This window comes from Nonomuraea sp. CA-218870 (assembly GCF_050936535.1).
In the GTDB taxonomy this organism is placed as follows: Bacteria; Actinomycetota; Actinomycetes; order Streptosporangiales; family Streptosporangiaceae; genus Nonomuraea; species Nonomuraea corallina.
Map to the genome: position 1 here is coordinate 1164725 of NZ_JBNJMN010000001.1, position 54848 is coordinate 1219572.

Annotated in this window: 57 protein-coding genes and 2 tRNA genes (1 of these 59 cut by a window edge); 33 read left to right on the forward strand and 26 right to left on the reverse strand. The window is 70.7% G+C overall.

Going from position 1 to position 54848, the window contains the following annotated elements; genetic code table 11:
- Positions 1-761: 761 nt before the first annotated feature.
- Positions 762-1454, reverse strand: coding sequence for a hypothetical protein (locus ACQEUU_RS05890; protein ID WP_433061337.1), 693 nt, complete (start codon positions 1452-1454; stop codon positions 762-764).
- Between the two features lie 1282 nt (positions 1455-2736).
- Here ACQEUU_RS05890 and ACQEUU_RS05895 point away from each other — a divergent pair.
- Positions 2737-2919 (forward strand): hypothetical protein, encoded by a 183-nt coding sequence (locus ACQEUU_RS05895; protein ID WP_433061340.1) that lies wholly within the window; start codon positions 2737-2739, stop codon positions 2917-2919.
- Positions 2920-3062: 143 nt separating this feature from the next.
- Positions 3063-3359 (forward strand): hypothetical protein, encoded by a 297-nt coding sequence (locus tag ACQEUU_RS05900; protein ID WP_433061343.1) that lies wholly within the window; start codon positions 3063-3065, stop codon positions 3357-3359.
- A gap of 876 nt (positions 3360-4235) precedes the next feature.
- Here ACQEUU_RS05900 and ACQEUU_RS05905 read toward each other — a convergent pair.
- Entirely contained in the window at positions 4236-4562 is a 327-nt protein-coding gene (locus tag ACQEUU_RS05905; RefSeq protein ID WP_433061345.1) for a winged helix-turn-helix transcriptional regulator, read from the reverse strand.
- Positions 4563-4637: 75 nt separating this feature from the next.
- Between ACQEUU_RS05905 and ACQEUU_RS05910 the strand changes: the two genes are divergently transcribed.
- Both ACQEUU_RS05910 and ACQEUU_RS05915 read left to right on the forward strand, forming a co-directional pair.
- The gene (locus ACQEUU_RS05910; protein ID WP_433061348.1) at positions 4638-5489 is read left to right on the forward strand and encodes an MBL fold metallo-hydrolase; all 852 of its coding nucleotides are present in this window, start codon (positions 4638-4640) and stop codon (positions 5487-5489) included.
- The gene (locus tag ACQEUU_RS05915; protein WP_433061351.1) at positions 5486-6367 is read left to right on the forward strand and encodes an alpha/beta hydrolase; all 882 of its coding nucleotides are present in this window, start codon (positions 5486-5488) and stop codon (positions 6365-6367) included. The genes ACQEUU_RS05910 and ACQEUU_RS05915 overlap by 4 nt, the downstream gene beginning before the upstream one ends.
- A 121-nt stretch (positions 6368-6488) precedes the next feature.
- Here the strand turns inward: ACQEUU_RS05915 and ACQEUU_RS05920 are convergent, their stop codons facing one another.
- The 4 genes from ACQEUU_RS05920 to ACQEUU_RS05935 form a co-directional block, all read right to left on the reverse strand.
- Positions 6489-6977, reverse strand: coding sequence for a hypothetical protein (locus tag ACQEUU_RS05920; RefSeq protein ID WP_433061353.1), 489 nt, complete (start codon positions 6975-6977; stop codon positions 6489-6491).
- Between the two features lie 39 nt (positions 6978-7016).
- Entirely contained in the window at positions 7017-8033 is a 1017-nt protein-coding gene (locus ACQEUU_RS05925; protein ID WP_433061356.1) for a zinc-dependent alcohol dehydrogenase family protein, read from the reverse strand.
- A 143-nt stretch (positions 8034-8176) separates the two neighbouring features.
- A complete protein-coding gene (locus ACQEUU_RS05930; protein ID WP_433061359.1) occupies positions 8177-11239 on the reverse strand; it encodes a BTAD domain-containing putative transcriptional regulator in 3063 nt (1020 codons plus the stop codon).
- A gap of 156 nt (positions 11240-11395) precedes the next feature.
- Positions 11396-12757 carry a CHAP domain-containing protein gene (locus ACQEUU_RS05935; RefSeq protein ID WP_433061362.1) on the reverse strand — a complete coding sequence of 454 codons (1362 nt, stop codon included), beginning with the start codon at positions 12755-12757 and terminating at the stop codon, positions 11396-11398.
- Positions 12758-12993: 236 nt separating this feature from the next.
- Here ACQEUU_RS05935 and ACQEUU_RS05940 point away from each other — a divergent pair, with 236 nt between their 5' ends.
- The 3 genes from ACQEUU_RS05940 to ACQEUU_RS05950 all read left to right on the forward strand — a co-directional run bounded on the left by ACQEUU_RS05940 (position 12994) and on the right by ACQEUU_RS05950 (position 16142).
- Entirely contained in the window at positions 12994-14343 is a 1350-nt protein-coding gene (locus tag ACQEUU_RS05940) for a hypothetical protein (protein ID WP_433061365.1), read from the forward strand.
- 46 nt (positions 14344-14389) lie between these two features.
- Positions 14390-15685 carry a M23 family metallopeptidase gene (locus tag ACQEUU_RS05945; protein WP_433061368.1) on the forward strand — a complete coding sequence of 432 codons (1296 nt, stop codon included), beginning with the start codon at positions 14390-14392 and terminating at the stop codon, positions 15683-15685.
- 121 nt (positions 15686-15806) lie between these two features.
- A complete protein-coding gene (locus tag ACQEUU_RS05950; RefSeq protein ID WP_433061370.1) occupies positions 15807-16142 on the forward strand; it encodes a cupin domain-containing protein in 336 nt (111 codons plus the stop codon).
- Positions 16143-16166: 24 nt separating this feature from the next.
- Here ACQEUU_RS05950 and ACQEUU_RS05955 read toward each other — a convergent pair whose 3' ends face one another.
- Positions 16167-17216: an aldo/keto reductase gene (locus tag ACQEUU_RS05955; protein ID WP_433061373.1), complete on the reverse strand. Its 1050-nt coding sequence runs from the start codon at positions 17214-17216 to the stop codon at positions 16167-16169.
- Between the two features lie 113 nt (positions 17217-17329).
- Between ACQEUU_RS05955 and ACQEUU_RS05960 the strand changes: the two genes are divergently transcribed.
- The gene (locus ACQEUU_RS05960) at positions 17330-17734 is read left to right on the forward strand and encodes a MerR family transcriptional regulator (protein ID WP_433061375.1); all 405 of its coding nucleotides are present in this window, start codon (positions 17330-17332) and stop codon (positions 17732-17734) included.
- 5 nt (positions 17735-17739) lie between these two features.
- Here ACQEUU_RS05960 and ACQEUU_RS05965 read toward each other — a convergent pair whose 3' ends face one another.
- The gene (locus ACQEUU_RS05965; protein ID WP_433061378.1) at positions 17740-18999 is read right to left on the reverse strand and encodes an MFS transporter; all 1260 of its coding nucleotides are present in this window, start codon (positions 18997-18999) and stop codon (positions 17740-17742) included.
- Positions 19000-19109: 110 nt separating this feature from the next.
- Here ACQEUU_RS05965 and ACQEUU_RS05970 point away from each other — a divergent pair, with 110 nt between their 5' ends.
- The 3 genes from ACQEUU_RS05970 (at position 19110) to ACQEUU_RS05980 (ending at position 22066) form a co-directional block, all read left to right on the forward strand.
- Positions 19110-19442 (forward strand): SCO4225 family membrane protein, encoded by a 333-nt coding sequence (locus ACQEUU_RS05970; protein WP_433061381.1) that lies wholly within the window; start codon positions 19110-19112, stop codon positions 19440-19442.
- 113 nt (positions 19443-19555) lie between these two features.
- Complete coding sequence (locus ACQEUU_RS05975; protein ID WP_433061384.1) at positions 19556-20998, forward strand: cellulase family glycosylhydrolase; 1443 nt, start codon at positions 19556-19558, stop codon at positions 20996-20998.
- 75 nt (positions 20999-21073) lie between these two features.
- The gene (locus ACQEUU_RS05980) at positions 21074-22066 is read left to right on the forward strand and encodes a BtrH N-terminal domain-containing protein (protein WP_433061386.1); all 993 of its coding nucleotides are present in this window, start codon (positions 21074-21076) and stop codon (positions 22064-22066) included.
- An 8-nt stretch (positions 22067-22074) separates the two neighbouring features.
- Here ACQEUU_RS05980 and ACQEUU_RS05985 read toward each other — a convergent pair whose 3' ends face one another.
- Both ACQEUU_RS05985 and ACQEUU_RS05990 read right to left on the reverse strand, forming a co-directional pair.
- Entirely contained in the window at positions 22075-23280 is a 1206-nt protein-coding gene (locus tag ACQEUU_RS05985; protein ID WP_433061388.1) for an RNA polymerase sigma factor, read from the reverse strand.
- A gap of 11 nt (positions 23281-23291) precedes the next feature.
- On the reverse strand, positions 23292-23633 hold the full coding sequence (locus ACQEUU_RS05990; protein ID WP_433061391.1) for a YciI family protein: 342 nt from the start codon (positions 23631-23633) through the stop codon (positions 23292-23294).
- Between the two features lie 148 nt (positions 23634-23781).
- Here ACQEUU_RS05990 and ACQEUU_RS05995 point away from each other — a divergent pair, with 148 nt between their 5' ends.
- Both ACQEUU_RS05995 and ACQEUU_RS06000 read left to right on the forward strand, forming a co-directional pair.
- Positions 23782-24585, forward strand: coding sequence for a class I SAM-dependent methyltransferase (locus ACQEUU_RS05995; protein WP_433061393.1), 804 nt, complete (start codon positions 23782-23784; stop codon positions 24583-24585).
- 117 nt (positions 24586-24702) lie between these two features.
- Positions 24703-25164 (forward strand): VOC family protein, encoded by a 462-nt coding sequence (locus ACQEUU_RS06000; RefSeq protein WP_433061395.1) that lies wholly within the window; start codon positions 24703-24705, stop codon positions 25162-25164.
- 14 nt (positions 25165-25178) lie between these two features.
- Here the strand turns inward: ACQEUU_RS06000 and ACQEUU_RS06005 are convergent, their stop codons facing one another.
- Both ACQEUU_RS06005 and ACQEUU_RS06010 read right to left on the reverse strand, forming a co-directional pair.
- Positions 25179-25709, reverse strand: a complete 531-nt coding sequence (locus ACQEUU_RS06005) for a pyridoxamine 5'-phosphate oxidase family protein (RefSeq protein WP_433061397.1) — start codon at positions 25707-25709, stop codon at positions 25179-25181.
- A gap of 70 nt (positions 25710-25779) precedes the next feature.
- Positions 25780-26799 carry a helix-turn-helix transcriptional regulator gene (locus tag ACQEUU_RS06010; protein WP_433061400.1) on the reverse strand — a complete coding sequence of 340 codons (1020 nt, stop codon included), beginning with the start codon at positions 26797-26799 and terminating at the stop codon, positions 25780-25782.
- Positions 26800-26986: 187 nt separating this feature from the next.
- Here ACQEUU_RS06010 and ACQEUU_RS06015 point away from each other — a divergent pair, with 187 nt between their 5' ends.
- Entirely contained in the window at positions 26987-27661 is a 675-nt protein-coding gene (locus ACQEUU_RS06015; protein ID WP_433061402.1) for a GntR family transcriptional regulator, read from the forward strand.
- On the opposite strand, the gene ACQEUU_RS06020 is transcribed toward ACQEUU_RS06015, so the two are convergent.
- Positions 27653-28321: a hypothetical protein gene (locus ACQEUU_RS06020; protein WP_433061405.1), complete on the reverse strand. Its 669-nt coding sequence runs from the start codon at positions 28319-28321 to the stop codon at positions 27653-27655. The genes ACQEUU_RS06015 and ACQEUU_RS06020 overlap by 9 nt on opposite strands.
- 67 nt (positions 28322-28388) lie before the next feature.
- Here ACQEUU_RS06020 and ACQEUU_RS06025 point away from each other — a divergent pair, with 67 nt between their 5' ends.
- Positions 28389-29450: an effector-associated domain 2-containing protein gene (locus ACQEUU_RS06025; protein WP_433061407.1), complete on the forward strand. Its 1062-nt coding sequence runs from the start codon at positions 28389-28391 to the stop codon at positions 29448-29450.
- On the opposite strand, the gene ACQEUU_RS06030 is transcribed toward ACQEUU_RS06025, so the two are convergent.
- On the reverse strand, positions 29441-29668 hold the full coding sequence (locus ACQEUU_RS06030; RefSeq protein WP_433061409.1) for a DUF397 domain-containing protein: 228 nt from the start codon (positions 29666-29668) through the stop codon (positions 29441-29443). The genes ACQEUU_RS06025 and ACQEUU_RS06030 overlap by 10 nt on opposite strands.
- Positions 29669-29798: 130 nt before the next feature.
- Here ACQEUU_RS06030 and ACQEUU_RS06035 point away from each other — a divergent pair, with 130 nt between their 5' ends.
- Positions 29799-29990 (forward strand): DUF397 domain-containing protein, encoded by a 192-nt coding sequence (locus ACQEUU_RS06035; protein ID WP_270156976.1) that lies wholly within the window; start codon positions 29799-29801, stop codon positions 29988-29990.
- On the opposite strand, the gene ACQEUU_RS06040 is transcribed toward ACQEUU_RS06035, so the two are convergent.
- From ACQEUU_RS06040 to ACQEUU_RS06065, 6 genes are all read right to left on the reverse strand, one after another.
- On the reverse strand, positions 29976-30290 hold the full coding sequence (locus ACQEUU_RS06040) for a DUF397 domain-containing protein (RefSeq protein WP_433061412.1): 315 nt from the start codon (positions 30288-30290) through the stop codon (positions 29976-29978). The genes ACQEUU_RS06035 and ACQEUU_RS06040 overlap by 15 nt on opposite strands.
- Positions 30287-34480: an FxSxx-COOH system tetratricopeptide repeat protein gene (gene fxsT, locus ACQEUU_RS06045; protein ID WP_433061414.1), complete on the reverse strand. Its 4194-nt coding sequence runs from the start codon at positions 34478-34480 to the stop codon at positions 30287-30289. Before fxsT ends, ACQEUU_RS06040 begins: the two co-directional genes overlap by 4 nt.
- Positions 34477-35484 carry an AAA family ATPase gene (locus ACQEUU_RS06050; RefSeq protein WP_433061416.1) on the reverse strand — a complete coding sequence of 336 codons (1008 nt, stop codon included), beginning with the start codon at positions 35482-35484 and terminating at the stop codon, positions 34477-34479. Before ACQEUU_RS06050 ends, fxsT begins: the two co-directional genes overlap by 4 nt.
- A 144-nt stretch (positions 35485-35628) precedes the next feature.
- The gene (locus tag ACQEUU_RS06055) at positions 35629-36870 is read right to left on the reverse strand and encodes a hypothetical protein (protein ID WP_433061418.1); all 1242 of its coding nucleotides are present in this window, start codon (positions 36868-36870) and stop codon (positions 35629-35631) included.
- Between the two features lie 371 nt (positions 36871-37241).
- Positions 37242-37682 (reverse strand): hypothetical protein, encoded by a 441-nt coding sequence (locus tag ACQEUU_RS06060; RefSeq protein ID WP_433061420.1) that lies wholly within the window; start codon positions 37680-37682, stop codon positions 37242-37244.
- A 68-nt stretch (positions 37683-37750) separates the two neighbouring features.
- On the reverse strand, positions 37751-38122 hold the full coding sequence (locus ACQEUU_RS06065; RefSeq protein WP_433061423.1) for an STAS domain-containing protein: 372 nt from the start codon (positions 38120-38122) through the stop codon (positions 37751-37753).
- Between the two features lie 169 nt (positions 38123-38291).
- Between ACQEUU_RS06065 and ACQEUU_RS06070 the strand changes: the two genes are divergently transcribed.
- Positions 38292-38561, forward strand: a complete 270-nt coding sequence (locus tag ACQEUU_RS06070; protein WP_433071751.1) for a hypothetical protein — start codon at positions 38292-38294, stop codon at positions 38559-38561.
- Positions 38473-38724: a hypothetical protein gene (locus ACQEUU_RS06075; protein ID WP_433072025.1), complete on the forward strand. Its 252-nt coding sequence runs from the start codon at positions 38473-38475 to the stop codon at positions 38722-38724. The genes ACQEUU_RS06070 and ACQEUU_RS06075 overlap by 89 nt, the downstream gene beginning before the upstream one ends.
- Positions 38725-38754: 30 nt before the next feature.
- Here the strand turns inward: ACQEUU_RS06075 and ACQEUU_RS06080 are convergent, their stop codons facing one another.
- Both ACQEUU_RS06080 and ACQEUU_RS06085 read right to left on the reverse strand, forming a co-directional pair.
- Positions 38755-39498 carry an ABC transporter permease gene (locus ACQEUU_RS06080; RefSeq protein ID WP_433061425.1) on the reverse strand — a complete coding sequence of 248 codons (744 nt, stop codon included), beginning with the start codon at positions 39496-39498 and terminating at the stop codon, positions 38755-38757.
- The gene (locus ACQEUU_RS06085) at positions 39479-40423 is read right to left on the reverse strand and encodes an ATP-binding cassette domain-containing protein (protein WP_433061428.1); all 945 of its coding nucleotides are present in this window, start codon (positions 40421-40423) and stop codon (positions 39479-39481) included. The genes ACQEUU_RS06080 and ACQEUU_RS06085 overlap by 20 nt, the downstream gene beginning before the upstream one ends.
- Before the next feature lie 229 nt (positions 40424-40652).
- On the opposite strand from ACQEUU_RS06085, the gene ACQEUU_RS06090 reads away from it, so the two are divergent.
- From ACQEUU_RS06090 to ACQEUU_RS06140, 11 genes are all read left to right on the forward strand, one after another.
- Positions 40653-41663 carry a GH25 family lysozyme gene (locus tag ACQEUU_RS06090; RefSeq protein ID WP_433061431.1) on the forward strand — a complete coding sequence of 337 codons (1011 nt, stop codon included), beginning with the start codon at positions 40653-40655 and terminating at the stop codon, positions 41661-41663.
- A 73-nt stretch (positions 41664-41736) separates the two neighbouring features.
- The gene (locus ACQEUU_RS06095; RefSeq protein WP_433071753.1) at positions 41737-42234 is read left to right on the forward strand and encodes a C40 family peptidase; all 498 of its coding nucleotides are present in this window, start codon (positions 41737-41739) and stop codon (positions 42232-42234) included.
- A gap of 58 nt (positions 42235-42292) precedes the next feature.
- Positions 42293-42523 carry a transposase gene (locus ACQEUU_RS06100; protein WP_433061433.1) on the forward strand — a complete coding sequence of 77 codons (231 nt, stop codon included), beginning with the start codon at positions 42293-42295 and terminating at the stop codon, positions 42521-42523.
- Between the two features lie 39 nt (positions 42524-42562).
- A tRNA-Thr gene (locus ACQEUU_RS06105) sits at positions 42563-42638 on the forward strand.
- A 152-nt stretch (positions 42639-42790) separates the two neighbouring features.
- Positions 42791-42864: transfer RNA gene (locus ACQEUU_RS06110), tRNA-Met, on the forward strand.
- 71 nt (positions 42865-42935) lie between these two features.
- On the forward strand, positions 42936-43100 hold the full coding sequence (gene rpmG / locus ACQEUU_RS06115; protein WP_019632658.1) for a 50S ribosomal protein L33: 165 nt from the start codon (positions 42936-42938) through the stop codon (positions 43098-43100).
- Between the two features lie 196 nt (positions 43101-43296).
- Entirely contained in the window at positions 43297-43746 is a 450-nt protein-coding gene (locus tag ACQEUU_RS06120; protein WP_270156964.1) for a MaoC family dehydratase N-terminal domain-containing protein, read from the forward strand.
- 1 nt (position 43747) lies between these two features.
- Positions 43748-44176, forward strand: coding sequence for a MaoC family dehydratase (locus ACQEUU_RS06125; RefSeq protein ID WP_433061438.1), 429 nt, complete (start codon positions 43748-43750; stop codon positions 44174-44176).
- A 45-nt stretch (positions 44177-44221) separates the two neighbouring features.
- Complete coding sequence (locus tag ACQEUU_RS06130) at positions 44222-45337, forward strand: hypothetical protein (RefSeq protein WP_433061441.1); 1116 nt, start codon at positions 44222-44224, stop codon at positions 45335-45337.
- A gap of 11 nt (positions 45338-45348) precedes the next feature.
- On the forward strand, positions 45349-46380 hold the full coding sequence (locus ACQEUU_RS06135; RefSeq protein ID WP_433061444.1) for a UDP-N-acetylmuramate dehydrogenase: 1032 nt from the start codon (positions 45349-45351) through the stop codon (positions 46378-46380).
- Between the two features lie 230 nt (positions 46381-46610).
- Positions 46611-47183 carry a TMEM165/GDT1 family protein gene (locus ACQEUU_RS06140; protein ID WP_433061446.1) on the forward strand — a complete coding sequence of 191 codons (573 nt, stop codon included), beginning with the start codon at positions 46611-46613 and terminating at the stop codon, positions 47181-47183.
- Between the two features lie 8 nt (positions 47184-47191).
- Here ACQEUU_RS06140 and ACQEUU_RS06145 read toward each other — a convergent pair whose 3' ends face one another.
- The 4 genes from ACQEUU_RS06145 to ACQEUU_RS06160 all read right to left on the reverse strand — a co-directional run bounded on the left by ACQEUU_RS06145 (position 47192) and on the right by ACQEUU_RS06160 (position 51828).
- Entirely contained in the window at positions 47192-47776 is a 585-nt protein-coding gene (locus tag ACQEUU_RS06145) for a hypothetical protein (RefSeq protein ID WP_433061449.1), read from the reverse strand.
- The gene (locus tag ACQEUU_RS06150) at positions 47773-48636 is read right to left on the reverse strand and encodes a hypothetical protein (protein WP_433061452.1); all 864 of its coding nucleotides are present in this window, start codon (positions 48634-48636) and stop codon (positions 47773-47775) included. Before ACQEUU_RS06150 ends, ACQEUU_RS06145 begins: the two co-directional genes overlap by 4 nt.
- Positions 48637-48721: 85 nt before the next feature.
- Positions 48722-51580 (reverse strand): helix-turn-helix transcriptional regulator, encoded by a 2859-nt coding sequence (locus ACQEUU_RS06155; protein WP_433061455.1) that lies wholly within the window; start codon positions 51578-51580, stop codon positions 48722-48724.
- A gap of 101 nt (positions 51581-51681) precedes the next feature.
- Positions 51682-51828, reverse strand: a complete 147-nt coding sequence (locus ACQEUU_RS06160) for a hypothetical protein (protein WP_433061458.1) — start codon at positions 51826-51828, stop codon at positions 51682-51684.
- A 173-nt stretch (positions 51829-52001) separates the two neighbouring features.
- On the opposite strand from ACQEUU_RS06160, the gene deoC reads away from it, so the two are divergent.
- The 4 genes in view from deoC to ACQEUU_RS06180 are tightly spaced (each overlapping or abutting the next) and all read left to right on the forward strand, a layout consistent with a single transcriptional unit that may run on beyond the window.
- On the forward strand, positions 52002-52931 hold the full coding sequence (gene deoC, locus ACQEUU_RS06165; protein WP_433061460.1) for a deoxyribose-phosphate aldolase: 930 nt from the start codon (positions 52002-52004) through the stop codon (positions 52929-52931).
- On the forward strand, positions 52931-54367 hold the full coding sequence (locus tag ACQEUU_RS06170; RefSeq protein ID WP_433061463.1) for an aldehyde dehydrogenase family protein: 1437 nt from the start codon (positions 52931-52933) through the stop codon (positions 54365-54367). The genes deoC and ACQEUU_RS06170 overlap by 1 nt, the downstream gene beginning before the upstream one ends.
- Positions 54357-54554, forward strand: a complete 198-nt coding sequence (locus tag ACQEUU_RS06175) for a hypothetical protein (protein WP_433061466.1) — start codon at positions 54357-54359, stop codon at positions 54552-54554. The genes ACQEUU_RS06170 and ACQEUU_RS06175 overlap by 11 nt, the downstream gene beginning before the upstream one ends.
- Positions 54547-54848, forward strand: partial view of an aldehyde dehydrogenase family protein gene (locus ACQEUU_RS06180; protein ID WP_433061469.1) — the start only. The gene runs 544 nt beyond the window's last position; the window shows 302 of its 846 coding nt (coding positions 1-302); it begins with the start codon at positions 54547-54549; the stop codon falls past the right edge of the window. The genes ACQEUU_RS06175 and ACQEUU_RS06180 overlap by 8 nt, the downstream gene beginning before the upstream one ends.

Sequence of the window (54848 nt, forward strand, 5' to 3'; positions counted from 1 at the left end):
CGATTTGGTGTTGCCGAATCACTCCTATAGGAATCAAGCGGCGGCGCGGCGCGCCGCCGTACCCCCGGCCCTCCGCCCGCCCGCCGTCCGGGCGTGCGGCCTGGGGGCCGGTCCCGGACGAGGGCGGGGTACCGGGCCGGGCACCGCACGCCTGCCCCGCCGTTCCAACCAGACCCGCCGGCCGGGGTTGCCGCGCCGCCGCACAGATGCAGCTCTCACGATCGCCAGAGCGTGGTTGGTCGCCGTACGTGCTTGGGGGCGATCGACGATCCGTGCTTCGTTTCTCAGCACGGCTCACCGAGCATGTGGGTACACTCCGCAGCCTCGCTGAGGCATATCGACGTCTGCTCACGGTGACGGTTGCATACGGCGGACAGGAATCGCTGGCTGGTCGCGGGTGTGGTATGTCACTGTCCGAGCACCGGGAGTCAAGAGGGTAGGGGAGCATGGCCGGGGTCCGGTGGCAGGAGCGGCGGTTACTGGTGGGTGTGATCGGTTTGGCGGTGGCTGGGGTCGTCTCTGCCGTAGTGACGGCGTTCCAGGTGACGTTCCTTGGGTCGTCGGGGCTGCGGTGGTATTCGTCGCGGTGGTGGCAGTGGTGTTCGGGCTGGTACAGGAGCGCTACAAGCGGACGGGGGGCCGCCGGGACGAGGTGGCGCCGAAGCTACAGGACGGCGCCTTGGTGTTGCCCAGTGGATGGCCGCCTCGCGTATCTGATCTCAATGGATCTGCATAGAGATTGACGGGCGAGGGGATTATTTCTAGTACTCGGGGAGGCGGCGTGTTGCGCGTATGAAGTTATCGAGGGCATTGCTATCCAGGCAGTCCGCGAGCATCTTGGCGGCGTTTTCCAGTTGAGAGAAATGTGTGGGATCCCAGGCAGACAAACGCCTAGTGGCGGAATCGAGGGTTGAAATGATATCGGGGTCGAGAGCGTGGCGTCCTTGAGTGTAGACCTCAGTTAGTTCGTCAATAAGACTGCGGAGGGCTATTGCAGCTTCTCGATCAGACTTTTCGAGTCGTGTGAGTGTTGCCATGATCTTGTTATCTCGGGCCTTCATGCCCTCCGCGACTATCTGCCGCAGGCCGCTAGGGGTCACTTCTCGCAGGCGCTTGAGCGCTTCACTTGGACTTGCCTCTCGTTGCACCTTCCACCTCTGGAGTTTCTCTACCGAGTAGTCCTGGGGGCGCTCTTTATCTATGCGAAGGTGATGCGGTTGGCATAGGAGTATTAGGTTGCGGATATCTCTACGCTGGTCATCAGTCATATTTTTGTCGTATCGCGGACCGTTCGGGTATGCAGCTTTAATATGACATATGAAGCCGGTTACATAGTATTTCCCATCTGCTTCGCGGATGATTGGTTCAGGGCATCCGGGGTAGTAGCATAGGCCGCCACTAAGGTGGGCTAGTCCAGACTTGGTTCCTTGGGTGTAGTCGCGAGGACCTGCCATATGCTCCTCCTTTGTCAGCTGTGTCGGAAGCATAAGCATGTCAACCGACGGATTGCGGCTTAATTACCGTTAAGGTGATAAGGCTCTTGCTGGACTGTCATGAGACTCAATTAGCCAAGGCTAGTGCGCATATCAGTCCATATATATATAAACCGCTCAAAACACTCAAACGATGGCCATCGAGCGCTCAAGGCATCGATCAACTTTGCGGAGTGGTACCGCCCTCACGAGCGCCTGGCTGTGGCTGATCGCCATACGTTACTGGGGATGGTCGACGGTCCAGGCTCCGTTCCTCAGGCCCGGCCCACCGAAGGCGTGGTTAGCCACCGTTCAGGGTGACGGGGGGCGTGCAATATGCGTGCAATGATCAAGGTCGTTGCCAATGGAGAGAGCTACTCTGTCGCAGATCAGGCGCAGTGTGTCGTCGGGAACGGTCACGCCCTGTAAAACCGTCGGCTCAGCCTACGCAAGTTCGAACCTTGCACCTGCCACACGCAGTAAGCGCAGCTCAGAGGCCCTACGGGGCCTCTTCTGCGTTTCAGGGGTCATGCAGCCAGGTGCCCCCGTGAGCGGGCTGTTGTCGCTGGTCCACCAATATGCGTGCAATGATCTTGGCGGCGTTTCCGCTGGTCAGTTCTTGGTCTGCGGTCAATACGCGGCCAAGAACAAGAGCCCCGGTGGTGGCCGGGGCTCTGGGCGGGGTTGAGCTGTGGGTCATGCGGCGAGGGCTTCACGGATCCGCTTGTTCGCGATCTCCCGTTGGCCGTCAATGCACTTGGCATAGACCCTCAGGAGGACATCGACGCTGTGGCCGGCTCGTTCGGCCACGTCCGGAGCTGGCACCCCCGCGTGTGTGATGCTGGTGCCTGGTGAATCCCAGGACATGGCCACCGGCTCGGGGGCGGCATCTCTGCACTCAGGAGACACGCCAGCAGGTCGGCGAGGCCGGCTGCGGTCGGCACCGGTCACTGACGGACTGGCAGCGTGAGATCGGATATCGCCCAACTGGATGTCTCGGGCATACTCCGCCGACGTGACAACTGATTCTCGCGCGCCCCGGCTTCTATCAACGGCACGGCTACGAAGAGACCGGCCGGGCGTTCGGAATCCCCGGCGGGCGCGAGGACGTGCACATGTTCAAATCTCTGACAGGTCCAGCCGAGGCCACATGATCATCGTCTGAGCAGGCTTCGAGGGGGTTGCGGCTGGGCTCTGCCTGGACGTGGCGGGCGGGAAAATCAACTTGATCTCGGGGAACGACGCCTCTCGAAAGGTGTAGTTCATGCTGCCCGGATTGCTGGGTCAAATAGCTGAGTACTGGTGGGTTCCTCTGGTAGCCACCGCGAGCCCTCTTGTCGCCGCGAAGGTGGTTCAGCTCATTCTCGGAATGCTCGCGCTGAAACGAGCCGACTCGAAGGACGTTCCTGTGGTCGTTCGAGCGCTGGCTTCGTGGGGCAAGAAGTGATCCGCTGACCCGATCCCCGCGCGGGGATGGCCGCGCGGGTGCGGCGGCTGCGCCGCCGCCTTGATTCACATAATGGCATCTCGGCAAAATCAGCTAGGCGGACTGCTCGCATCTCGCGGTCAGTTGACTATGGGAGGTGGGCCATGGGCGTGGATGCATGGATGCGTGTGCTGGATTGGGTGATGCTCGGCGGCGGATTCTTACTTGGCCTCTTCAGCCTGCTGGCGCTGAGCACCCGAGTGCTAGCGCGTTGGGCGCGTAGCCCGAGTGGAGTCAAGCGCGGACGACTGTACGCCAAGGGCTGCTGTCTGATGTCGCTGGCCCTTATCGCCAATGCCAGCTTTAGTCTGTTCGTCTCTGCTGTGTGGCTGGGTGTGATTCTGGTGGTCTTCCAGTTCGCATGCCTCGGTGGGTTCGTGTACTACATTCGTAGATCTTGATTCGTTCGGCTGGGTCTTCCACCCGAAGGTCTTTCGAGGCCCGGCGTTTAGCCTGAACGCCAGGCCGCACTTGACGAACGCGCCGACTGGGGTTGCCACGCCGCCGCACAGATGCAGTCCTGCGATCGCCACTGTGTGGCCGACCGCCGTAGATTGCTGGGGCGATCGACGATCCGTGGTCGAGGAGGCGGCGGTTTTGCGGAGAGCCGCCTTGTACTGCTGCCTGTCGAAGACAAAAGGACCAAGCGCCCCGAGATCTCAGTTGGGACGGTGGCCGTTACGGAACCCGGACCAAGTGACGGTCTGCTCGGTTACCTCGACCTGGGCGGTCAACGGCCGGCATTCCCCCTCGCCACATGCGCAGCCCAGCAGCACCGTCTCTCCTTCGGGAAACCACTGGAGATGAGGTGCTCCGAGGAAATGTGTGTTTGGCCAGTAGATCGAGTCCCGTATAGGCCTCCGCGATGCTTGGGCTGGAGGCCAGCGGTAGTTCGACAACGCGTGCGAGTTCGATGCCGTCGATCAGGATGTCCATGTGCGGATAGACGCCGGGGGCGACCGGCCCTTCGACGCGGAACTCGATCACATTCACGGAGACACCTTATGCCCCGATTTCAAAACGCCTCGCTACTTTCGGACGGTCACGAACGTCCTTGGGGCACCAGGACAGGGACGAGACTCAAGATCTGGGATATGCGCGGGATGAACTGCAGACTGTCGGTTCCGCGGCCGATCAGAAGTGCAGGTCGTAGAGCACTCAGCATCCGAACCGCCAGCCCGCTGAAAGCCGCTGGCAGCTGACGCCGCCTATGCTGACCTCTTTGACGACGAGGTATCTCTTCTGCCGATGAGCGGACGTCGCTGTTGCGGGAACTGCTAAGGGTGCTCCAGTGCCCAGGCGCAGATGGCCGACAGCGGCTCCCGCAGGGTTTGGCCCAGTATGGTCAGGGCGTACTCGACATGCTGTGGGGCGGTGTCCTTGAGCACCCGTCGTTCGACCAGCCCGTCACGTTCCATGCTCCGCAGGGTCTCGGTCAGTACCTTTTGGGTGATACCAGGTAGCCTGCGGCGCAGCTCGGCGTGCCGCTGCGGTCCGGCGAGCAGCGCGTAGATCAGGAGGACCCGCCACTTGGCGGCGAGCCGCTCCAGCGCCTGCCGGGTCGCGCAGCTTTCTTCCAGGACGTCGGGTATCACCAGTGCCATGGGAGCTCCCGTGTGGAGGGGCACCTCGAAGTGCCTTCTGGCCCGCTCAAGATCAGGGCGCCTAGTGTCTCGGCCATGACAGAGTTTAAGGTCCACACGTACACGGCGGCAGAGCCCGGGATCTTCGTCAACAGTTACCTGCTGGAGACGGTGGACGGCGTGGTGCTTGTCGATGCCGGACTGCTGGTGTCCGACGCGCGGGCGCTGGCCGCGCGGCTCGCGGCGTTACGTAGGCCCCTGGTGGCGGCGTTCGTGACGCATGCCCATCCGGATCACTTCAACGGGCTGCCGTACGTGGTGGGCGACGACGTGCCGGTCTATGCGACAGCGCTGGTCGCCAAGACGATCGAGGAGACCGCGGTCGTCAAGCGGGAGCAGTGGCAGCCCACCTACGGCGAGGAATGGCCGGACCGGTTCCGGGTGCCGGACCGGCCGCTGGACGGTGGCGGCACCCTGGACGTCGCAGGGCTGCGGATCCACGTCCACGACCTCGGAGCCGGCGAAAGTCACGCCGACTCCTACCTCCTCGTCGAGGCTGACGAGAAGCGGCATGCCTTCATCGGTGACCTGGCCTTCAACGGCGTCCACTCCTATACGGCGGATGGGCATTCGGGTGCGTGGCTGGGTGTGCTCGATCGGCTGGTGGACGAGTTGGCCGGGGTGCCGCTCTATCCGGGCCACGGCGCGCCCGGCGACACCGGCCTGCTGATCCGGCAGCGGCAGTACCTGCTCATGTACCGACAGGCAGTGGGACGGTTGGCGGCCGGTGCGCCGAGTCTGAGCGAGGCGCAGAAGGCGGAGCTGACGCAGACCCTGACCCGTTTTCTGCCCGGAGCGCCCCTGAGCTGGCTGGTCGGCCTGGGCGCGGACGCTGTTGCCGCCGAGCTCGCGGCCTCATCGCCCATCGACGCAAGGGAGGGCTCATGACCACTGTCAAAGCCGAGCGAATCTCCTTCGACAGCGAAGGCGTCGAGCTGGTGGGCGAGCTCCGGCTTCCGGACGCGGACGGCCCGCAGCCCGCCATCGCGCTCACCGGCCCCTTCACCGGGGTGAAAGAGCAGGTCCTCGGTACCTACGCCGAGCTGCTCGCTCAGGCTGGATTCGTCACGCTCGCCTTCGACCACCGAGGCTTCGGGGAAAGCGGCGGACGCCGCCAACATGAGGACAGCCAGGGAAAACTGGCCGACCTGAGGGCCGCGGTCGGCGTGCTGGCCGGCCGGCCGGAGGTGAATCGGGCCCGGATCGGAGTGGTCGGCGTCTGTCTCGGCGGCGGCTATGCGGTACGGGCCGCCGCCACGGATGCCCGAGTGAAGGCGGTGGCGGGAATCGCGGGCGCCTACAACAGCCCAGCTCGGATGGCCCAGAGCATGGGCATCGACGCCTACCGGTCCGCACTCGGCGGCTTCCTGGACCGGTACGACGAGTACGTACCCGCCGTGGCGTCCGACGGCGGTGAGGCCGCGATGACAGGCGATGAGCCGTACGCCTACTACGGCACCGCCCGGTCCACCTCCCCGTACTGGCGCAACGAGGTCACCAGAGGATCGCTCCACTCCCTGATGACCTTGGACGCCTTCGGCGCAGCGGACCTCCTGGCCGCCACCCCGCTACTGATCGTCCACGGGAAGACCGACGCCTACTGCTCTCCGACGATGGCTCGGGAGCTCTACGAACGTAAGCCCGGCGACAAGGAGATCCTCTGGCTGGACGCCGACCAGCACATCGACCTCTACGACGTGGAACCGCACGTGACCCGAGCCGCCCAGGCAACCGCCGACTTCCTCCACCGCAACCTCAGGTCCTGACAGCCGGGAACGATGAGGACCTCCGTGCCCCAGCGCAGCCGCCCATGCCCTCGGGTAGATGGACATCCCTGATCTCCACGCGGTCGATGTGGACGCCCCAGCCGAGCGCAGGGCTGGCGGGTCAGCCGGTTCCCGGTGCCCGGCGGGCGAGGTGGCGCTTGGAACCCGAGGTGGTCGGTCCGAGCGCGACACCAGGCGGCAGGAGGGCTACGGGCCTTCTGATCCTGGGGATCACGCCGACCTGGTACTCGTCCTCGTAGATCAGCTTCCCGGGGTCGTCGGCGCGTACGAGGTCGTATCGTACGCCGTGCACCGTCAGGAGGTCGCGCAACGGTTCCAGGCGGGCGAGCATCGCGCCCGTGGTGGCGCGCTTGAACCACGTGACCGCGCCGATGGAGTTCCCGTCGGCATAGAAGGGCGGCTGGGGCAGGTGTGCGAGGAACCAGTCCTCGATGTCGAAGTAGAGCTCTTCTTCCTCCGGTGTCAGCACGTTCTTGCGTCGCAGGTGGTCGACGGCGACGAAGATCCCGACCTCGACCCCTACGCGACCGACGTAGTCGGCTTGAAGACGCAGGTACGGAGCCTCGTTACCGATGACGTCGTCAGGCACGGGCTGCTCCGTAGTCTGTGGGCGCAGGGTTCGAGGAGCTCAGGGGATAAGGAGGGCCTTGATGGCGCGGCGTTCGTCCATCGCCCGGTAGGCCTCGGCGGCCTCGGTGAGGGGGAGCCGCAGGTCGAAGACCGCGCTGGGATCGATCTGCCGGTCCCAGATGAGCTGGACGAGCTCGGGCAGGAAGCGGCGTACCGGCGCGGGGCCGCCGTGCAGGTGGACGTGGGAGAAGAAGAGCGGCAGGCCGGGCAGTTGGACGTCGTACGCGACGCCGACGTAGCCGATGTGCCCGCCGGGGCGGGTGGAGCCGATGGCCTGCATCATCGACTGCTGGGTGCCGACGGCCTCGATGACGCTGTGGGCGCCGAGCCCGTTCGTCAGCTCCTTGATCCGGGCCGCGCCCTCGTCGCCTCGCTCGGTGACGATGTCGGTGGCCCCGTAGGTGAGGGCGAGTTCCTGGCGCGGCTCGTGGCGGCTCATCATGATGACGTGTTCGGCGCCGAGCCGGCGGGCGGCCAGCACGGCGAGCAGGCCGACGGCGCCGTCGCCGATGACCGCGACGGTCTTGCCCGGTCCGGCCTCGGCGGCGACGGCGGCGAACCAGCCCGTTCCCAGCACGTCGGAGGCGGCGAGGAAGCCGGGGATCAGGTCGTCAGGCGGGAGGTCCGGCGTGGCGACGAGCGTGCCGTCGGCGAGGGGGACGCGCAGGTACGGAGCCTGGGCGCCGGTCATGTTCACCCGGTGGACGCAGGAGCTCTGGTAGCCGGATCGGCAGATCTCGCAGGTGTTGTCGGAGGCGAAGAACGAGCCGACGACGAACTGCCCCGGCCGGACGGTCGTGACCGCCGCCCCGACCTCTTCGACGATGCCGACGTACTCGTGGCCCATCGGCCGCGGCTCGTCGAGCTTGTCCACGCCCCGGTACGGCCACAGGTCCGAGCCGCAGACGCAGGTGGCCGACAGGCGGATGATCGCGTCGGTCGGCTCGACGATGCGCGGCTCGGGGCGGTCCTCGACGTGGACCTGTCCGGGCGCGGTCATGACGGCGGCAAGCATGACAGGAGAACTATCCCACGGCCGGCGATGGAAACCCGCAGGTCGGAGCGCTTTGACGCCGTACTGGGCCACCCGCCGTGGCTGGATGTACGGATTCGTCACGGTCACGAAGGGCACCGGTGCCCAGGGGCGGGCAGGGTGCTTCAAGGCTCTGTAACGGTGGTCCAACCGCTGAGCTCGCGGTACTCCCGGGCCTCGTGCAGCCGGAAGATCTCCATGGCCTCGGCCAGAGTGGCCTTGGCGGCGTCGTCGTCGCCGAGGGCCTCGTGCACGTGGGCCAGGTCGCGCAGCGTCCGCGCGCGGAACAGCGCGGCACGCAGGGTCTCCCACAGCGCCAGCGACTCGGTCAGGCGGCTTCTGGCCTGGTAGAGGCGCCCTTCCGCCAGGTCGAGCTCGCCGAGCACGCGCAGCGTGCACGCCTCGCCCCAGCGGTCGTTGAGCGCCCGGATGGCGGCCAGGGCGTCGTCCAGGTCCTGGCGGGCCGCGTCGAAGCGGCCCAGCCGGAGCCGGGTCTTGGCCAGGGTGCGCATGCAGTACGCCTCCATCAGCCGGTCGCCCAGGTCACGGAAGATCGCCAGCGCCTGCGTGGCCAGCTCCTCCGCCTGGTCCAGTTGGCCCAGAGCGCGGTGGTACAGGGACATGGTGCGCACGGTCAGTCCTTCGCCGCGGCGGCTGCCCACCTTCTGGAAGAGCGACAGCGCGGCGGTCAGGTCGGCCCAGGCCGCCGGGTATTCGCCGCGCTCCACGTGCACGCTGCCGGCCAGGCGGTTGACGTGGGCGAGCGCCGCGTCGTCGGCGAGGTCGGTCCACAGCCGGCTCGCCCGGCCCAGGAAGTGCAGGGACTCCGGCAGGTAGCCCTGCTCGCGGCAGGCGGCGCCGAGGGCGGCCAGTGTGGTGGCCTCGCCCCGGTGGTCCCGGGCGGAGCGGAACAGGGAAAGGGCCTGGCTGAGACATTCGCGGGACTCGGCGAAGTGGTCGCGCTCGTAGTACAGGTGACCGAGGCCGGCCAGCAGGGTCGCCTCGCCGAGGGCGTTGTCCATCCGCCGCGCCACCACCAAGGCCGCCTCGTGGGTGCGGTGCCAGGCCGCGAAGGGGTTGTCGAAGACGTACTGGCTGCCCTCGAGGGCCACCGAGGACAGCGCGGCGGCCAGTTCGACCGCGATGTCGTCGAGATCCATCGCCGCCGCCAGCTCCACCGCGACGATCAGCGCCTCCTCCTGCCCGCGGAACCAGTCGTGCGGGTGCGCCAGCGCCATCCGCACGACTTCCTCCTCCACCGGGTGCGCCAGCCCGAGGGTGGCGCGCATCGGGATGCCGCCGGTGGGCACGGCCTTGCTGAGCCGTTCGACCAGCCACAGCCAGCCGCCCAGGACCCGGCTGACCATGGCCGTGCGTTCCGGCTCGGGTTCCTCCGCGAGCGCGCGTTCGCGGGCGAACAGCCGGACCAGGTCGTGCAGCCGGTAGCGGGCGCGGCCGGTCGCGTCGATGTCCATCACGCTCGCCAGCGAGGTGTCCACGAGGTGGTCCAGCACGTCCTCGGCCTCGTCCAGGCCGGTCTCCATGGCCGTGGCCGCCACCCACACCGGGAAGTACGGCAGACCGAGCAGCCCCAGGTGACGCAGGGCGGTCCTGACCTCGGGCGGCAGCAGGTCGTAGCTGAGCGCGATGCCGGCCCGCACCTCCTGGTCGCCGACGGCCAGCTCGTCCAGGCGGCGCTGCTCGTCGGCGAGCCGGTCGGCCAGCCGGGCCACCGACCATTGGCGGCGCGAGGCGAGGCGCGCGCCGCAGATGCGCAGGGCCAGCGGCAGGCCGCCGCACTGCCGGACGATCCGCAGCGCCGCGTCCGGGTCGGCCGCGATCCGCTCGGCGCCGGCGACCTGCTCCAGGAGTTCGAGAGCGGCCTGGTCCGGCAGCAGGCCCAGGTCGAGCACCGCGGCTCCGGCCAGGCCGGACAGCCGGTTGCGGGAGGTGACGATCACCCCGCAGCCCGGGGCGCCCGGCAGCAGGGGCCGTACCTGCCGTTCGGCGGCCGCGTCGTCCAGGACGACGAGCTTGCGCCGGTCGGCCAGCAGCGTGCGGTAGCGGGCGGCGCATTCTTCCAGCGTGCCGGGCGGGGACGCGCCCGGTTCCAGCTCGCGCAGCACCCGGCCCAGGACCTCCAGCGGGGTGGCCGGCGCCTCGCTGGTGCCGCGCAGCTCGATGTGCAGCTGGCCGTCGGGGTAGAGGTGGGCGATCTCGTGCGCGGCGCGCAGCGCCAGGGCCGACTTGCCCACGCCGCCCGGCCCGAAGACCACGCAGACCGGCATGGTGCCCGGTTCGGTGAGACGCTCGCGTAACTCCGCGAGCTCCGCCGTACGGGCGGTGAAGTCGGGAGGCGGGGAGGGCAGCTGCCGGGGCGGGGGAGCCTTGGGCTCGTCCGGCCGCGCGGGAACCGTCGTCTCGCGTGCTGATCGGCCGGCCAGCAGCGCGGGATCGGACCGCAGGATGGAGTCGTGCGCCTGCCGCAGCTCGGGCCCCGGCTCGAGCCCCAGTTCGTCGATCAGCACCTGCCTGCCCTGCTGGTAGACGGCGAGTGCGTCCGCCTGGCGACCGGCCCGGTAGAGCGTGATCATGAGATCGCGGCGCAGCCGCTCGCGGACCGGGTGGGCGGTGACCAGCTCGGTGAGCTCGTCGATCAGGCCCGCGTCCCGGCCCGCCGCCAGGTCGGCGGTGATCCGTTCCTCGACCACCGTCATCCGCAGCTCCTCCAGCCTGGCCGCCTCGGCGCGCAGGAAGGTGTCGCCGATGCCGCCCAGGGCCGGGCCCCGCCACAGGCCCAGGGCGGTGCGGAAGAGGTCCGCCGCCTCGCCGTGCTCGCCGCCGCGGGCCGCCTGACGTCCCTGGTCGACGAGTCGTTCGAAGATTTCTTTGTCCAGGACGTCGGCGGGGATCTCCGCGAGGTAGCCGACGCGGTGCGAGCCGATGACGTTCGGCAGGCCCGCGGCCGTGAACGCGCGGCGCAACGAGGCGACATAGGTCTGCAGGACTCCGCGCGCCGTCGGCGGCGGCTCGTCCTGCCAGATCGCCTCCATCAACCGCTCGATCGTGACCACCCGGTGGGCGTCCAGCAGCAAGGCGGCAAGCAGGGCCCGCGGCTTCGCTCCCCCGAGACGAATCTGCCGCTCCCCGTTCCACACCTCGACCGGACCCAGGAGCCGTAACTCCATTGGTTCTCCCGAAGGATCGGTGACCTTGCCTAACCCTAGGGTTTACCGGCGCTGGAAGCCATAGTCGATGAGCTGCGTTGAATGCCGCCAAAGCCCGAAACCCCCGGGAATCGCTCCCGGGGGTTCGCTAGCGGGTGTTCTCAGCGGACGGTGTTCTCAGCGGACGGTGGCGGGTTGGGCCGACAGCAGGGTCTGGACCCAGCCGCTGGTGTCGACGGTGCCCTGGCCGGCGATGTCGGTGCCGTTGCCGTCGTGGGGGTCGGCGTCGAGGTAGCGGTGGACGGATCCTTCGGGGCGGTGGCCGTAGTAGACGCCGCCGCCGGGGGACATCAGGTGGTCGAAGGCCTGCCAGGTGGAGTCCTTGAGCTGGAAGCGGCTGTAGTTCTCGACGCCGTTGATCCGGTAGGAGATGAGCAGGCCGCTGTCGGTGGTGCCCAGGATCCAGTTGGGGCCGGTGGCGGTGAGGGTTTTGAGGGTGAAGCCGCCGCCGATGAGGGCGCCGGTCAGGATGTTGGAGCGGGCGGGTTTGGTGGCGTTGACGGGGTAGCGGCGCAGGACTCCGGCGGCGATGCCGAACAGGTTGGCGCCGTCGAAGGTGAGCAGGTCGTGGGTGAAGCCGGTGCCGAGCAGGATGGGCGGGTTGAACGACAGGCTGGTGTTGTTGGTGATGACGTCGACGCGGTACAGCCGGCCGTCGGGTCCGTCCTCGGTGATGAGGATGGTGTTGAAGTTGAGGGTGGCCATCGCCTTGGGGGTGAAGCCGAGGGTGGCGGTGGAGGTGACCGCGCCGTGGGTGCGCCGCCCGGTCGCGGCGTCGATCGCGGTGTAGGTCAACCGCCCGTCGGGCAGCACCCCGTACACCGAGGCGGTTCCGCTGGCCGCGGCCGCCCCGACGGGAGCGCTGTAGCCGACGATGTCGGCGTTGGAGCGCGCGTAGGACTTGGTCCTGATCCGGTCGTCGCTGTTGCCCTCGATCGTGTAGACCGTGCTGGAGTTCGCCGAGCTCACGATGCCGACGTGGTCGATGTCGCCGCTCTGGTCCCAGTCGAAGACGACGGCGTCGCCGGGCTGCGGCTGGTAACCGCTGGCGCGGCTCCGCCAGGTGCCGTGCTTGACGCCGTAGTCCTTGAACGACGACGCCCAGCCGGTGAGGATGCCGCCGCTGCCCTCGGGCACGTCGGCGTACGGCACGCCGGCGTTCTTCCAGACGTACTTGGCGAAGTCGGCGCACCAGTCGCTGTCGCGCCACTGGACGCCGTCGCTGGACGGGCAGCCCGCTGAGGGTTTCCAGGAGCGGAACAGACCCGTGTAGTAGTTGCAGCCGCTGCCCAGCGGCGACTCCCGGTTGCGCGTGGCGTTGCCGAGCTGGTCCTGCGCCACGGCGACGATCGCAGGACGGGAGACCGCCGAGGCGGGCGCGGGGGAGAGCATGACCGCGCCCATGGCGGCGACGGTCACGGCCAGAGCGGGGCGCAGCCGGCGGTAGGAGCCGGCGGCGGTTCGCACGGGAGGCTTCATGGCCGGAAGTGTCCGCCGCCCTTCTGCAAAACCGCTGTAAAGCCGCTCCAACCGTTCTTCCGGACGTGCCGGGCGCAGGGCGTTCTCCAGGCTTCCGGCGGATCGGCGCGGCCTTCGCCTCGGGTTCTTCTTTGGACGCGGATTGCAGGAAATCTACAGCGGTGGGTGTCAGCTTTTTGGCGACCGGAAAGGCACCGGCGCCCCCCCACATCCGCCGTCTGAAGGGCTGACCACCCATGTTCGGATTCTCCAGGACCGCCGCCCTCGCGGCCATGACCGCCGTCACCGCTCTCGTCTTATCGGCGGCCGTGGCGCAGCCCGCGACGGCCGACCCGCAGCCGGAGCCCACGGTGGCGTCGGACGTCACCGCCGCCTACCAGGTCGCCGCCTGCGACCCCGGCGGCACCACCTCGACCGACACCGCCCTGGCCAACCAGCTCAACAGCTCGCTCAAGGCCAAGATGCGCGGCTACATGTCCGCCTACCGCGTGTCCTGCGCCCGCATGGTGATCAAAGCCGTCCACGACCGCGGGCTCGACCCCAGAGCCGCCGTGATCGCGATGGCCACGGTCATCGTCGAGACGAGCGTCCAGAACATCAGCGAGGAGGTCGACCACGACAGCCTGGGGCTGTTCCAGCAGCGCGCGTCCTGGGGCAGCGCGTCCCAGCGCCTCAACCCGACGTGGGCCACCAACGCCTTCCTCGACAAGATGATCCGGCTCTACCCGAACAACAGCTGGAAGACCGCCTCGGTCGGGGCGGTGGCACAGGCTGTCCAGGTGTCCGCCTATCCGGACCGCTATCAGGTGCAGGCCGGGGACGCGCAGATCATGGTCAACACCATCCTGCCGTACGTGAGCGGGCCGAAGGGCCAGGCCTCGGTGTACGGGGTGCTGCCCGACGGCCGGTTGACCTACACCGCGATCGACGCCGCCACCGGGCGGCGCACCCACGGCGCGGTCACCTCCACCGCCACCCTCGGCTTCACCCCCAAGGCGATGGCCACCCTCAACTTCAACACCATCCTCATCACCGAGGACGGGCCCGACGGCCGGCTGTACCGCGTCGACGTCATCACCAACAACACCAGCCTGTCGTTCAACCCGCCGATCCTGCTCGGCACCGGCTTCACCCACGACCTGCTCACCTTCGACGGCGCCAACCTGTTCGGCATCGCCGCCGGAGTCCTGCGCCGCTACCCCGTCAACGCCACCAAACCCGCCCGCTCCAACATCCTGACCGGCGCCCTCATCGGCGGCGGCTTCACCCTCAAGACCCTCACCGCCACCGGCCCCAACTGGATCCTGGGCACCACCGACAGCGGCCTGCTCATCTCCTACCGGATCAACGGCGTCGAGAACTACAGCCGCTTCCAGCTCAAGGACTCCACCTGGCAGGCCTTCGACCACCTGATGTCCCCCGGCGGCGGCGTCTACTACGGCCACCGCCCCGAAGGATCCGTCCACCGCTACCTCGACGCCGACCCCCACGACGGCAACGGCACCGACATCGCCGGCCAGGGCACCGTCGACACCAGCGGCTGGGTCCAGACCCTGCTGTCGGCCCAACCCGCCACCGTCCGCTGAGAGCACGGTCAACCGAAACTCACGTCGATCCCTTGGAGGAACTGCCATGCCCCGATTCACGGCCTTACGAGCCGGCCTCGCCACCGCGTTCATCGCCGCCATCGGCCTGGCCGCCACGGCGAGTCCCGCCCTGGCGGCCCCGAATCTGCAGCTGCCCTTCCTGTGCGGTCAGCAGTGGCGGCTGGACACCTGGGCGCACGCGCCCGCGCTCGACATGGTGAAGGAGCCCGACCAGCAAGGCACTGACGGGGCCACGCTGGTCGCGCCCGCCGCCGGGACGGTGAACCAGTCCTTCTACCACAGCAACGCCGGCAACGTGATCCAGATCAACCACGGCGGCGGCTACTACACCACGTACCTGCATCTGAAGTCCCGGTCCGTCTCGGTCGGCGCGAAGGTGCAGATGGGTACGACGATCGGCAAGGTCGGTGCGACGGGCCCGACCTCCAACGGGCATCCGCACCTGCATTTCGAGCTCGGCCACGACGCCGACGGCAGCGGTTCGGCCTCCTGGGGGTACGCGGGCTCGGAGCGGGTCAGGCCGACCTTCAACGGGGTGACCTACGGCGGCTCCAACGGTCAGACCTGGCGTAACGTCACCAGCCGCAACTGCGGGGCGCCCACCGGACAGGCCTCGGTGTACGGGGTGCTGCCCGACGGGCGGTTGACCTACACCGCGATCGACGCCGCGACCGGGCGGCGCACCCACGGCGCGGTCACCTCCACCGCCACCCTCGGCTTCACCCCCAAGGCGATGGCCACCCTCAACTTCAACACCATCCTCATCACCGAGGACGGGCCCGACGGCCGGCTGTACCGCGTCGACGTCATCACCAACAACACCAGCCTGTCGTTCAACCCGCCGATCCTGCTCGGCACCGGCTTCACCCACGACCTGCTCACCTTCGACGGCGCCAACCTGTTCGGCATCGCCGCCGGAGTCCTGCGCCGCTACCCCGTCAACGCCACCAAACCCGCCCGCTCCAACATCCTGACCGGCGCCCTCATCGGCGGCGGCTTCACCCTCAAGACCCTCACCGCCACCGGCCCCAACTGGATCCTGGGCACCACCGACAGCGGCCTGCTCATCTCCTACCGGATCAACGGCGTCGAGAACTACAGCCGCTTCCAGCTCAAGGACTCCACCTGGCAGGCCTTCGACCACCTGATGTCCCCCGGCGGCGGCGTCTACTACGGCCACCGCCCCGAAGGATCCGTCCACCGCTACCTCGACGCCGACCCCCACGACGGCAACGGCACCGACATCGCCGGCCAGGGCACCGTCGACACCAGCGGCTGGGTCCAGACCCTGCTGTCAGCCCAACCCGCCACCGTCCGCTGAGAACACCGTCCGCTGAGACTCCGTACCGGCAGCCGTGCTCAACCGACCACCGGGTGGGCACGGCCGCCTGTCGCCCTGGACCGGCTCCGGCCTCGGGAAAGGCCCCACGTAGGGTTGCCCCATGAGCGAGGACAGCGGGACGGCGAGCACACGGCTGATCCACTCCGGCCTGCTCGACATCGTGCCGGGTGCCGGCGACCCGGCGGAACCGCGGACGGTCACCACTCCGCTGACCGGCTTCCGGGACGTCGAGATCGGGGTATGGGACATCACGCCGGGTGTGGCCGAGGACGTCGAGGTGGACGAGGTCTTCCTGGTCCTGGCGGGAGCAGGCCGGGTCGCCTTCGATGACGGGTCGTCCATCGACCTGCGCCCCGGCGTCCTCGTGCGGCTCGTCGCGGGCGATCGTACGGTCTGGACCATCGACGAGCCGCTCAGGAAGCTCTACCTCGCCTGAGCTGAGCCGGGCGGTACGCCGGGGTCAGGCGGCGGCGCGGTCGGCCAGGGGGCGGCGGCGGAGCGCGGTGTCGGTCAGGGAGCGCGGGGGAAGCGGGGCGTTCGGGTTGTACAGGTTGGTCCCGGGCGGCACGATGTCGTCGATCCGGTCGAGGGCCGCGTCGTCGAGGGTGAGCTCGGCTCCCTTGAGGAGGTCGTCCAACTGCTGCGCGGTCCGCGGTCCGATGATCGCCGAGGTGACGGCGGGGTGGGCGACGGTGAAGGCCACGGCCAGTTGCGGGAGGGTGCAGCCGAGGTCGGACGCGAGTTCGACGAGCCGCTCGACGGCGTCGAGCTTGGCGGCGTTCGCGGCGATCTCGGGATCGAACTGCTCCGGCCGGATCGTGGGACGGCCGGTCGACAGGTCTGCGGGCCGGTCCTTGCGGTACTTGCCGGTGAGGAACCCGAAGGCGAGCGGGCTCCAGACCAGCACTCCCATCCCGTACCGCCGGCAGACGGGCAGGACCGAGGACTCGATCCCGCGCGCGAGGATCGAGTAGGGCGGCTGCTCGGTGCGGAAGCGGCCGAGGCCGCGCCGCTCGGAGACGTGGTGCGCCTCGGCGATCTCCTCGGCGGGGAACGTCGAGCAGCCGAAGGCGCGGATCTTCCCCTGGGTGACGAGGTCGGTCAGAGCCGAGAGCGTCTCTTCGATGTCGGTCTCGGGGTCGGGCCGGTGGATCTGGTAGAGGTCGATCCAGTCGGTGCCCAGGCGCCTGAGGCTGTCCTCGACCGCCTTGAGTATCCAGCGCCGTGAGTTGCCGCTGCGGTTGCGGCCCTCGCCCATCTTGAAATGCCCCTTGGTGGCGAGCACGACGTCGTCGCGGCGCCCCCGCAGCGCCTTGCCCACGATCTCCTCGGTCTCACCCTGTCCGTACATGTCGGCGGTGTCGACGAAATTGATCCCCCGGTCCAGGGCGGTGTGGATGATGCGGGCGCAGTCGTCGTGGTCAGGGTTGCCGATAGCCTGGAACATCATCGTCCCGAGACAGTGGACACTGACCTCGATGCCGGTTCCGCCGAGGGTGCGATAGCGCATGGTGAAGCTTCCTTACGGGTGCAAAGGGGCAGATAGCGGCGATTGGGCTTCGATCGCACCCGGCACTCTAGGATCTAGAGTCGGCTCTAGGTCAACCCGCTAACCTCGACGGCATGGCCGAGGTCAACACCACTCTGAGCATCGGGCAGGTCGCAGAGCGCACCGGCTTGAGCGTTCACGCGCTGCGCTTCTACGAGCACGAGGGACTCTTCGTCAACCCGGTGCGACGCGGTCCCGGCGGGCGCCGCTTCTACAGCGAGGACGACGTGGACTGGCTCACCGTCTGCGTCATCCTGCGCGCCTCGGGTCTGCCCCTGGCCGCGCTCCGCCGGTACACCGAGCTCGTCAGGCAGGGCGCGGGCAACGAGGAGGAACGGCTCGCGCTCCTGCGCGAGCACCGCGTGCACGTCACCACCCAGCTCGACCGGCTCGCCCGGTGCCTGGACCTGATCACCTTCAAGATCGGCGTGTACGAGGACCTGCTCGACCGCCCTCCGGCGGAATGTGTCGGCTCTTGACCGGTTCACCCGGGCAGCCGGTGGTAGGCGACCAGGGCGCAGGCTGAGACTGCGCAGGCAGCGGCTACGGCTCCCAGCACCCAGCCGTACCCGGCGGCGTGGGCCAGGGCCGTCGCGCCCAGCGGCGCGAGCGCCTTGTCGGCCACGGCGAACAGGGCGACGCGGCCCGACAGGGTGGCGTAGGCGGTGGTGCCGTACCGCTCGGCGAGCAGGTGCGGCAGCGTGATGGTGGCCACCCCGAAGCCGAGGCCGAACAGCAGCACGCAGCAGATCGCGCCGGCCACGGTGGCGCCGACCAGCGGCAGCAGGAGCGCGCCGGCGCCCTGGACGGCGAAGATCGCGGCGGCGACCGGTGCGGCGGCCCAGCGGCGGCGCAGCCCGGTGGTGACCAGGCGGCCGGTGACCGACAGCACGCCGAGCAGGCCGGCGACCGCGGCGGCGAAGACGGGCGGGTGGCCGAGGTGGACGAGGTAGGTGACGAGCAGCACGGCCACCGTGGCGACCGCGCCGCCGTGCGCGGTGAAGGCCACGGCCAGCAGCCGGAACGGCCGGCCCCGCACCGCCGCCCTGACCAGATCCGTACGATCACCGGCCGTGGAGCGGGCCCGGACGGCGTGCCGGGCCGGGTCCCTCACCACCAGGGCGTGCAGCGGGATCGCGAGGACCCCGTAGCCGACGGCCAGGACGACCAGGGCCTGGCGCCACCCGTACGTCTGCACCAGCAGGCCGGTCAGGGGCAGGAAGACGGCGGAGGCGAACCCGGCCACGATGGTGACGGCGAGCAGCGCGCCGGCCCGCCCGCGCTCGTCGAACCAGGCGACGATGACGGCGAACGCGGGCTCGTACAGCACCATGGCCGAGGCGGCTCCGATGGCCAGGAAGACGGCGTAGAGCTGGGGCAGGGTGCTCACCTGGGACCAGGCCAGTACGGCGAGGGTGCCGAGCACCGAGCCGGCCGTCATCAGCGCCCGCCCGCCGTGGGCGTCCAGCCGGCGCCCTGCCAGGGGAGCGCACAGCGCGGTGGTGAGGACGGCGAGGGTGAGCGCGGCGGCGACCTGGGTGCCGCTCGCCCCGAGGTCGCGCCGCATGGGCAGGAGGATGACGGAGAAGGCGTAGTAGAGCACGCCGTAGCCGATGGTCTGGGTGACGGCCAGGGCCGCGACGACGCGCCGGCCGTGCGATCGGTCGCCGCCGGTTCCTGAGGCCGCGGTCAGCAGCTTCCGCCGTCCGAGGCGTCCGGCGGGGTGGGGGTCGGCACCTCTCATGGATAGACGTCCTCCGGGGCGCTGTCGAGCCCGCCGACGGCGGGGTACTCAGGTCGCCTGAGTACGGGTACTCAGGGCGTCACGGATCGGGGTGCAGCAGACTCAGGACCATGAGATTGTTCCGAACCGGTCGCCGCTATGTCTCCCGATTCGACCGAGGCGTCTTCGCCGCGTCTCTCGCCGGCGGCTACGCCCTGGTCGTCATCGCCGCCATGATCTTTGTCGCGATCAGCACCCGTCAGGCGGACAGTCAAGGGCTGGAGGGCCTGGTGCTGATCGCGGTCACCGCGCCGATCTCCATGCTGCTGATGTACCTTCCCCTCGCCTGGCTCCCTCAGGAGGTCGTCATCTGGCTCTATCCCGCGAGCGGGCTGCTGCAGGCCTGGCTGCTCTGGGTGATCGCGCGGGGGCGCAGGAAAGTGGCGGCGTCCACGGTTGTGTGAAGGAGGGTGTCAAATTATGCTGCGCTAGAAGTTAATAAACTTTCCTAATCAGGGCAGGGCTCGGGCGGGCGAACAGTGCGCACCCTTGACCCCTGTCCCCGAAGGAGTCGTTCGTGAGGCGAAGCGCAGTCACGAAGATCTTCACGGTCGTCGCGGTGCTGATGGCGCCCCTGGCGCTCCTGGCGCCCTCCGGCGCGAACGCGGCCACGGCGGCCGACCCCCTCGTCTCCCGGGGCAAGCCCGTGACGGCCTCCTCGATCGAGGCCGCCGGCCTGGAACCGGACAAGGCGGTGGACGGCAGCACGTCCACGCGCTGGGCCAGCGCCGAAGGAGTGGACCCCCAGTGGATCCAGGTGGACCTCGGCTCCGCCCACACCGTCTCCCGGGTCCGGTTGACCTGGGAGGTCGCCTACGCGCGGGCGTACCGGGTGCAGATCTCGGCCGACGGGTCGGCCTGGACCGACGTCCACTCCACCACCGCGGGCGACGGGGCGGTCGACGACCTCACGGTCGGCGGCGCCGGCCGGTACGTGCGGGTGCACGGCACGCAGCGCGGCACCCCGTGGGGCTACTCCCTGTGGGAGCTGGAGGTCTACGGCGCCCCCACAGGGAGCGGCGGCGGCACCCCGGTGCAGGCCAACGGTCAGCTGCGGGTGTGCGGCCTCAAGCTCTGCAACGAGAGCGGCAAGCAGATCCAGCTGCGCGGCATGAGCAGCCACGGCATCCAGTGGTACGACCAGTGCCTCAACAGCTCCTCCCTCGACGCGCTGGCCACCGACTGGAAGGCCGACGTCCTGCGCATCTCGATGTACATCCAGGAGGGCGGGTACGAGACCAACCCCCGGCTGTTCACCGACCGGGTGCACGCCCTGATCGAGATGGCCACGGCCCGCGGGATGTACGCCATCGTCGACTGGCACATGCTCACCCCCGGCGACCCGATGTACAACCTCAGCCGGGCCAGGACGTTCTTCACAGAGATCGCCCAGCGGCACGACGGCAAGAAGAACGTCCTGTACGAGATCGCGAACGAGCCCAACGGCGACGCCGTCACCTGGCCGGTCATCCGCGACTACGCGCACCAGCTCATCCCGGTGATCCGGCAGCACGACGCCGACGCCCCCATCCTGATCGGCACCCGCGGCTGGTCGTCCCTCGGCGTCTCCGCCGGCGGCGACGAGACCGAGATCATCGACAACCCGGTCAACGCGGCCGACATCATGTACACGTTCCACTTCTACGCGGCCTCGCACGGCGCCGAGTACCTGAACACGCTCGCCAGGGCCGCCGACCGGCTGCCGATCTTCGTGACCGAGTTCGGCACCCAGAGCGCCTCCGGTGACGGGGCGAACGACTTCAGCCGGTCACAGCAGTACCTCGACCTGCTGGCCCAGAAGAAGATCAGCTGGGTGAACTGGAACTTCTCCGACGACTTCCGTACCGGAGCCGTCTTCACCACCGGCACCTGCCCGAACGGCCCGTTCGCCGGGACGAGCAGGCTCAAGGAGGCCGGCGTCTGGATCCGCGACCGGATCCGCACCGCCGACGACTTCTGACACGGTCAACGGCCGCGCGGTCCGGCCTCGGCGCGCTGGACCCTCCCACGGGGGGAGGGTCCATGCTGGTCCGTCATGAAGCCGATCATCGTGCCGGGCGTCGAGCCGCGCGGCCTGCACCACTGTGAGACGACGGCGCTGGGGGTGCTGCTCCGGCACGAAGGGCTCGATCTGTCCGAGCCCCTGCTGTTCGGACTGGGCTCAGGGCTGTCGTTCGTCTACTGGGACCGCAAGGGGATGACGTTCCCCTTCCTCGGCGGCCGGGTCAAGCCGTTCGAGCTCACCAGGAACCTGGCCGCCCGGCTGGGGCTGACGTTGACCGTCGAGGAGACCACCTCGGCGCGCAAGGCGTGGCGGAACGCGGCCGCGTCCCTCGACGCCGGCCGGCCGGTCGGCCTCCAGCTCGACTGCTACCACCTGGAGTACTTCCGGTCCAAGGTGCACTTCGGCGGCCACGTCGTCGCCCTGTACGGCTACGACGAGCAGGACGCCCACCTGGTGGACACCGGCCAGCAGGGAGGCGCGGTCCGCACCAGCCTGGTCAGCCTCGCGGCGGCGCGGGCCGAGCGCGGGCCGATGACCGCCAGGAACCGGTCCTTCACCATCACCGTGCCGGATCGCCCGCCCGCCTGGCAGGACCAGATCATCCCCGCCATCAAGGACTGCGCCGACGCCTTCCTCGCCGCCCCCATCGCCAACCTGGGACACCGCGGCATCGCCGAGGCGGCCAGGCGGGTGCCCGGCTGGCTGAGCCGCGTCGCCGACCCGGGGCGGGACCTGCCGGAGGCCGCCCTCCTCATGGAGCGGGGCGGCACCGGCGGCGCCCTGTTCCGCGCCCTCTACCGCGACTTCCTCGACGAGTGCGCCCGGCTGATCGACGACGCCCTCCTGCGCACCGGTCACCGGCTGTACGCCGAGGCCGCCGAACGATGGACGGAGGTGTCCACGTTGATCGCGAAAGCGGGGGAGAACGGCGACCCCGGCTGCCTGGACCAGGCCGGCGCCGTCCTGCGCGAACTCGCGCGCGTCGAACGCGAGGCCATGGAGACGCTGGCCCGGCTACCCTGACGGGCGCGTCAGAGCAGCCGCAGCCGGCCGGCCAGGAAGCGGCGCTCCGCCTCCGTGGGCGCCAGGTCGATGGCCGAACGGTAGTGGACGGCCGCCTCCCGCCCCCGGCCGGCGCGCCGCAGCAGGTCGGCGCGGGTGGCGTGCAACAGGTAGTAGTCGTCCAGCCGCCCGGACTCCGCGATCGCGTCGACCAGCCGCAGCGCCGCCTCGGGGCCGCTGACCATGCCGACCGCCACGGCCCGGTTCAGCTCGACGACCGGGCTCGGCGTGACGCGGGCCAGGTGCTCGTACAGCCCGACGATCTGCGGCCAGTCGGTCCGGTCCGCGAGCGGCGCGGTCGCGTGGCAAGCCGCGATGGCCGCCTGCAGCTGGAACGGCCCGGCGCGGCCCCGGCGCAGCGCCCGCTCGCAGATCGCGGCGCCCTCCGCGATCAGCTCCTGATCCCACAGCGTGCGGTCCTGCTCGTCCAGGGTGACCAGGTCACCGGCCGCGTCCACGCGCGCCGGCCGCCGCGCGTCGTGCAGCAGCATCAGCGCCAGCAGGCCCTGGGCCTCCGGCTCGTCCGGCATCAGCTCCGTCACCAGCCGGGCCAGCCGGATCGCCTCCCGGCACAGCCGGGCCTTGTGCGGATCCCCGTACCCCTCGTTGAACAGCAGGTAGAGCACGTGCAGGACGGCGGGCAGGCGTTCAGGCAGCAGGTGCGCGGGCGGCACCCGGAAGGGGATGGCCGCGTGCGCGACCTTCTGCTTGGCACGGAAGATCCGCTGGCTCATCGTGCGTTCACGCACCAGGAACGCGCGCGCGATCTCGGCGGTGCTCATGCCGGCCAGGCTCCGCAGCGTCAACGCCACCTGGGCGTCGAGGTTCAGCGACGGATGGCAGCAGGTGAACATGAGCTCCAGACGCTCGTCGGGGATGTCGGAGTCACTCAGATAGGGCGGCGGTTCCTGGTCCATCGCGGCCACCTCCCGCAGCTTCGCCGCCTCGTTGGACGCGCGACGCATCCGGTCGATCGCGCGGTGCCGGGCCGTGGTGGTCAGCCACGCCAGCGGCTGGTCGGGCACCCCCGACCCGGGCCAGGTCCGCAACGCCCGGGTGAACGCGTCCTGGGCGCACTCCTCGGCCAGATCCCAGTCGCCGCCGGTGAACCGGATCATGGCGGCCACGATCCGGCTCCACCCCTCGGCGTAGATCCCGGCGATCCGGTCCTTCACCTCGCCGATCGCTAGTCCTCGCCGTCCGGCCAGAACGGACGCAGCTCGATCATCCCCTCCCACGCCATCGGGTGCTTGGACGCGACCTCGATGGCCTCGTCCAGATCGGCGCACTCGAGGACGTCGAAGCCGGCGATCTGGTCCTTCGTCTCCGCGTACGGGCCGTCGGTCAGCAGCACCTCGCGGTTGCGGACCCGGACGGTGGTCGCGTCGCTCGCCGGGCGGGTGCGGTTGCCCATCAGCCGGACCCCTCTGCCGTCCATCTCCTTGACCCACTCTTCCACGTCGGGCGCACCCTCCTCCTGGCCGGGGGTGTAGTCGGGGTCGGTGCACACCAGCATGAGGTAGCGCATCGCGTCACTCCTGTCGTGAGTTTCCTCGGTCGTCAGGTTGATGACGAACGGGAGAGCCTCTCCACTACAGGCTCCCTCAAGATTTTTTCGCGAGCGGACGAGACACGCTCACGGCGGCGGCCCCGGCGTTCGCTGTCAGGATGGGCGCATGTCCCGCGATCCGCACCGGCTGCGCGCCACCTTCGACCGGGCGGCCGCCTCCTACCAGGACGCGCGCCCCGACTACCCCGCCGAGCTCTACACCGACCTGCTGGAGATCACGGAAGTCAGGCCACCCGCCCACCTGCTCGAAGTCGGGTGCGGACCGGGGAAGGCGACGCTGCCACTGGCCCGGACGGGATTCCGGATCACCGCCGTCGAACTCGGCGAGGCCCTCTCAGCACAGGCCCGGCTCCGCCTCGCGGCGTACGACGGCGTGTCCGTGGTCACGTCGTCGTTCGAGGACTGGGAGCCGCCGACCGGCCTCCGCTTCGCCCTGGTGTACGCGGCCACGGCCTGGAAGTGGGTGGACCCGCGGATCCGCTACGCCAAGGCCGCCGCCCTCCTCGACCCGGGCGGCCACCTGGCCGTGTGGAACGCGGAGCACGCGATGCCGGCGGACTTCGACCCGTTCTTCACCGAGATCCAGCGGGTCTACGAGGAGATCGGCGAGGGCCACGACGGCCCGTGGCCGGGGCCCACGCCCGAGGACCGGCCCAACCCGCTGGTCGCCGAGTTCGAGTCCTCCGGGCACTTCACGGTGACCGGGACGAAGCTGTACGTGTGGGCGTCGCGCTACACGGCGGACGAGTATCTCGCCCTGCTCGACACGTTCTCCGGCCACATCGCCATGGAGCCGGCCAAGCGCGAGCACCTCTACGGGGAGATACGCCGCCTGCTCGCCGCCCGCCCGGACGGACGCCTCACCCGCCACTGGTCAGCCGCCCTGACCATCGGCCGACGCGTTCGATAGCGGACCGATGCTGTCCGCTGGAGGGGGCAGGGTGAGTCACCTGGCCGGAGACGACGCCGGTCGGGCCGGCCGGTCCGGCCTCCACCCGCAAGACGATCGCTGTGAACGGAGCGAACTATGAGCCGTCATGTCCAGGTCACCTTCGACGCCCACGACCCGCGGGCGCTGTCGTCCTTCTGGCGCGACGTCCTGGGCTACGTCCATCCGGGCCCGCCGGGGGTGGACGTGCCCGAGGGCGCCGACCCGCTGGACGCGTGGGACGACTTCCTGGCGCGGATCGGCGTGCCGGAGGACCAGCGCGACAGCAGGTCGGCCATCGAGGACCCGGAAGGGCGCGGTCCGAGGCTGTTCTTCCAGCGGGTGCCGGAGGGCAAGACCGCCAAGAACCGCGTGCACCTCGATGTCCGCGCGGCTCCCGGGCTGGAGGGGGAGGAGCGGATGGCGGCGCTGGAGGCCGAGTGCGCGCGGCTCGTCGCGCTGGGGGCCGAGCGGCTGCGCCGCGTCGAGCCCGCTCCTCCGCTGGACGCCGGCACCATCGTGATGGCCGACCCCGAGGGCAACGAGTTCTGTCTGGACTGACGGCCGCGCCCGCCCTATCCGGTGGAGGCCCTGACCAGTCCGGCCGGGTCGGGGGTGTAGACGGTCATCCACTGCGGACGCAGCCGGTAGTAGACCACCTCCTCGTCCCAGTCGAAGGCGTCGCCGCCGTAGAAGTCCTGGAGGTACGCGAGCAGGTCGGGCCAGTCCGGCGACGGCGGGCCGCTGCGGGGGTTGAGGACCTCGACCGTGCCGTGCGTGAAGACGCCGAGGTCCTCGCCGCGCAGGTGGGCGGCGCTGGCGGCGGGCCGGGCGGCCAGGTGGCGGGCCTTGGCGGCATCGCGCGCGGTGCCGAAGTGCCACATGCCGTGCAGGAAGTGCCCGTCCACGCCGCTGATGCGGGGCTCGCCCTTCGCCGTCACGGTGGACAGGGCGAGGGTGCACATGCCGGTGAGGACCTGGGTGAGCTGGGCCGCGGTCAGCGTGCGGTCGGTGTTGATGATCGAGCGGAGGTGGGAGGTGGAGCGGGAGAGCGAGGCGTCGAGGAGCGCCTGGAGTGCCTCCAGCTCCGCTGGTGTTTCACGCATCCTGGTCCTTGTCTGTCGTAGGGCTGCCGGCCCAGGTTGGACCCATAACCCGACACCTTGTGTCATGTTTTCACGTAGGCGTCCTGGCCTGGGGGGCGATCGTCGCGCCGGCCGACAGCAGCCTTTCTGCCAGGACCCGGCAGCGGGCCCCGAGTTCCGGGGGGTCGAGGATCTCGAAGTCGTGGCCGAGCAGGAGCACGTGCATGAGCACGAAGTCGAGGCTGGCGGCGCCGCTGACCAGCTCGCAGCGCTCGCTCCCGCGCGGCCGGACGACCGCCGCCGCCCCGGGCAGCCGCGCGCGCACCGTGTCCGCCGGGGCGTGCACGAGGAAGCGCGCCCGGTGCGGGTAGACCCCGCTCGCCACGCCTTCCTGCACGTACGCCGCCGCGTCAGGGGCGGGGCGGGGACGAAAGCGCCAGGTCCGGGCCGACACCTCGGTCATCCGGTCGAGGCGGAAGGTGCGCCAGTCGTCGCGGTCCAGGTCGTAGGCGAGGAGGTACCAGCGCCGGTCGGAGGCGACCAGCCGGTAGGGCTCGACCCGTCGCCGCCGTACCTCGTCCCCTGACGGATAGCCGAACCCTGCTTCCACCTCGTCGCGGCAGGCCCTGGCCAGGGTCATGAGCACGTCCGGGTCGAGCGGGGCACGGCCGCCGGCGAAGGACTCCACCGAGTCGGACAGCGCCCGCACCTGGTGCCGCAGCCGGGCGGGCAGCACCCGGTCGAGCTTGGTCAACGCCCGGAGCGCCGCGTCCCCACCCGCGCCCGCGCCACGTGCGCCGCCGCCCGCGCTTCCCGCGCCGGTGAGGAGTGCGGCGACGGTGGCGATCGCCTCCTCGTCGTCGAGCAGGAGCGGCGGCAGGTTCTGGCCGGGGCCGAGCCGGTAGCCGCCGCCGACGCCCTGGCCGGCGTGCACCGGATAGCCCAGCGCGCGCAGCCGTTCCACGTCGCGCCGTACCGTGCGCGTGGTGACCCCGAGCCGGTCGGCGAGCTCGGCGCCGGTCCAGACCTGACGCTGTTGCAACAGTCCGAGCAGGGTGAGCACCCGCTCCGTGGTGCCCAGCTCCGCCGTGTCCCGGTCCGCCGTGGCCATGCCGTCAACCCTGCCAGAGAGCGGAGCGGTTCCGGACGACAGGGACGAGCCGGAGCGGTGCCGGTCGTCGACGCGGTCACGCTCGACGTGGCGCCGGGCGAGTCATCACCACGCCGCCGGATCGTGGCGGGGCTGGAGAAGCTTCCGCCGTTTGACAGTGGTCAGGGCGGCCGATGCAATATGTTGCATGCCGGTTCCACCGAGTCGCGGACTCGTCTCCAGATCGCTGCTCAGGGACGAGGCCTACCGGGCGATCCGGGACGCCATCGTCGACGGCACCCTCGCCCCCGGCGAGCGCCTCAACGACGCCGACCTGGTGGAGTGGCTCGGCGTCAGCCGGACGCCGGTGCGCGAGGCGCTGGCGCGGCTGGAGCAGGCGGGCCTGGTCAGGACCAAGCCCGGCCGCTACACGATCGTCAGCCCCGTCGACGTGCGCGCCGCCCGCAACGCCCAGTCGGTCACGGCCGCCATGCACGAACTCGCCGTCCGGGAGGCCCTGCCCGCCCTGTCCGCCGCCGAGCTGGACGCGATGCGCGAGGCCAACGCGCGGTTCGCCGACGCGCTGCGCCGCGACGACGTGCCAGCGGCGATCGCCGCCGACGACGACTTCCACGGCGTGCTGGTCACCGCCAGCGCCAACGACGCCCTCCGCGACGTCCTGGAGCGGTACACGCCGGTGCTGCGGCGCCTGGAGCGGCTGCGGTTCTCCTCGCTGAGCGGCCGGGAGTCGGTCGCCCAGCACGACCGCGTCATCGCGCTGTGCGAGGCGGGCGACGCGGCGGGGGCGGCGGCGGCCACCCGGGCCAACTGGGAGACGCTGGTCCCCCTGCTCGACACCCTGCCCGCCGGCGAGTCAGACTGAGCGCTCGTCCGGCCGGCTCCTGACCGCCTGCGGCCACATGATGTCGAAGCTCCGCAGCAGGTGGTCGTACATGGCGCTGCCGCTGCGGAAGACCAGGCACGGCGAGTTGCGGGCGTGGACCCCGGGCTGGTACGGCGTGAAGTAGGCCAGGCGGTCGGTGAGGATCACGCGGTAGGTGTGCGGAGCGTCGAAGAGCCGCAGCTCGATCCTGGTGTCGCGGCCGGAGACCGCGTCCAGGTAGCGGATGTTGGCGCGCAGCTGGTCGGCCAGCAGCCCGTCGCCGAAGGCGGGGTCGGCGCGTTGCACCTCCCGCACCCTCCTGGCCAGCCAGCCCCCGGGGTCGTCCGGGTCGGGCAGCAGGATGTGCACGTACTCCAGGACGGGGTTGCCGGCCTGCCACACGAGCTGGAAGCTGTCGCGGGTGAGCTCGTTGCCCCGTCCGGTCAGGACCTTGATCCAGCGGGCTCCGCGCAGGTCGGCCGCGAGGTCGGAGTTGGCCGCCGACTGCTTGGCGTACGAGCGCTCGACGCCCACCCCCGTCAGCTTCGACAGCCCGCGCACCAGCACCCGCCTGGGCCAGGCCAGGCCGAGCCAGCCGGCGGCGACGGTGATGCCGCCGGCCAGGAGCGAGCTCACGATGCCGATGATCAGTTCCTGCATGGCACTATCGTGATCCACCCGTCCCCGCCGGTCTAGGGTGGAGGCCCCGCGCTCCCGAGGAGTGGCCATGATCGGAGTCATCACCGCGCTGCCCGTGGAGGCGGCGGCCCTCCAGCACGCGCTCGGCCCGGTGGAGCCGGTGCGCGCGGACGGTGACGGCAACCACTACCTCATGGCCCGCCTGGCCTGCGGCGACGTGGTGATCACGTCGCTCGCGGCGACGAGCAACGTCGTGGCCGCCGAGGCCTGCGCGCACCTGGTGCGCAGCTTCCCGCGGATCCGGGCCGTGATCATGTGCGGCATCGCGCTGGGCGTCCCGCAGCACGGCGTACGGCTCGGCGACGTCGTGGTCGGCACCGGCGGCGTGGTCCACTACAGCCACCGGCGGGTCACCGACGGCGGCGGCACGCTCCGCGGTCACACCCTCGTGCCCTCCCCGCTGCTCCTGCGCGCGGTCAACGACCTGCGGGTGGCGGAGCTGAAGGGGGAGCGGCCGTGGGAGCGGTGGCTGACGCCGCTGCCCGGCTTCGAGTCGCCGGGAGGCGAGGTGCGGATCTTCCACGGCACCATCGGCAGCGGCGACGAACTCCTGCGGAGCGCGGCCCGCCGCGACGAGCTGGCGCGGGAGCACGGGGTGCTGGCGATGGAGATGGAGGGCGCGGGAACGGCGTCGAGCGCCTGGCTGGGCGGTCGCGAGTGCCTGGTCGTGCGCGGCGTCAGCGACTACGGCGACGCGGCGAAGAACGACGACTGGCACCGGCCCGCGGCGACGGCCGCCGCGGCCTACACGCGGGCGCTGCTGGAAGCCCTGCCACCGGCCGCGCGGGAGCGCCGCCCGCTGTCCTCGCTGGACCTGCTGGACCTGGTGGAGGTCATGGAGCGGGTGAGCAGCTTGCGGACGCCGGCCGGGCGCGACGACGTGCTGCTGCTGCTCGGCCCCGACATCTCCGGACGGGTCCGGCAGTCCGACTCGGCCCGTGCGGCGCTGCTGAGCCTGGCCCGGGTGTGCGCGGAGTACGACGACGGGCTGGAGCGTCTCCAGGAGGTCGTGGAACGTCTCGACGGCCGCGACTCCGGCCCCGTGCGCGAGCTGGCCGCCGCGATCGCCGGCTATCGGGCTCAGTCGTAGTCGAATTCGCCGTCGAGCACTCCCGCGACGAACGCCTCCCATTCCAGCTGCGTGAACACCAGGATCGCGCCGTCGGCCTGGCCGCCGTTGCGCATGAGGATCACGTCTTCGACGAACGCGACCTCCACGGGATCACTAAGATCATGATCGGATGCGCCATTAATCCACGTGATTGAGGAAAGGTCGAAATCTGTAGCTTTGGGCTTCATGGGCAGCATGTGCCCATCGTAAGAGCTAATTCGGGATTTGTCCGATATGGCGCTCCTTGTTTATTTCCGTTAAAGCTTGCCGGTAACGGGAAGTAGAGTAGTTAAGCTGTCACTGACAGTAGTCAAATAAGGAGTGAAGATGCTTCCAGCGCCTGCCTGGCGGAGGAGTTCCCACTGCACCGAGCAGGACCTCGGCACCTGTGTCGAGGTCGCGCCCCACGGCATGCGGGTCGCGGTCCGCGACAGCAAGGACCCGTCCGGTCCCCACCTGAGCGTTTCGCGTGAGGACTGGCAGAGTTTCGTCGACGCGATCAAGTCACGCTCGGTCTGAGTGGATGGGGCGCGGCGACGGCGCCCCATCCGGCCCGGTCACGACCTCCGGGACGATCTCCCCGCGTTTCACCCCCGCGACGAACGCCCGCCAGGAGTCGATCGACACCACGAAGTACGGTCCGGCCGTCCGGCTGTCCTTGACCGCACAGGACGTGCCGAGGTAGGCCACCGTCACGCAGCCCCCACCGTCATCACTCCAACTCGACTTCCGCCAGGGCACCTGCACGTCGTCATACTCCGGTTCTCGGGTACGTGTCGATACGGGAATCGCCGCCTCGGGGTCGCAGGGGCGCGTCATACGGGCATCGGGTAGATGTCACAGTTGGCCCTCCTGCCCTGCGCGCGCGAGAGCAGAGCGGGGTGGTCGTCGCCCAGCACCCGGCGGTAGGCGTCCATCGCCCGGGACTGCAGCACCGCCGCCTCCTCGTCCTGGCCCACGGCCTTGAGATCCAGGCTGAGGTTGAACATGCAGGCGATGGTCGTCGGGTGGTCGCCGCCCTGGTGCCTGCTCAGCCGCTCCAGCGTCTGGCGGTCGAGGTTCAACGCCTCCTCGCAGGCGCCCAGGGCGTACAGGTCGCTGGCGTAGTTGATGGCGCACAGGAGGGTGCGCGGGTGTTCGGCGCCCAGCATCCTGGTCAGCTCGTCCAGCGACTCGCGGTCGAGGGCACGCGCCTCCTCGACCCGGCCCATGAGGCGCAGCGCGACGGCGATGTTGACCGCCGCCGTGGGGGTGTTGGGGTGGTTCGGGCCGAAGATGCGTGAATACTGCTCGCGGGCCAGGTTGCCCAGCTCCACCGCCTGCGACAGGTCGCCGATGGCGCGCAGGTTGAGCGCGTGGTTGAGCACCACCGCCACGGTGGTCTGCGACTCCTCGCCGTAGCGGGCCTTGAACAGCGACATCGCCTCCTCGGAGAGCTTGAGTGCCTCGTCGTTGCGCCCGGCCTTGCGGCTCATCACCGACAGCAGCAGGATCGCGTCCATCGTGGAGGGATGGGAGTTCTGGAGGCGGGAGCGCAGCTCGTGGGTGTGCTCCTCCTGCATCTCACGGGCCGCGAGATACTCGCCGCACTCCATGACGTCGATGGCCAGCGCCAGCCGGGTGCTGATCGTGCTGCGGCTGTCGGGGCCCAGCAGCTCCAGCTTGCGCTGGTAGGTGTCCTCGTCGAGCTCTCTGGCCCGGACGGGGTCGCCGGCCAGGCGGTAGTCGATGGCCAGCAGGTGGGCCTGCTCCAGGGTGAGCGGCTCGTCCGGGCCGAAGCGGCGGCGCAGCGTCTCGTAGGCCTCGCGGTCGATCTCCATCGCCTCGGTGAACCGGCCGAGGTAGCGCAGGTCGGCGCTGAGATAGCCCTGCGCTTCGAGGGTGCGCTCGTGGTCGGCGCCGAGCCGCTCGCGCAGCGCGTCGCGGGCGTGCAGGTGGTGCCGGTACGCCTCCTCGAAATGGCCGAACAGGCGCTTGGCGCGGCCCAGGCGCAGCTCGGCCGTCAGCGTGGCGTCGTGCTCGGGCCCCAGTTGCTCGCTCCAGGCCCGCACCACGCGGTCGGCCATGGACAGATAGCCGGCCCGGTCTCCCCACAGGAACAGGAAGTCGATGGTGTTGAGCATCAACCCCCTGGCCCACGGGTCGGGACACTCCTCCAGATGCGAGGAGAAGATGTGCGGGAACAGCGCGTGGTAGGTGGGCCAGCGCGACTGGTCGTTCGGCGCCTTGGGGTCGGCGTTGGCCAGCAGCAGGTGGCCGCAGTGGCGCAGCTGGTGGCGTTCGTCCTCGCTGAGCTGGCTGGTCACCACGCGCTGGACCAGGCGGTGCAGGGAGATGGTGTTGTCGCGGTAGTTGACCTTGGCCAGGGCGTACCTGTTGAGCGCCCGGGTGGTCCGGCTGATCTCGATCGGGTCCTGCAGCACCTCCAGCAGCTCCGCCGGGCCCTCCAGGTCGCGGCTGCCGACCAGCAGCGACCTCGGGATCGGCTCGGGCGCGAGGAAGGCGCAGACCTGCAGGAGCTGGAGGGCCGCGGGGTTGGTGGTGCGCAGGCGGTCGAAGGAGACGTTCCAGGCCGCCGCCACCGACTTCTCGGTGCCTTCGACGTCGAGCAGCTCGTTGCGCTGGGCGTCGAACAGCTCCAGATACTCCGAGACCGGCATGCCCGTCTCGGCGAGCCACACCGCCGCCTGCTCGATGGCCAGCGGCAGGTCGCCGAGGCGGTCGGCGATCTGGTCGGCGTCGTGGTCGCTCAGGTCGGGGCCGCGACGGCGGAGCAGGTCGCGGCTCTCCGCCCGGGTGAAGACGTCCACCTCCAGCGGCGTGGCGTAGGCGAACCAGTCACGCGAGCGCGAGGTGACCATGATCTTGCCGGGCCCGTTGGTGGGGAAGAACTTCTTGATCTCCTCCACGTCCTCGGCGTTGTCGAAGACCAGCAGCCAGTTGCCGTACGGCCGGCCCAGCCGCAGCGCCTCCTTCACCGCGATCTCCGCCACGTTGGGCTCCGACACCCGCAGGTCCAACTGGTCGGCCAGGTCGACGAAGGCCTGGCGGACCATGGTCAGGCGCTCGGAGGGGATCCACCAGATGAGGTCGTACTCCTTCTGGTGCCGATAGCAGTACTCGACGGCGATCTGCGACTTGCCCACACCACCCAGCCCGTGGAGCGCCTCCGGGAGCACCGCGGTGGTCCCGCTCGACAGCCGCTCGTGCAGCTGGTTGAGGATCGCCTCGCGGCCGGTGAAATTGTGGTTCTTCTGCGGCACATTCCACACCGGTGTCGGCTCGTGCGACTCGCGTTTCGGTGCCACAGGCGTCGCGGTCATGTTGATCGTCACTCCAAAGGGGTCAGGCGTCGGTAGGTCCTTGACAACATGGGTGTAAACACTGTCCTCAGGGCGAGGCAGATCGCGGTTCGAGGCGTGCCCAACCGGCGGCTCTTCACTCCTGCCCAGCTGGTCACTCATCGCATCCCTGAGGTCACGGGCCGGCGCGCTGTAGCTGCCGGCCATCGCCTCCAGCGCCGAGACGGTCGGCTCGACGAGCGGTGACAGCTCGGGTGACAGCTCGGGTACGGCGGCCCTGCCGGGGGAGACGATCACCTCGCGCAGCGCCTTCAGCTCGTCGACCTCCTGGCTCAGGTGGTCGACGACCGTCACCAGCACCTCGGCGGTGGTGGAGCGCCGCCCCGCCAGCAGCAGCTCCGCCCGCACCCCCGGCACGAAGTCGTACGGCACGCTCGGGCTGACCGGGTGCGGCTCGGCGCGGCGTACCAGGTCGCTGCCCAGCACCTCGGCGAGGTGCGCGTCCGTGGCGCGCGGCACGAGCTTGCGCTGCACGAGTCGGACGACCGAGAGGTTGAGCGGCGCGGCGGCCAGGTGCACGGCCAGCTCGAACGCCGTGGACGAGACGCCCATGCGGAAGCGCCAGACCCGCTGCTCGGCCGACAGCTCGTCCTCCGGCGGCGGCTCGGGGTCGGGTTCGGCCTGGTCGTGCGAGCAGGGCACGACCGTGCCGCGCCAGACCGGCTGGGCCGCCATGGCGAAGGCCGCCCAGGAGCGCGCCTGGGCGGCGTCGAGTCCGATGACCGGCACGGGCACCGGCCCCGGCGGGGCGGCGTGGACGTACCCGCCGGCCGGTCCCGCGGGGCGGCGGTTGCGTAAGACGGCCCGCTCCGGCGTGATCCCGGTACGCCGCCACAGCCGCGCGGGCAGCAGGTGGATGACCACGAGGGCGTGGGCGGCGCCCCAGCGGGCCAGTTTGCGGTGCGCGGCCCGGGTGTGCCAGGCGTCGCCGACGCCGTCGGTCAGCACGACGACGAGCCGGCGGCCGGCGCCGGGACGGGCCAGCGAGGAGGCCGGCATGACCCGGCCGCCGGGTCCTCCGCTGCGCAGGAACAGCTCGTACTCGTGCTTGACGTCGGTGTCGAGCAGGTAGGTGCGGACGGTGCGGAAGGCGGCGGTGTCGGTGAGCGCGGCGGCGAAGCCGGTGGCGGCGTTGCGGTGGAGCAGGGCGAAGCGGCTGTCGTCGATGACGATGTCGAGGTCCAGGAAGCGTTCGAGCGGCGAGGTCAGGACCGGGAGCCACAGGTCGTCCTCGGCGGCCCGTTCGGCCGTGGCCTCCTCGTCGAGCTCGCTCGTGCCGTGCGCGGACGCGGTCAGGCGGCGGAAGGCGAGCATCGCGCGGGTGACGGCGCGCCGCCGGTTCGCCGCCGAGGCGGCCGCGACCTCCTGAGGGGGTTCGGCGCCGCCGACGGGGTCGGGGACGGCGGGCACGCCGAACGGCCCGCCCCCGAGGTGGGGAGGGGCCGGCTGGGCGTGGGCGGTGGGCGGGGTGTCGGGGGGTCCGGGGTGCGGCTCCGGCGGTGGCGCCGGTGGCGGGAGGCGAGCCGGCGGCGTGTCCCTGCTCGGGGTGTCCGGCCGGCGGGCCGCCAGTGCGGCGAGCCAGAGCAGGTCGGCTGAATCCTGCCAGTGCGGCACGCGGTCCGGCGGTGGGTCGGCCGGGCGGCTCACCCCGAGCCCGCCTCGTCCAGCCGTCGCAGCACGACGGCGAGGATCCGCTGCCAGGAGCGGTCGTCGGGGTCGGCGTTCCCGTTGATGACCAGGTGGAGCGCGTTGAGCAGTTGGTCGGCGGCCACCGGGCTGTGCCTGCGGTACTCCAGGAACTCCCGGACGATGCGGTCCTGATGGGGTGTGGAGCGGTCGGCGAAGTGCGCGCCGACCAGCTCGGCCAGGCGCTCCTCGCCGGGCTGGGCCATCTCCAGCCGGATGCAGCGGCGCAGGAACGCGGGCGAGAACTCGCGCTCGCCGTTGCTGGTGATGACGATGAACGGGAAGGCGCGGCAGCCGACCCAGCCTTCCCTGACGAGCGCGGTGCCCTCGCGGTCGGCCGTGTGGACGGTCGACTCGGGCTCGCGGGCCCGCGCGCGGAACAGCTCCCTGATCAGGAAGCCGCCCTCCTCCAGGACGTCGAGCAGGTCGTTGGCCAGGTCGGCGTCACACTTGTCGAACTCGTCGATCAGCAGCACGCGCGGCAGCTCGTGCGGCAGCAGCGCGGTGCCCAGGGGGCCGAGCTGGACGTACTCGCCGACCTGCGGCTCGGCGCCGGTGAGCCGGGCGTCCTGGACGCGCGCCACGGCGTCGTAGTCGTACAGGCCCGAGCGCAGGGTGCTGCGGCTGTTGACGGGCCAGCGCAGCACCGGCCCCAGCCGCAGCTCGCGGCTGACCTGGTAGGCGAGCGTGGACTTGCCGACGCCGGGCGGCCCGGTCACCAGCAGCGGCCGGCGCAGGCACAGGGCGGCGTTGACGGCCAGGATCTCCTGCTCGTCGGGGCTGCGCCGGATGGCGTCGCCGAGCCGCCTGCGCAGCTCGGGCAGGTCCTCGGGGGGTGGCGGCAGGACGGGACCGCCGTCGAAGTCCCGCCAGGGCGGCGGGGGCGGCAGCTCGTCGAGCAGGCGCAGGCCATCGCGCGGCTGCCCGGTGCCGCTGTAGACCAGCCACCCTCGCGGAATGGCCACCGATCCACCCTCCCCGGGAAGCCGCTCCGTGGGTGGTCGATCCACGCTCATCTGCGGGTGGTCCTCACTCGTAAGTCCGGGCTGGGGAGTGTGGAATTGCGGACTTACCCGAGGATCTCCTTGATCGCTCGTCGGCGCAACCTTTTAGGAAGGACTTCTCAGCGGCTGCACTTCCGGAATTGGCCGCCCGGGATCGTCCCAGAGAAGGGCCACATTGCGGCACGTCGGCGTTGAGCTGCGAAGTTGGTGAATACTCTCCGGTAGTTTCTTGAGTTTCTGCGGCTGGAGCACCTCGGTGACGGCTTTCCGGAACTCCCCGTTGGTCGCCGAGTCCCGGCACCACAGGACGATCGGCACCCCGGCGTCCATCGCGGCGTCGAGCTGCGCCCTGCCCTGAGGGCTGTCGGGCGGCGCGGACAGGACGCACGCCACCACGTCGGCCCCGCCCATCAGGCTGGCGTGCACGTTCCCCGCGTCGCCGCCGTCCAGGGGAGCCAGGTGGGCGGCGCCTCTGCCGTCGAGGAAGACGTGCCACCGGTCATACCAGCGCCGGTAGGTGTTGTCCGGGCGCAGCCGCCGGTCGCTGCGCAGGACCACCTCGTAGTCGGCGCCCAGCGCGCGGGGCGGCAGCTCCTCGCTGATCCTCCTCGGCCACTGGTCGACCGAGAGGTTGACCAGCTCGGGCGCGAGCCGGAACTCCAGCAGCAGCGGGCCGCCCTGCTTGGGTGTCCAGTCGCGCTCGGCCGCCAGCACCAGCTCCACGACGTGGTCGGCGACGCGGGCCAGCGGCAGTTCGACCTCGCCGCCGCGCTCCGGGTTCCAGCCCAGAGGGCTGCTGTGCGTCCAGTGCGTGACCAGGTGCGGGTCGTCGTCGCCGTCGGGCACGGCGAGCGGGTCGATCTCGACGATCAGGCACGTCGGCAGGTCGGTGCGGGTCTCGAAGGCGGGCCGCTGGCGGAGCAGCCGCTCCAGCTCGGTGGCCTCCGGGTCCTTGTTCTCGGCCCTGAGCTGGTCGCGCTGGCGGTAGAGCCAGCGGCTCAGCTCGGAGACCGTGTCCTGGTCGGCGGTACGGCGCTGCAGCAGCTGGCCGAGCACGTACGCGGCGAAGCGCAGGTGGGGCAGCAGCCGCCGCTCCCCGGTGGGGGCGTCGAGCAGGAACTCGAAGACATGGCCCGCGTCCTGGAAGGCGCCGGGGAAGCCGCGGCCCTTGCCCTCGGTGGCCACCTGGTAGAGGATCCGCAGGTCCTCGACCTCGCACCCGCGCAGCAGGGTGGCGACCTGCAGGGCCTCGGGAGGGTCGAGCAGATCCTCCGCCGGGCTGAGCAGCCTGATGACGCGTTCGGCCCACGGGGTGCCCGGTCCGACGTACTGGACGCCGCGTTGCAACGCGCGGCGTCCGTCTTCGGTGGATATGGCACTTTTGACAATGTTGAGAAAATATATCCCCGGCTGGGGAGATGAAGCCACGTGCAACTCGCCGGGCGCCAGAGCCGTATTCACCACGTCCAGCAGCTCTTCGGGTCTGAGATGGGAAACACGGCTGAGCTCCCGGGCGACCTGCAGGACGTCGATCTGACCCACCGGGCTCCTTCCCCCATCCTGATGTCGAGACCGGGAGATTTCCGCGATTGTACTAGGGCATGTCGCATCGTCCCTTGTTTCAATGCCGCGACTTTCCGCCGTGGCGCCCTTGTCGTCCCGTCCCTTACTGCGAAACGTGACCGGCGGGAACCCCTTCCGCACCGGTCACGGCCGGCTCACTGGGGCCAGTTCGCGATGATCTCGGGCTTGATGGCGTCGGCGTGGCACCTGAAGGTCTTGCGGGTGGCCCGGTCGTACAGGCACACCCGCACGTCCACCCGCTTGATCTCGCCGTCCGACGAGAGCCGGAACGACTTCCTGGCCGCGCAGGTCGTGCTGGGGCGGCTCCAGCCGGTGCCGCCGCCCGCGTAGTGGAACCGGGCGCGGACGTAGGCGCAGTGGCCGGCGTGCGCGTCGCGGTCGTACAGCTTCCCGCGCACGACGAACGTCTCGGCGCCGAAGTCGCTGATCCAGACGTCGGCCCTGGCCTTGCCGGAGTGCCCGGCCGCCGACGCGACGGGGCCCCAGTGGATGCCGGCGGCCGCCTGCGCGGGGACGGGTACGCTCGCGGCGATCGTGAAGGCCAGGACAGCGCCGATGACAGGTGTCTTCCTCATGGCGACGGAGGCTAGGGGACCCGACTTGGAAGAATCTTGCATCCGGCTGAGGGGCGCCGCGGTCTCGGTCAGAGGCTCAGTGCGTCGTCGCCGGGGAGCCGGGCGCGCAGGGCCGTGGCGACGTCGGGGTCGGCCGGGATGACCGCGGCGACGCCGGTCACCTCCAGCAGGCGCCGCAGCACGCCCCGCGCGCCGGCCAGCCGCAGCCAGCCGCCCGCCGCCTTCGCCCGCTGGACGTGCTCGATGAGGGTGCGCAGCCCCATCGAGTCGCAGAAGGTCAGCCCGGTGGCGTCGATGACGAGGTGGACCCGCCCGTCGGACAGGGCGGCCCCGAGCGCCTCGTCCAGCCGGGAGCACCGAGTGGTATCGAGCTCTCCGACCACGCTGATGACCGCTGTGTCACCGAAATATTCACTGGTGATGGCGAACGGTGCGTGCATCCGGCGGCCTCCATCGCGTAGGGAGTGAGATTACACCGGTGGGTCTTGGAAACACGGGACGAACGACAGGTCCGAATGCCGCCGGTGCCCGCCGCCGGGCGGCGCGACAGTGTCATCCGTGACGCACACCCGCATCGAACCCTCGATCCTCTACTTCGGCACCCCGGTCGTGCTGATCTCCACCCTGAACGAGGACGGCACGCCGAACCTCGCCCCGATGTCGTCGGCGTTCTGGCTCGGCTGGCGGGGCGTGCTGGGCCTGGGCCGGCGGTCCAAGACCGCGCGCAACATGACCAGAACGCGCGAATGCGTGCTGAACCTGCCCTCCGACGCGCTCGCCGCCGCCGTCGATGGTCGCCGAGCACCCGGTGGGCGACGGCGGGATCGCCGCGTTCGAGGTACGGGTGCTGCGGGTGTGGGTGCACGACGAGATCCTTAAGGACGGCGTGGACGACCACGTCGACCCGGACCGGTGGCGGCCCCTGATCATGAGCTTCCAGAAGCTGTACGGGCTCGGGCCGCAGGTGCGGGAGTCTTCGCTGGCCCGCATCCCGGAACGCGCCTACCGCGGCCCGGACGTCGACCGGGCCCGCGCCGTGTGACCCGGCCGACCGGCCGCGGCGGGCAGGAGGTCAGACGCCCCGACGCATGGCGCGGTTGCCGAGGTACAGGCCGAGCGCGGCCGTCGCCGCCGCCGCGAGCACCCCGTACAGCACCGGCGGCCCCGGCGCCTGGCCGGAGAAGAGCGCCCGCTCGGCGTCGACGATGTAGGCGACCGGGTTGAGCCCGCCGGCCACCCGCAGCCAGCCGGGGCCGGAGTCGAGCGGGAGCAGCACCCCCGACAGCAGCAGCAACGGGAACAGCAGCACCTGCGTGATCGTCCAGAACAGGGTGCCGTCGGGCGCCGACTTGATCGCCAGGGCGAACGAGAGCGCCCCCAGCCCCACCCCGAACACCATCAGCAGCGCCAGCCCGGCGGCCACGCCCGTCAGGTGCGGCTCGAACCCGAGCGGCACCGCCAGCACGATGATCAGCACGGCCTGGGCGAACAGCACGGCCATCGCCTTCATCGTCCTGCCGACCAGCATCGCGGTCCGGTTGAGCGGCGTGACCATCATCCGCTCCATCGAGCCGCCAATCAGCTCCACCAGCAGGTAGTAGCCGGAGGCCATGGGCCCGGTCAGGCACATCATCACCAGGATGCCCGGCACGAACCACTGCCAGGACGAGCCCACGGCGCCGTCCAGCAGGGCCCCGAACAGGAAGAGGAACAGCAGCGGCTGCCCCATCTCGAAGAGCAGTCCCGCGGGCTCCCGCAACGAGGGGGTGAACTCGCGGCGGAACACGGTCAGGGTGTCACGCAGGAACGTCGTCATCGCTGAGGCTTCTCCCGGTCAGGGTGAGGAACACGTCGTCGAGGGTGGGGCGGACGGTCTCGGCGGCGGCGACCTTGACGCCGGCCGCCTCCAGCGCGCGCAGGTGCTCGGGCAGGGCCGTCGCGGCGGACGCCGCCCGCAGTCGCACGGTGACGCCGTCGGCCTCGCCGCCGAGGAGCGCGGCGGCCCGTCCGGCGTCCTGCGCGGTGTGCGCGGTGAGCAGGATGCGGTCGCCGGCCAGGTCGTTCTTGAGCTGCTCGGCCGTGCCGTCGGCGATGATCCGGCCGTCGTCGATGATGATCACCCGCTCGGCCATGCTGTCGGCCTCTTCGAGGTAGTGGGTGGTGAGGAAGAGGGTGGTCCCGTACGTCTCGCGCAGGCGCAGGATGTGCGTCCAGATGTCGGCGCGGCTCTTGGGGTCGAGCCCGGTCGAGGGCTCGTCCAGGAAGAGCAGGCCGGGCCGGTGGACGAGGCCCAGCGCGATGTCGAGGCGGCGGCGCTGGCCGCCGGAGAGCGTGCCGGGCTTGCGCGCGGCGAGCGGCGTCAGGTCGAGCAGGTCCATCATCTCGCCGGCGCGGCGGCGGGCCTCCGCGGTGGTCAGGCCGTAGCAGCGGCCCTGGGTGACGAGCTCGTCTCCGGCGCGGAACGTCTCGCCGGCGCTGTTCTTCTGGCCGACGTAGCCGATCCTGGCGCGCACCCCCGCGGGGTCGCGCGTGACGTCGCGGCCGGCGACGGTGGCGGTGCCGGACGTCGGCGGCAGCAGCGTGGTGAGCATCCGCAGCGTGGTGGACTTGCCGGCGCCGTTCGGGCCGAGGAACGCGACGAGCTGTCCCGGCTCGATGTCCAGGTCGATGCCCCGTACGGCTTCGACGGTCTGTTTCTTCTTCAGGGTGAACGTCCGGGTCAGACCCCGAGTGTGGATCATGGCGGCTTCCTTCGGGCATGCGAAGAAACCCCTGGTGGGGGGCGGTGAATGGGAGCGGCTCAAGTGTCAGCCAGGGAAAGCGGTCTTGGCAAACGTGAATGTCACGTTCATATACGGCTCTGACCTGCGAAAACGTCACATAACAGATATGGGGATGATGAATAACTTTTCAGCCTCTGAAGTGCTGATTTCCCCGTACATGTAAGAATTTTTTGCGACGATCCCCTGCGTGAAGCGTCTGATGCTCATCGCGATGGTGGCGGCTGTAGGCCTGGGCGCTCAGAGCGCCCAGGCGGCGGACGGCGTGGCGGGGGTGGACGTCAGCAACTGGACCGGCGAGGTCGACTGGGCCGCGGCGGCGTCCGGCGGCGCCAGGTTCGCCTTCGTGCACGCCACCGAGGGACACGACTACGTCAGCCCGCTCTTCGCCGCGCAGTTCGACGGAGCGGCGGCGGCGGGGCTGGTCCGCGGCGCCTACCACTTCGCGCAGCCGCACGAGTCGGGCGGGGCCCAGCAGGCCGAGCACTTCCTCAGGAACGGCGGCGACTGGCGCGCCGACGGGCGGACCCTCCCCGGCGTGCTCGACCTGGAGGACAACCCGTACCAGAACAGGAACGGCAAGAACTCCTGCTACGACCTGCCGGTGAAGGACATGGTCGCCTGGATCGAGGACTTCACCGCGACCTACCGGGCCCGCACCGGGCGGCGGGCGATCATCTACACCACCACGAGCTGGTGGCGGACGTGCACGGGCGACAGCACCGCGTTCAGGTCCAGCCCGCTCTGGCTCGCCCGCTGGGGCGCGGACCCGGGTGAACCGCCCAAGGCGTGGCAGCGGCACACGTTCTGGCAGTCGGCCGACAAGGGCACGCTGCCCGGCGGGCAGAACGCGTTCAACGGCTCGGAGGACGAGCTCAAGGCGATGGCCAACCCGCCGGCCGAGGTGACGGTCTCCGGCCGGGCGCGCGGCCGCACCACCTACCGGCTGACCGTGGCCAACACCGGGCCGCACCGGGTCACCGACATCAAGGTCTCCGGACGGGCGTTCGGCGGTCAGCGGGTGGTCAGGGCGTCCTCGGGCTGCGCGTTCAGCGGCACGGCGCTCCGCTGCTCCATCGAGGAGCTGCGGCTGGGGCAGAAGAGGACGTTCACCTTCACCACCAAGCCGCGCAAGAAGAAGGGCACGGTCGGCATCCGGTTCGTCGTCGGGACCGCAGAGATCACGCTACGCGGCAAATAGCCCTATAAGGCAGGATTGATCCCGCATCACCAGGGAGGTGCGGGTGTCGGGGAGGCGCGGAGCTCTGTTGGCCGTGGCGCTCCTGCTGCTCGCCGTCACGGCCTCCGCCCCGGTCAAGCGCTACGTCTTACCTCGCATCGTCGCGCTCGCGTACGAGATCGAGCAGCGCGGCATCGTCTACTCCTGGGGCGGCGGCCACGCCGAGCGGCCGGGACCGTCCACGGGGACCTGCCTGGGATACACGGGCAGGATAAAACCCTGCCCCGCCACCAGGACGCGAGGACTGGACTGCTCCGGTCTCACGCGCTGGGTGTACGCGCTCGCGCACGGGGCGGACGTGCTCGGGCCGGGCAACACCGACGACCACGTGCGGCGGATGCGCGAAGTCCGGTCGCCGGTGCCGGGCGACCTCGTCTATTTCGGTAAACGCGCCAAGGAGCGGCTCAGGACGCGACATGTCGGCATCTACCTGGGCGGTGAACGGATGCTGCACGCGCCCGAGACCGGCGCGACCGTCCGGGTGGACGACATCGCCCGGGTCCGCGGCTTCCTGGGGTTCTACCGCTACTGACGCGTGACGCCTGTCGTCCGGCGAAAAATGAGAGACCCGGCGGCTAGTGTGTGCCGCTATGGACAGGCGATGGGTCGGGAGCGACGGATACGAGATCGTGCTCGCCGTGCAGGACGGGCGGCAGGTGCTGAGGGTGCGCCGCGACGGCCGCCTCGTCGCCGACTGCGCGTCGGTCGCCGAGGTCGCGCGCCACGTCGACCTGGCCGACCTGTGCGAGGTCGTCACCCTGCCCGCGCGGCCCCGGCAGGAGGGGCGACCGGCTGCCCGGACGAGTTCGCATCAAGGCTGAGCGCCGTGTATGGTTACACCTGTCCGCAGCGCCGGACAGGCCCCTATAGCTCAGTCGGCAGAGCGTCTCCATGGTAAGGAGAAGGTCAACGGTTCGATTCCGTTTGGGGGCTCCACCAGCGACAGACCCCACCGAGGTGGGGTTTTTTGTTTTGTGTCGCGGGGGGTGCCTTTGGCATACTGGAACCACCCTGCCCGATCAGGCGAGTGACGTAGACGCTCCCCGGGTCGGGTATCCTCTACGGGGCCGGATCGTTTCCGGCTGCAAGGCGGAGTAGCTCAGTCAGGCAGAGCAAACGGCTCATAATCGTTGTGTCGCCGGTTCAAGTCCGGCCTCCGCTACTGCCCTCACCCAGGTCGACCGGCCTGGGTTCGGGCATGTCCATGTCCCGAACGTAGAAAGGCACTCCCACGTGGCTGCCACCGACGTTAGGCCGAAGATCACGCTGGCCTGCCAGGAGTGCAAGCACCGCAACTACATCACGCGGAAGAACCGGCGCAACGACCCGGATCGGCTTGAGCTGAAGAAGTACTGCCCCAACTGCCGCTGCCACCGCGCGCACCGCGAGACTCGCTAGTCGTCGCCCGGGCGGTCACTCCGGCTTCCACTCATCGCACAACCGGCGTCCCATGGCGGGCGCCGGTTCGTCGTGTCCCGGGCCGGCAAAAAGCAGTCCATCGGCAGCGACAGCCGAACCTTGTTCTGTTACCTTCGGCTCAACGACGCGGCGCCGGTGAGACAGGCGAGGGAGCAGTGCATGCGAGGGAGCAGTGATGGCCTTGAACCGTGACTTCGTGGGACGCAGTTACGCGTCCAGCACCCCGTACGAGGTCAGCCGGGTGAAGATCCGTGAGTTCGCCGCGGCGATCGGCGACGACAACCCGATCTACCACGACAAGGCCGCCGCCCAGGCGGCCGGCCACCCCGACGTGGTGGCCCCGCCCACCTTCCCCATCGTCTTCAGCCTGCGCAGCGGCGGCGAGGCGCTGGCCGACCCCGACCTGGGGCTCAACTTCGCCATGGTGGTCCATGGCGAGCAGCGCTTCGAGTACGCCCGCCCGGTCTACGCCGGCGACGAGCTGGTCACCACGGCGACCATCACCGACATCCGCACCGCCGGGCGCAACGAGCTGCTGACGGTCAGGAGCGACGTCACGACGGTGGCCGGAGAGCCTGTCTGCACCACGTACAACACGATCGTCGAGCGTGGAGGGGCGGCCTGACATGGCGGCGACGCAGAAGTACGACGAGGTCGAGGTCGGCCAGGAGATCCCGCCGGTCGACTACCACGTGCGCCGGGTCAACCTGGTGATGTACGCAGGGGCGTCCGGCGACTTCAACCAGATCCACTGGAACGAGCGGTTCGCCAAGATGGTAGGCCTGCCGGACGTCATCGCGCACGGCATGTACACGATGGCGCAGGCGGGGCGGTTCGTCACCGACTGGGCCGGCGACCCGGGCGCGGTCGTCGACTTCGGCGTGCGGTTCTCGTCGATGGTGGTCGTGCCGGACGACGACCAGGGCGCCACGATCACCGTGAGCGGCGTCGTGGAGGAGAAGCTCGACGACGGCCAGGTCGTGGTCGGGCTGACCGCCAGGTCGGGTGACGCGCGGGTGCTGTCCAAGGCGCGGGCCGTGGTGCGGCTCGCCTAGCCCGCCGATGATAGGGCGGGCGGCTCCCGGGTACGCGTGACGGTCATGAGTGAGAACGTATGGCCCACCGTGGAGTCGATCCCCGTCTCGGCCGTCACCGACGACCGCCCGCCCGGCAGGTTGCGCCCGCCCAGGCCTCAGGAGATCGCCGGCACGGTCGGCACCGGCCGCGACACAGCGGGCGGCGCCGCCACCCAGGGCGGCACCCAGGGCGGGGCTGAGCCCGGCACCCAGGGCGCCACCGGCGACACCGTGCGCGCCACCGGCGTGGGCACGGCCGGCACCAAGCGCCGCTCCCGCGAGGGCGCCCGCGGCAACCCGGCGGCCGAGCTCGGCTTCTCCGGCGACCCCGGCCAGCACGGCGACCCCGGTGACGACATGCTGCACGCCCAGCGCGTGTGGGACGGCACGCTGGCCACCAACCGGATGGACGACCTGGGCATCAACGCCGAGCGGCAGCGCGTGGAGACCAAGGACGTGACGGCGTCGGTCGGCCTGCTGGTGGACGGCTGGCCCGACGACGTGCGCGCGTGCGTGGCTTCGGTGCTGGCCCACACCGGCTGCACGGTGCTGGCGCTCGACCTGGGAGACGTGGACGGCGCCGGGAAGGTGCTGGACGAGTTGGCGGCCCGCGAGCCGGACCGGGTGCGGGTGTGGCACGTCGCCGAGACCCCGCACTGGCTGGGCGGCACCGCGACCTGGGGCGCGGCCAGGGCCAAGCTGCTCCGGCTCGACACGGCCGAGGTGCACGTGCTGATGGACACCTCGCTGGTCCTGGAGGGCGACGCCCTGACGCCGCTGATCGCCGCCGTGCAGGAAGGCGCCGTGGCCGCCGGCTGGAAGGGCCGCAAGCCGCCGGGGGCCGAGAGGCCGGACAGCGGCGCCGCGTGGCTGCAGGCCGGGCCCGGCAGGGTGCCCGCGCTGACCGGCGACCTGATGGCGGTGCGCCGCTCGGCCGCCGTCGCCGCCCTGCCCGAGGAGGCCCGCTACGGCGTGGACGCCGACCTGGAGCTGTCGCTGCGCCTGCGCGGCGACCTGGTAGTGCCCCGCACCCGCCTGCCCGTGCGGCAGGTCCGCGAGCACGCCGTGGCCGACGACTACAGGCTGGAGGAGTCACGCCGCAACCACGGCAGGGTGCTCGGCATGCTCGAACCCTCCTAAGCTAGACCCCTATGGAGATGCTCGCGCCGTACACCACCCTGGGGCTGGGCGGCCCCGCCCTCGACTTCGCCCTGGCCGACACGGCCGAGCACCTGGTCTCCCTGGTGGCCGAGGCCGACCAGGCCGCCCGGCCGACGCTGGTGCTCGGCGGCGGCAGCAACCTGGTGGTGTCCGACGCGGGCTTCGACGGCCTGGTCATCCGGGTGGCCACCAAGGGCGTGTCGGTGTCCCGCGACGGCGAGCAGGTGCTCGTGACGGTCGAGGCGGGCGAGGACTGGGATCCGCTGGTGGCCCGCGCGGTCGCCGAGGGCTGGGCGGGCATCGAGTGCATGTCCGGCATCCCCGGCCTGGTGGGCTCCACCCCGATCCAGAACGTCGGCGCCTACGGCCAGGAGGTCGCGCAGACCGTCCGGTGCGTGCGCGCCTACGACCGCCGCACCCGCCACGTGGTCGACCTGGAGGCCCGCCAGTGCGGGTTCGCCTACCGCACCAGCATGTTCAAGCGCGACCTGTCCCGCTACGTGGTGATCTCGGTGACGTACGCGCTCGACCTCGCCGAGCTGTCCTGCCCGGTGGCCTACCAGGAGCTGGCGGCCCGGCTGGGCGTCGAGCCCGGCGGCCGCGTGCCGCTGGCCCGGGCCCGCGAGGCGGTGCTGGAGCTGCGCCGGGGCAAGGGCATGGTGCTCGACCCCGGCGACCCCGACACCCGCAGCGCCGGTTCGTTCTTCACCAACCCGGTCCTGACCGCGGCGCAGGCGGCGGAGCTGGCCGCCCACGCCCCCGGCCACCCGCGCTGGGAGCTGCCCGACGGCCTGGTCAAGGTGCCCGCGGCGTGGCTGATCGAGCAGGCGGGCTTCCCCAAGGGCTACGCCCGGGGCCCGGTGCGCATCTCCACCAAGCACACCCTCGCGCTGACCAACCCCGAGGGCGCCGGCACCACCGCCGACCTGCTGGCCCTGGCCAGGGAGGTGCGCGACGGCGTGCGCGAGAAGTTCGGCGTCACGCTGGTCAACGAGCCCGTGATGGTCGGCTGCGCGCTCTGACCCGGGGAATACCCCGCGCTGGGCCCGCTGTTAAGGTGGGTTGAAACACCGAAGGGGAGTAGTCCCAATCGCGTGATCGACACACTGGCGCGTTCGCGCGCCCGGTCACGCGGGCCTCACGGGCGGACGAGACCTTCGGCCTGGCAGTCGCGTACGAAGACGCTGCCGGGCCGAAGCCGTGCCCGAAACTCCCCGGGTGCGCCCACGGTCCGGTCGCGCGGGAGAGGACCGTGGAAGCTTTCTGGATCAGTCTGGGCGCCATCTTCCTGGCAGAGCTGGGCGACAAGAGCCAGCTCATGGCGATGACCTTCGCCGCCCGTCACAAGGCCTGGGTGGTGCTGACCGGCATCACCATCGCCACCACCGCCGTCCATCTGGGCAGTGTGGCCATCGGCGGGCTCATCGGCGACGCGCTGCCGACCACCGCCATCTCCGTCGTCGCGGGCGTGGCCTTCCTCGGCTTCGCCCTCTGGACGCTGCGCGGCGACGAGCTGACCGAGGAGGAGTCGCGCAAGGCGTCGCGCGCCACCCGCAGCGCGCTGATCGCGGTGACGGTCGCGTTCTTCCTCAGTGAGCTGGGCGACAAGACCATGCTCGCCACCATCACGCTCGCGACCTCGTACGGCTGGGTCGGCACGTGGATCGGCTCCACCGTCGGCATGGTGGCCGCGGACGCCCTGGCCATCCTGGTGGGTCGCCTGCTGGGCAGGAACCTGCCGGAGAAGGCGGTCCGCTACGGCGCGGCGGCCGCGTTCGCGCTCTTCGGCGTCGTGATGCTGGTCGACGCCCTCGTCCTATCGTGACCGGAGCGCTATCGTGACCGGAGCGCACTGAGCGTCCGGCGGCCGGCCCTGATGTCGCTGACGAGCACGTACGCGACGAGCAGCAGGCCGAGGCAGAGCGCCTCGGCCGCCCACCACGGGATCTCGGCGAGCATCAGGCGGCCGTCGCCGTCGCTGCTGGAGCGCAGCGCCCAGGTGACGACGGCCACCACCGCCGTGACCAGCAGCCAGGTGCGCAGGCGCGGCAGGTCGCCGCGCCGCCACAGCCTGATCCGCCAGTGCAGGTGGACCACGAGCGCGCCGAGCAGGGCGCAGCCGCCGATCAGCCACCACGGCAGGGCGAACGTGGCGCGTTCGGCGATCGACGCCCGCGTGGCGCGCAGTTCGGCCTCGGTCCGGCGCTGCGCGGCCACGGCGGCGTCGCGCTGCTTCCTCAGCTCGGCGACCGTCTCCTGGCGGGCGCCGGGCGGGGGTACGGTCTGCGCGGGCAGCATCCTGGCCACCACGGTCAGCATGATCGCGATGAACGCCAGCACCAGCACGATCGCCATGAACAGGTCGATGAACCGCAGGTCGAGCGGTGGCCCGAAGGGTCGGGCGGGCCGCCTCCTCACGGCTCCCTCACCAGCGTGTAGCGGTGGGGGCCGCTCTGGGACGCGGTCAGCGCGTCCACGGCGGCGCGCAGCGAGTCCAGGCCCTTGACCAGCTCCTCGGTCCCGCTCCTGGACCGGGCCAGCTCCTCGGCCAGTCCGTGCGGCGCGGAGGCGGACCGCCGGGCGGGCAGGCGCGCGAGGTGGTCGAGGAACACCTCGTCGGCGGCGGCCACGCCCGCCCGTTCGGCCCGCTCGGCCAGAGCCATCGCGCCGAACGCCAGCACGCTCAGGAACAGCGCGACCAGCGTGACGCCGAACGCGGACGCCAGCTCGGGCAGCACGTGCCCCTTGAGCGCGGCCATCAGGGCGGCCGGGTCGCCGCTGCCGTCGAGCGCGTCGCCGAACGCGGTGACCATCGTGGCCATGGTGAGCGCGGTGCCGATGAACCCGAACACGGGCAGCGCCCAGATCAGCGCGTGGTCGAGATGGTGCCGGTTGGCCAGCTCGGCCTCGTCCAGCGCGGAGCGGGCGCTGAGCACCGCCTCGGCGTCGTTGCCGGCCTCGGCGGCCTCCCTGAACAGCCGCAGCCGCCGGGCCACGAGCGTGTCGTCGCCCGGCCTGACCGCCTGCACGCCGGCGGCGGCGCGGGCGGTCGCGGCGCTCTCCTGCCGGATGTCCGGCACCGTCCTGGCGATGCGCAGCACGGTGGTCAGGAACACGGCGATGATCAGCGTCACCACCAGCTCCGCGGCGGCGGGCACGGTGGTGGCGCCCACCGACTCCAGCAGCGCGCCGACCGCGCCGGCGACGTAGGACAGGAACGCGACCACCGTGGCCGTCGCGGGCGCGAACGCCGTGTGACGCCAGTCGAACCTTGACAACCGTTGCTCCACTCCTGCCGCGTTACCGAGTCAGAGTCAAGCCAACCACAGACAAAGCTGACTAACGGTAACGAGCTCGCTACAACTACCGGGACAGGAGTGAGAGGCGGTGCGCGGCGGCGGCCGCCTCGCCCCGGGTGGTGACGCCGAGCTTGGCCAGGATGTTGGAGACGTGCACGCTGACGGTCTTGGCGGAGATGAACAGCTCCTTGGCGATGTCGCGGTTCGTCCGGCCCAGCGCGACCAGGCGGAGCACCTCCAGCTCGCGGGGGGTGAGCAGCTCCGAGGACTCCTGCGGGCGCTGGGCCCCGCCCACGCGCCGGGAGAGCGCCTCGATCTCGGCGACGAGCGGGGCCGCCCGCAGCGCGGTCGCCTTCGGCAGCGCGGTCGCCAGCCGCGCGGCGGCGCCGTCCCTGTCGCCCGTGCGCGCCGCCACGGTGGCCGCCCGGACGAGCGCCTTGGCCTGGTTGTGCGGCCGGTTGAGCCGCTCCCAGGCGGCGGCCGAGGCGTCGAAGTCGCCCGAGTACGTCAGCCGGTAGGCCTCGGCGACCGGCCCCGTCACCGACAGCCGCGCGGCCATGCCCGCGGCCCGCTCGCGCAGCGCGCGGACCCGCTCCGGCTCGGCGCCCTCGGCCGCGTCGCAGACGGTGCGCAGCAGGGCGAGCAGCCGCCAGCCGAGCATGGCCTTGCTGGACTGCTCCGGCCGGGCCAGCATCCGCTCGGCCGCCGCCAGGGCGTACGCCGGCTCGCCCCTCAGGATGTGCCAGCCCATGTGCAGCCGGGTGCTGTTGGTGATGTCCTGGACGAAGTCCTCCGGGCGCTCCTTGAGCACCCCGATCTCCGACAGGATGCCCTCCACCAGCTCGACCTCGCCCCGCCCGAGCGCGATGTCGGCGCGTACCCGCATCAGGTGGTGGCGGGTGCGCAGCGACGGCCCGAAGCTGAGCGCCCGCTCGACCGTCTCGATGGCCTCGTCCCAGCGGCCGATGGCCTCCAGCGTCTCGGCCCTGTTGTTGAGCACGAACAGGCCGCTGGCGCGCAGCCTGCCGAACCGCTTGGCCTCCCGCCAGCCCTCCTCGGACAGCCGCAGCGCCTCTTCCCAGCGGCCGGTCTCCAGCAGAGAGTCGATCATGTTGCCGATCGCGCGGGTGATGACGCGGCCGGAGTTCTCCTGCCTGCCGAGGTCGAGCGCGCGCTGGTTGGCGGCGACCGTGCCCTCGATGTCGCCCGCGAGCGAGTGGCCGAGCGCCAGGTTGAGCAGCAGGTCGGCCTCCAGGCACCGGTCGCCCAGCTCACGGGCCAGCCGCAGGCCCTCCTCCACGTACCTGGCGCCCTCGGCGGCCTCGCCGCGCAGCATGAGGTGCTGGCTCATCGGCACCAGGACCTCGGCCCTGGCCTCGCCGGGCTCGGGCACCAGCTTGAGCGCGTGGCGCAGGTCGTCCACCATGCTCACCTGGCCCTTGGAGACCTTCAGATGGGACCGGCGGACGATCAGCCCGGCCACCCGGCCGGGCTCGCTGGCCTCGTCCAGCTCCGCCAGGGCGGCCTTGACGAACTTCATCGCCCGGTCCACCTCGCCGCCCGCCTGCGCCGCCGCGGCGGCCTTCTCCAGCACGGCGGTGTGGTCGGCGCCGATCCGCTCCGCCGCGTCGGGCACCCGGTCCCAGAGCATGAGCACGCGTTCGAGCAGCGGCACCGCCTCGGCGTAGGCGAAGGCCTTGAACGACTTCTTGGCGGCCCACCAGGCGGCCGTCAGCGCGTGGACGTCGTCGCGCGCCCCGTACCAGTGGTGGGCCAGCTCGACGTAGGCGCGGCCGGGCGGGACCAGCTCGTGGTCCTTGGAGATCTCCTCGGCGTAGCGGGCGTGCAGGCGCTGGTGCTCGCCGGGCAGCAGCTCCTCGTGGACGGCCTCGCGGATCAGCGAGTGGCGGAAGACGTAGGCGCGGTTGTCGGCGATCTGCAGCACGTTGCCGGCGATGGCCGGCCGCAGCGCCGCCTCCAGCTCCACGTCGGCCAGGCCGCTCACGGCGGACAGCAGGGCGTGGCCGACGCGCGTGCCGCCCGCGGCGGCCATGCGCAGCACCCGCTGGGTCTCCTCGGGCAGCCGTTCGACCGCGTTCAGTATGAGGTCCTGCATCGACTCGGGGAAGGACGTGCAGTCGCCGCCCTCCTCCAGCAGGGCCTCGACGAACAGCGGGATCCCCTCGCTGCGCTCGTAGACCTTCTCCACCTTGGCGTACTCGGGGGCGCGGCCGAGGATGCCGGCCATCTGCTGGGCGACCTCCTCCCGCGACAGGCGGGGCAGGTCGAGCCGGAGCACGCCGTTGACCCGGCTGAGCTCGGCGAGGACCGGCCGGAGCGGATGCTGGCGGTGCAGGTCGTCGGAGCGGTACGTCATGACCAGCAGCGCCTGGGGGACGCGCAGGTTGCGGCTGAGGAAGGCGATCAGGTCGCGGCTGGACCGGTCGGCCCAGTGGATGTCCTCGATGATCAGAACGGTGGGGGCGGTGTCGGCCAGCCGCTCCAGAAGCGTGAGGATCTGCTCGAACAACCTGGCCCGGCCGGCCTCGGTCTCGCCGTCGCCGCTCGGCTCGCCGAACTCGGGCAGCAGCCGCGCCAGGTCGCGCTCGGCCCCGTCGGGCAGCAGCCCGGCGACCCCGCCGGTGCCGTGCTCGCGGACGAGCTGCCGGAGCACGGCGGTGAAGGGCGCGTACGCCAGGCCCTCGGTGGACAGCTCCACGCAGCCGCCGGTCAGCACCCGGACGCCGTCGCGGGCCGCCTGCTCGGCGAAGCACTGGACGAGCCGGGTCTTGCCGACGCCCGCCTCGCCGCCCAGCAGCACGGCCGTGGCGGTGCCCGCCCCCGCTTCGGCCAAGGCGTCGGTCAGCGCCGTCATCTCCTCGCGCCGCCCCACGAAGACGGGGCTCACCGAGCGTCCCAGCATGTCATCCAGCATGTCACGCCTTATCCGATGCGATCGACGCATTTAAGGGGGTTGCGAGGCCCGGCCGCGAGGGAGGATGCGGCCGGGCTCTCGTGTGCGGGTCATGACGAACGGCGCTTGCCGAACACCGAGCGGCGCTCGGTCTTGTTCGCCCGGCGGGCCTCGCGCACCCGGCGGTGCCGCGCGGCGGCCTGGTGCAGCTCGTCCGCCTGACTCTTCATCAACTGGAACTCGATCTCCGGGTTCATCACGCGATCTCCTTGAGAGGGGTCTTTCCCGACACTTCAAGGTTCGGCCTAAGGCCCTCCCCGGCACATCGGATGGATGTCCTATCTCCGCTCTACGCCCCATACCTAGATCGGCCCCGGGCTCCGGTTTGGACGTAGGGACACCGGTCGGCGATGCTGTGAGGGTGTCAATTGTGACGACCACGCTCGCGGACGTCGCCTCCTCCGGGGCCACCCTGCGAGCATTCCTGCACGGCCTGCCCGGCGTCGACCGGGTCGGCGCCGACCAGCGGGCGGCGATGCTCGGCTCCCGTTCGATCAAGACCACGGCCAAGGCCCGCGCCATCGACCTGGCGATCTCCATGGTGGACCTCACCACCCTCGAAGGCGCCGACACTCCCGGCAAGGTGCGCGCGCTCTGCGCCAAGGCGCTGCACCCCGGTGAAGGCGCGCCCCGGGTGGCCGCCGTCTGCGTCTATCCCGACCTCGTTCCCGTCGCGGCGCAGGCGCTGGCCGGCTCAGGGGTGAAGGTGGCCTCGGTGGCCACCGCGTTCCCCAGCGGCCGCTCCTCGCTGGAGGTGAAGGTGAGCGAGACGAAGCTCGCCGTCGCCGCCGGCGCCGACGAGATCGACATGGTGATCGACCGCGGCGCGTTCCTCGCCGGCGACCACCTCAAGGTCTACGAGGAGATCCAGGCGGTGAAGGCCGCCTGCGGCGACGCCCACCTGAAGGTGATCCTCGAGACCGGCGAACTGGCGACCTACGACAACGTACGCCGCGCGTCCTGGCTGGCCATGCTGGCCGGAGGCGACTTCATCAAGACGTCCACCGGCAAGGTGTCCCCGGCGGCGACGCTCCCCGTGACGCTGGTCATGCTGGAGGCCGTGCGCGACTTCCGCGACGCGACCGGGCGGCAGGTGGGCGTCAAGCCCGCCGGCGGCATCCGCACCACCAAGGACGCGATCAAGAACCTCGTCCTGGTCAACGAGACCGCGGGCGACGACTGGCTGAGCCCCGACTGGTTCCGGCTGGGCGCCTCCTCCCTGCTGAACGACCTGCTGATGCAGCGTCAGAAGCTCGCCACCGGCCGCTACGCGGGCCCCGACTACTTCACCCTGGACTGATGGCGATGTCGATATTCGAGTACGCCCCCGCGCCCGAGTCGCGCGACGTCGTCGACATCAAGCCGTCCTACGGCCTGTTCGTCGGCGGCGAGTTCGTCGACGGCTCCGGGCCGTCCTTCAAGACCGTCAACCCCGCCACCGAGGAGACCCTGGCCGAGGTCGCCACCGCCTCCTCCGACGACGTCGACCGCGCCGTCCAGGCGGCCCGCAAGGCGTTCGACGCCTGGAGCGGGCTGCCCGGCGGCGAGCGGGCCAAGTACCTGTTCCGGATCGCCCGCATCATCCAGGAACGCGCCAGGGAGCTGGCCGTGCTGGAGTCGCTCGACAACGGCAAGCCGATCCGCGAGGCGCGCGACGTCGACGTGCCGCTGGTCGCCGCCCACTTCTTCTACTACGCGGGCTGGGCGGACAAGCTCTCCTACGCCGGGTTCGGGCCCGACCCGCGGCCGCTCGGCGTGGCCGGCCAGGTCATCCCGTGGAACTTCCCGCTGCTCATGCTCGCCTGGAAGATCGCGCCGGCGCTGGCCTGCGGCAACACGGTGGTGCTCAAGCCCGCCGAGACCACGCCGCTGACCGCGCTGCTGTTCGCGGAGATCTGCCTGCAGGCCGAACTGCCGCCGGGCGTGGTCAACATCGTCACCGGCGCGGGCGAGACCGGCGCGGCCGTGGTCGCGCACCCCGACGTCGCCAAGGTGGCCTTCACCGGCTCCACCGACGTCGGCCGGGCCATCGCCCGCACGATCGCCGGCTCAGGCAAGAAGCTCACCCTGGAGCTGGGCGGCAAGGCCGCCAACATCGTGTTCGAGGACGCGGCGCTCGACCAGGCGGTCGAGGGCATCGTCAACGGCATCTTCTTCAACCAGGGCCACGTCTGCTGCGCGGGCTCGCGGCTGCTGGTGCAGGAGTCGATCCAGGACGAGCTGCTCACGATGCTCAAACGCAGGCTGGCCACGCTGCGGCTGGGCGACCCCCTCGACAAGAACACCGACATCGGCGCGATCAACTCGGCCGAGCAGCTCGCCCGGATCCGGCGGCTGTCGGAGTCCGGCGAGGCGGAGGGCGCCGAGCGCTGGTCGCCCGCCTGCGAGCTGCCCGAGCGCGGCTACTGGTTCCCGCCCACCCTGTTCACCGGGGTGGCGCAGTCCCACCGGATCGCCCGGGAGGAGATCTTCGGGCCGGTGCTGTCGGTGCTCACCTTCCGCACCCCCGCCGAGGCCGTCGAGAAGGCCAACAACACCCCGTACGGCCTGTCGGCGGGCATCTGGACCGAGAAGGGCTCGCGCATCCTGTGGCTGGCCGACAAGCTCAGGGCCGGCGTGGTGTGGGCCAACACGTTCAACCGGTTCGACCCGGCCTCGCCGTTCGGCGGCTACAAGGAGTCCGGGTACGGGCGCGAGGGCGGTCTCCGCGGACTGGAGGCCTACCTTGACGTGTGACCACCGCCGCGGCCGCCGGCGCGGGACCCGCGCCCAGGCCACCCGCGGCCACGCCTTCGCCCGCGCGGGCCGGCCCGTCCGCACCGGCTGGTACGCCCACCGCTGCGGCGTGAGCCGGTGCGGCCAGGTGTTCGTGCCGGTCGAGACCGCTCAGGAGATCACGTGGAGGGGGCGCGGCGATGAGTAGGCTGGCCGTCCGCAAGACCTACAAGCTGTACATCGGCGGGGCGTTCCCGCGTTCGGAGAGTGGGAGGTCCTACCCCGTGACCTCACCCAAGGGCGACTTCCTCGCCAACGCCTCCCGCGCCTCACGTAAGGACGCCAGGGACGCGGTCTCGGCCGCCCGCAAGGCGTTTCCCGGCTGGTCCGGCGCGACCGCCTACAACCGCGGCCAGATCCTCTACCGGATCGCCGAGATGCTGGAGGGCCGCCGCGCCCAGTTCGCCGACGAGCTGGGCCTGGGCAAGAAGGCCGCGCTGGA

Bases quoted from the DNA above. Each gene is read 5' to 3' on its own strand.
- ACQEUU_RS05890 (WP_433061337.1), bottom strand. From the start codon at position 1,454: ATGGCAGGTCCTCGCGACTACACCCAAGGAACCAAGTCTGGACTAGCC.
- ACQEUU_RS05895 (WP_433061340.1), top strand. From the start codon at position 2,737: ATGCTGCCCGGATTGCTGGGTCAAATAGCTGAGTACTGGTGGGTTCCT.
- ACQEUU_RS05900 (WP_433061343.1), top strand. From the start codon at position 3,063: ATGGGCGTGGATGCATGGATGCGTGTGCTGGATTGGGTGATGCTCGGC.
- ACQEUU_RS05905 (WP_433061345.1), bottom strand. From the start codon at position 4,562: ATGGCACTGGTGATACCCGACGTCCTGGAAGAAAGCTGCGCGACCCGG.
- ACQEUU_RS05910 (WP_433061348.1), top strand. From the start codon at position 4,638: ATGACAGAGTTTAAGGTCCACACGTACACGGCGGCAGAGCCCGGGATC.
- ACQEUU_RS05915 (WP_433061351.1), top strand. From the start codon at position 5,486: ATGACCACTGTCAAAGCCGAGCGAATCTCCTTCGACAGCGAAGGCGTC.
- ACQEUU_RS05925 (WP_433061356.1), bottom strand. From the start codon at position 8,033: ATGCTTGCCGCCGTCATGACCGCGCCCGGACAGGTCCACGTCGAGGAC.
- ACQEUU_RS05930 (WP_433061359.1), bottom strand. From the start codon at position 11,239: ATGGAGTTACGGCTCCTGGGTCCGGTCGAGGTGTGGAACGGGGAGCGG.
- ACQEUU_RS05935 (WP_433061362.1), bottom strand. From the start codon at position 12,757: ATGAAGCCTCCCGTGCGAACCGCCGCCGGCTCCTACCGCCGGCTGCGC.
- ACQEUU_RS05940 (WP_433061365.1), top strand. From the start codon at position 12,994: ATGTTCGGATTCTCCAGGACCGCCGCCCTCGCGGCCATGACCGCCGTC.
- ACQEUU_RS05945 (WP_433061368.1), top strand. From the start codon at position 14,390: ATGCCCCGATTCACGGCCTTACGAGCCGGCCTCGCCACCGCGTTCATC.
- ACQEUU_RS05950 (WP_433061370.1), top strand. From the start codon at position 15,807: ATGAGCGAGGACAGCGGGACGGCGAGCACACGGCTGATCCACTCCGGC.
- ACQEUU_RS05955 (WP_433061373.1), bottom strand. From the start codon at position 17,216: ATGCGCTATCGCACCCTCGGCGGAACCGGCATCGAGGTCAGTGTCCAC.
- ACQEUU_RS05960 (WP_433061375.1), top strand. From the start codon at position 17,330: ATGGCCGAGGTCAACACCACTCTGAGCATCGGGCAGGTCGCAGAGCGC.
- ACQEUU_RS05965 (WP_433061378.1), bottom strand. From the start codon at position 18,999: ATGAGAGGTGCCGACCCCCACCCCGCCGGACGCCTCGGACGGCGGAAG.
- ACQEUU_RS05970 (WP_433061381.1), top strand. From the start codon at position 19,110: ATGAGATTGTTCCGAACCGGTCGCCGCTATGTCTCCCGATTCGACCGA.
- ACQEUU_RS05980 (WP_433061386.1), top strand. From the start codon at position 21,074: ATGAAGCCGATCATCGTGCCGGGCGTCGAGCCGCGCGGCCTGCACCAC.
- ACQEUU_RS05990 (WP_433061391.1), bottom strand. From the start codon at position 23,633: ATGCGCTACCTCATGCTGGTGTGCACCGACCCCGACTACACCCCCGGC.
- ACQEUU_RS05995 (WP_433061393.1), top strand. From the start codon at position 23,782: ATGTCCCGCGATCCGCACCGGCTGCGCGCCACCTTCGACCGGGCGGCC.
- ACQEUU_RS06000 (WP_433061395.1), top strand. From the start codon at position 24,703: ATGAGCCGTCATGTCCAGGTCACCTTCGACGCCCACGACCCGCGGGCG.
- ACQEUU_RS06005 (WP_433061397.1), bottom strand. From the start codon at position 25,709: ATGCGTGAAACACCAGCGGAGCTGGAGGCACTCCAGGCGCTCCTCGAC.
- ACQEUU_RS06010 (WP_433061400.1), bottom strand. From the start codon at position 26,799: ATGGCCACGGCGGACCGGGACACGGCGGAGCTGGGCACCACGGAGCGG.
- ACQEUU_RS06015 (WP_433061402.1), top strand. From the start codon at position 26,987: ATGCCGGTTCCACCGAGTCGCGGACTCGTCTCCAGATCGCTGCTCAGG.
- ACQEUU_RS06020 (WP_433061405.1), bottom strand. From the start codon at position 28,321: ATGCAGGAACTGATCATCGGCATCGTGAGCTCGCTCCTGGCCGGCGGC.
- ACQEUU_RS06025 (WP_433061407.1), top strand. From the start codon at position 28,389: ATGATCGGAGTCATCACCGCGCTGCCCGTGGAGGCGGCGGCCCTCCAG.
- ACQEUU_RS06030 (WP_433061409.1), bottom strand. From the start codon at position 29,668: ATGCTGCCCATGAAGCCCAAAGCTACAGATTTCGACCTTTCCTCAATC.
- ACQEUU_RS06035 (WP_270156976.1), top strand. From the start codon at position 29,799: ATGCTTCCAGCGCCTGCCTGGCGGAGGAGTTCCCACTGCACCGAGCAG.
- ACQEUU_RS06040 (WP_433061412.1), bottom strand. From the start codon at position 30,290: ATGACGCGCCCCTGCGACCCCGAGGCGGCGATTCCCGTATCGACACGT.
- ACQEUU_RS06060 (WP_433061420.1), bottom strand. From the start codon at position 37,682: ATGAGGAAGACACCTGTCATCGGCGCTGTCCTGGCCTTCACGATCGCC.
- ACQEUU_RS06065 (WP_433061423.1), bottom strand. From the start codon at position 38,122: ATGCACGCACCGTTCGCCATCACCAGTGAATATTTCGGTGACACAGCG.
- ACQEUU_RS06075 (WP_433072025.1), top strand. From the start codon at position 38,473: ATGGTCGCCGAGCACCCGGTGGGCGACGGCGGGATCGCCGCGTTCGAG.
- ACQEUU_RS06080 (WP_433061425.1), bottom strand. From the start codon at position 39,498: ATGACGACGTTCCTGCGTGACACCCTGACCGTGTTCCGCCGCGAGTTC.
- ACQEUU_RS06085 (WP_433061428.1), bottom strand. From the start codon at position 40,423: ATGATCCACACTCGGGGTCTGACCCGGACGTTCACCCTGAAGAAGAAA.
- ACQEUU_RS06100 (WP_433061433.1), top strand. From the start codon at position 42,293: ATGGACAGGCGATGGGTCGGGAGCGACGGATACGAGATCGTGCTCGCC.
- ACQEUU_RS06120 (WP_270156964.1), top strand. From the start codon at position 43,297: ATGGCCTTGAACCGTGACTTCGTGGGACGCAGTTACGCGTCCAGCACC.
- ACQEUU_RS06125 (WP_433061438.1), top strand. From the start codon at position 43,748: ATGGCGGCGACGCAGAAGTACGACGAGGTCGAGGTCGGCCAGGAGATC.
- ACQEUU_RS06130 (WP_433061441.1), top strand. From the start codon at position 44,222: ATGAGTGAGAACGTATGGCCCACCGTGGAGTCGATCCCCGTCTCGGCC.
- ACQEUU_RS06135 (WP_433061444.1), top strand. From the start codon at position 45,349: ATGGAGATGCTCGCGCCGTACACCACCCTGGGGCTGGGCGGCCCCGCC.
- ACQEUU_RS06155 (WP_433061455.1), bottom strand. From the start codon at position 51,580: ATGCTGGGACGCTCGGTGAGCCCCGTCTTCGTGGGGCGGCGCGAGGAG.
- ACQEUU_RS06160 (WP_433061458.1), bottom strand. From the start codon at position 51,828: ATGAACCCGGAGATCGAGTTCCAGTTGATGAAGAGTCAGGCGGACGAG.
- ACQEUU_RS06170 (WP_433061463.1), top strand. From the start codon at position 52,931: ATGGCGATGTCGATATTCGAGTACGCCCCCGCGCCCGAGTCGCGCGAC.